Origin of the sequence: Cellvibrio sp. UBA7671, from assembly GCA_002483145.1 — a bacterium.
GTDB lineage: Bacteria > Pseudomonadota > Gammaproteobacteria > Pseudomonadales > Cellvibrionaceae > Cellvibrio > Cellvibrio fibrivorans.
Window position 1 is genome coordinate 1 of the sequence record DLHJ01000011.1, and the last position, 57671, is coordinate 57671.

Sequence of the window (57671 nt, forward strand, 5' to 3'; positions counted from 1 at the left end):
TAACGTTGAGCGCAGGGGCGCGTTGTAAGTTGCGCATGTGCGATAAACTCCGCGCAGCGATTCGCTAAATGCGCGACTTACAATGCGTCCAGCAAACGAAGTTTGCGAGCCTGGCGCGATTTGTTATGTGTTTTGCGTGGGATACCATATAAACACCCTTGAGCTTTTCTCTGTCAATCGAACTCCATCAACTACTAGCCAGCCGTTTTCTGTACCCAGTGGATAAAGCTCAACCGCGCCTGAGCCGTAATAACTTTCATGCAGAAGAGTTTTTGCAAAATCTCTAAGCGATTCTCTTGATGAAAACTCTAAATGCACATCATTGTTATAAGTGCCCACTTTCACCGTTAGTGAGTGTGATTCATCATTTAGGACGGTATCACTCGGTATTCCATCAGCGCCTTCAGTGATTTCTATTGTGTGGCTCATAATCTATTTACACATAACGTTCGGTTCAACTGCAGTTTGTAAGCGGCGCATTTATGATAAACTTCGCGCAGCGATTCACTAAATGCGCTGCTTACAAACTGTCGAGCGTAAGCGCGAAGCGCTGTAGCGGCGTTGCAACCGCTTGTTAGGCTTTTTTCTTTGTAGCGTAATAGCTTAGCGAACCCATGAAGAAGCCAAGCAAGCCGTAAATTAACATAAAGTTCTCAATTCCTTTTTTTGTTGTAATTCCTTCAAAGAAATTGCTATGAGAAATTTGTGACAAAACTCCAAGCAATATAAAAAAGACTACAGGTGCCACGAAGCCGAATAAGATTGTGGTAATGGTTGTATTTAAATTTAAATGAACTAGTTCGCAGTATAACCAACCTATAAGAATGGCCGTAAGCAACATTATGCTTGAAACTGGAATATATGATTTAAATGCAATGAGCCAACCGCCGAAAGGGACGGATTTAAGTAGTAATGCAACAGGAAGAGCTATAAGAGTAGAAGCCAAAAAAATAGCTACAGCAATAAACGATATTTGTTTAAGTGGTAAGTATTTGTTCGTTGCAGGCATAAATTTTCCGAATGGATGGTTATGTGCTAGCAGAGCCTAACATTTGTATACCGAGCATGCGCGTTATCCTTCCTTACTTTTTCTTTAGAAAAACACATCAACTCTTTGAAATACAAAGTTATCTTTGTGGTTTCGTCAGGACATTAGGGAGGGATAAACACGCGTGCGTGTTTATTCGCAGGACGGAGCTTGTTTTTTGGATTCGTCCAGCGTGCAAGTGGCTGAATATAATCGGGTTTACAGGTTTATGAAAGGGGATTATCGCGCAGTGTAAAGTAGGTATTTGCGCATTGCAGGTTGTTTGTTAATAATATACTGTATGCAAAACCAGTATTAAGGTGTTTCAGGGAGAGTTGTAATGACAGGAAAATCCAGTCCGTTTTTGGAAATGGTCAGGGGGGAGATCCGGCTGAGGGGTTACAGCATTCGCACCGAGAAGAGTTATTTGTATTGGACTCGACAGTTTATTTTGTTTCATCAAAAACGCCATCCGGCTGAAATGGCAGGTGCTGAAGTTAAGGCGTTCCTCACTTGGCTTGCAGTCAAACAAAATGTTGCTGTAAATACCCAAAAGGTCGCTTTGAATGCGTTAGTTTTTCTGTATGCAAAGGTGCTCAAGCAGGAGTTGGGTGATTTAGGTTTTACGCTTGCAGTGAAGCAGCGTCATTTGCCAGTGGTATTAACCCAAGAGGAAATTTTGCGTGTTTTTGTGCAAATGCAGGGGCGTAACCGTTTGATTTTTGAATTGTTGTACGCGAGTGGTTTGCGTATTACGGAATGTTTGCGCTTGCGTGTTCAGGATGTTGATTTTTCTAATGGTTCTATTTGTGTTCGTGATGCCAAAGGTAATAAAGATAGGCAGACGTTATTAGGGAAATCCTTGATTCCGCAGTTGCAAAAAGCAATTGATGAGTCTCTCGCGTTGCAGGCAGAGGATAATAAACGCGGTATAGGCCCTTCGTTACCTAATCAACTTGCCAAAAAATTCCCCAATGCATTTCGCTCCCCTGCATGGATGTTTGTATTTCCATCATCCAGTTTTTCAGAGCATCCGGTTACTCACGCGCTCTGTCGCCATCACCTGCATGATTCGGTTGCGCGCAAGGCGTTGCAGCAAGCTGTGCGGGCAGCAGGGATTGATCGCAAACGTGTAACTTGCCACAGTTTTCGCCATTCGTTTGCAACGCATTTATTGCAGGCGGGATGTGATATTCGTAACGTGCAAGAGCTTCTTGGTCACAATGATGTAAAAACAACCCAAATTTACACGCATGTTTTGGGGCAGCATTTTGTTGGCGTGAATAGCCCGCTTGATCGACTAAGGCTTTTAGGTGGGCAATAAATTTTGCTATTCTGGCGTTCTTGTCTTTTTTTGAGCCAGCCTATGCGTGTTCTCTATACCTCCATTTTTTATCTGCTCCTGCCTTTTATACTGCTGCGCTTGCTCTGGCGTTCAATTGCCGCTCCCGCTTATGCAAAACGCTGGGCGGAACGCTTTGGTTTTTTTTCCGAGTTAACTACCCATAAAAAAGTAGTGTGGTTGCATACGGTATCAGTGGGTGAGTTTTTAGCGGCACTACCGCTGATTCGCCGTTTGCAGGCCGATGAAAGCGTGCAGTTGGTGATTACTACTACAACCCCAACGGGTTCCGAGCGCGTGCGTGCAACCTTGGGTGATTCTGTTGTGCATGTTTATGCACCTTATGATTTGCCCGATGCACTGGCGCGTTTTTTTAAGCGCGTTAAACCATCGCTCTATTTAGTTATGGAAACCGAGTTGTGGCCAAACACTTTGGCTGCCTGCGCCAAGCGCAATATTCCAGCTGTGTTGGTCAATGGTCGGTTGTCTGAAAAATCTGCGCGCGGCTATACGCGTTTTGGTGCGTTAACCAAACCTATGTTGCAGCATTTATCCTGTGCAGCGATTCAAAATTCGGTCGATGCCGCGCGTTTTGTCGCATTAGGTTTATCTGGCGATAAAGTGATAGTGACAGGCAATATCAAATTCGATTTGAGTTTAAGTGATGATCTTCGCGCACAAGCGGCGACGCTGAAGAGTCAATTATCAAATGATGGCAAACACTTGGTGTTGATTGCAGCGAGTACCCATCAAGGTGAAGACGAAATTATTCTCGATGCCTTTGCGCAGGTTCGTGCAAGTTCTTTCGCTTTGGAACGCGGCGCAGTCCTGGTTTTAGTCCCGCGCCACCCTGAACGTTTTGAACGGGTAGGACAGTTGTGTGCGAGCCGTGGTTACAGTGTGGTGCGGCGCAGTGAGCATAGTTGGAACGGAGCGAGTGACATTTTGCTCGGCAATACCATGGGTGAATTGATGTTGATGTTTGGTGCCAGCGATATCGCATTTGTTGGTGGAAGCCTGGTGCCCAATGGCGGACATAACTTCATTGAACCGGCTGCTTGGGGTTTGCCCTTAATCAGTGGTGAGCATTTATTTAATTTTGCAGAGGTTGCACGTTTGCTGACCGATGCAGGTGCATTAATTAAAGTTAATTCGGCACAAACACTTGCCGAAGCGTTTGTTCGCTTGTTGGAGAACGATTCGCTGCGAGTAGAGGTGGGTAATGCTGCTTTGCGGGTGGCATTGGAAAATCGCGGTGCTTTGGATAAAACGCTTTTAGTGATTGCCGATTATTTAAGGAAATCATGAATAATGTATCGCTCGTCATACCTGCGAACGCGGGTATCCATAGCTGTCAATTATCCGGATGTCTGTAGTTGCAGGTATGGCAAGTAATTCAGCATCTCCTTGACATGACCTGCAAAAAATATTTCATAATTATTCATTAAATAAAAACGTCGGACGTTCAGTTGATGAACGTCCGGCGTTTTTCATTGCTAACAGAAAGTTGCTAACGATTAATAGTTGGTTATACCTGAACTGGTGCAGCTTGCCCACTTGCCAATGCAAATGCTGCCCGCGTTTCTCAAACGGCTATTGGTAATTTTTGCGGTGCTGGTGGAGCTGTCGGTGCGGAAAATACCTTCACCCATATTGGATATCTGGCACTTATCAACGCTTACTGCAACCTTGAATGTAGTACCGCCATTTTGCCGCAGGAATTTACCCATGCTATCCACAACACAATTGGATACGTTAAGCGTTGATGCTGCATTGACCTGAATAAATTTATCGGAACCGGCGAATCCGGAAATGTTTTTTACATTCACAGTGCCGGACGATTTAATGGTCATTGCATCTTCACCTACGTTGGTCCAGCGCACATTGTCGATGGTGCCACCGTTGTAAAAGTGAATCCCATCGGCAGCATTGTTGCCAAAAATCACGTTCTTCAAGGTAGCACCGTTCTCTACACGGAACACCGGGCTTTGTCCTTCGCTTTGGCTGCCGTCTCCCAACGCTGTAGTTGCGTTAAATACTTTGCAGCCGCCGTCATAAACTCCACTGGTCACTTTGATGGTGGTGCTCACACTCACCGAACCATTGGCGGTACAAGTTGCCCCGGTGATGCTGCCGCTCGTACTGCCGCTGCTGCTGGTGCTACCTGAAGAGGATGTCGATGGTGAGGATGATGTAGTGCCACCGGAACCAGAAGCGGGAATAGAGCATTCCTTCACAGATTTTGATGGAATCGGATCGGAACCAAAGGTGGCTACCGAGCATGAGAAGCTTCCGCTCAGGATTTTATAAACGAATGCACCTGACGCTCCGAAGGCAACATTGGTTGATCCGCTGACTGAACAGGTTTGCCCGATTTTACAAATAGTGACGTAGCCGTCAGGGCGATTAGATGCAGAAAATGCGCTGGCAGCGCAACCGAGTAGTGCAGTAGTGATAAAGATTTTTTTTAGCATGATTTCAATCTCGTCAGTTATTGGGATAAATGAACGGATTGACCGAATAATGGCGCCTGCTAAATTCAGGGGAGTTACAGCTTTCCAGAGAAATAAGGGCAGACTATTTATTGTTATGTGTGCTCTTGATACGGCGAAAAGCGAGTGGACTATACGTTTGTTTATTGGGCATTAAAATCGGTTTAGATGACAAATGATTTTTTTGTGAAGAACTTTGTAAAAAAATTATTAACTGATGCGCCATTAAGCATGAATTTATTTACCAATAAAAATGCCGGAGATTAGTCCGGCATTTTTATTGATCATTGTGCAATGCTTATTGTGATCAGTTTTCGTATTTGCTGCGGCTCACCAGTGCGTCGTCCAGCAACCACTTATCAATTTCCTGCACATCGGCTGGAGTCAGCATGCCAGCAACTTCGCGCAGTTTGATGGTATCGATCACGTAATTGTAAAGTGCATCTGAGTAGTTGCGGCGCGCCTGGTACAAATTGCGCTGTGCTAACAACACTTCCACCAAATTGCGGGTGCCAACTTCGTAACCGGATTGGGTTGCTTCCAATGCTGATTGGTTGGATACAATCGCCTGCTTGCGCGCTTGTACACTGGCAACATCAGTTTCAACTGAGAGGTGCAGGGCGCGTGTGCTTTGAATTACGTTGCGTTGGGTACTGTTGTAAAGCTCCTGCGCTTGTGTGTATTGCGCATAAGCCTGACGGCTGCGGCCAGAGGTTGCACCGCCGCTGTAAATAGGAACATCCAAGCGCAGGTTGATGGTGCTGCCATCGGTTGTGGTATCAAAGGTATCACCACGGTTGATGCCGTCGCTATCGTAATCCGAGTAACCCAGTGTGGCACCAAGGGTTGGCAAATGATTGGACTTGTTTGCCTTGGCGTTCTGCAGGGAAGCCTCGGCCTGCAGCTTTGAGGCTTTCAGGTTGTAGTTGTTCTTTAATGAAAATTCGACCCACTCCGCGCGGTTGGCAGGAACGGGTGTTATCACCGGGAATTTTGCCGATAATGGTGCAATGCGGTCTTCTGGTTTACCAGTCAGCACTTCGAGCGCTTCATAATTAATTCCCAAGTTCCCACGTGCTTCAAGGGTTGCGGCTCTAGCGCTGTCGAATGCCGCCTGGGCTTCGTGCACTTCGGTAATGGCGGTCAAGCCCACTTCAAAGCGTTGCTTGGTTTGTTCAAGCTGTTTCTCCAAGGCTTTTTCTTCTGCAATGGTTGCTTCCAGAGTTTCTATGGCGCGCAGTACATTGAAGTAGGCTTCAGCTGTGCGGACGATCAGGCTTTGTTGGTCGGCGCCAAATTGTGCTTCAGCTTGCTCACTTAATTTAACGCCCTGTTTGTAGCTGTACCATGAAGACATATTAAACAGGGGTTGCGATAAAGAAAGATCCCAGCCGCTAGAGTCACTGTCAGTTTTCAGGGTGGTGTTAGTTAAATTGTTGACGGTGTCTTCGTCGGTATTCCCCAGTTGTGCTTTGGCGTTGATTTGCGGTAGCAAGCCGGAGCGGCCAATAGTTTTGTTTGCCAAGCCAGCCTCATATTTCGCCTTGTCGGCTTTTAATTGAGCATCGTTTTGTGCTGCCAGCTCATAAATATCCAGCAAGCTGTTAGCACTGGCAGTCAAAGGTGCGAGAGAAAAGAGGCTGACGAGCAAGTAAAGCTTGGTCTTTTTCATAGAGTTTTCCAAAGTCCAGAGTTGAGAATTCCAGTTCAACACCCGCGGTAAACCAGACGTACTGTATTGTTCAGCGCGGGTGTAGGTACAAAATAAGCGAGTTGCGTGGAGTTTAGCCGCTTGCTGCCTTGGGGTCGAGAAATGAACGAGGGTTCAGTCGTTAAAAAGGGTAAAACGCGCCGCACTCGCCGTGAAGTTACAAATGTAAGCTTAGTTTCGTGTTTTACCTTTCTAAACCATCCCGCCTCTAATCCATCTCCTCGCCAGGGTGATCTCCAATTGCAGGGGATTAGACACAGTTGTGTAGGATACAGATTCACTGGGCAAAAAATTGTCAGTGACTGTAACGATAGTGCTATTAGTCAATGTGGATTTATGGAGCAGTTTTTGCGTAAGTTTTGGCGCGATATTGAAGGATCGTAGCAAGTTATTGATTTTCTCGACTATTCTCACAGTGTTTGATTGCTTCATCGCAGTGCAACTTTTATCATGCGCGCCCAAATTGAGCAGAGGCAAGCGTGAGTTTACTCGTTTGCCCTACTGCCGCACCTAGTCGCTACTGACTAGCTGCTATTGATGTGGTCAATCCATTGCCGCTCACCAGCTTCTTCATTTTTTATTAAAGGTCGTATATGCCGATGTCATTGGAAGTCGTGCTGATAGTTTTTGCGGTGCTTGCCCTGCTTGGTGTGGTGTTCGAGGAAGTTATCCACATCAATAAAGCCAAAACCACCTTGTTTTTTGGCAGTTTGTCATGGCTGGTGATGTTTATGTTTTCAGGTGGTCACGAACAACAAGATGTGATGTTGGAAAAGCTCAATCACAATCTGTTGGAAATCGCCACTCTATGGCTATTTCTGATGGCAACCATGACCTTCGTAGCCTATCTCAATGCTAAAGGTATAGTGCAATCAGTAGTGCAACGTTTGTGCCCGGCACAAATGAGCACGCGCAGTTTGATGATCCTTGTTGCGCTCTTTGCAATGACCTTATCTATGATCTGCGATAACGTGACTGCGACCCTGGTAACGCTGGGGTTGGTGCATGCGTTTGATGTCGACCAGAAAACCCGTATCAAGCTCGCGGTATTGGTTGTGTTTGCCGTGAACTCCGGCGGCGTTGCGCTGATTACCGGTGATGTCACTACCCTCATGATTTTTCTCTCTGGTCACGTCACCATGCCACAGCTGCTGTTGCTGTGGATTCCGGCGATTGTGGGTGTAATGGTATTGGCGGGTTTGATGTTTCCGGGTGTTTCCGGTCAGGTCACCACCGAGAAAAATGTGCGCACTTTTACAGGTATGGATTGGGCAATCGTAGGCACTTTCTTTAGTACTATTATCTGCACCATGCTGTTTAATTTCTTCTTTCATGTACCCCCGGTGCTCACCTTTTTGGTTGGTCTATCGGTGATGTTTTTTATCGGCCACTTTATGGATATGGATCCGGAAGAAACTCGCATTCTGGAATATGTTCGCCAAATTGAATATGAAACCCTGTTGTTCTTCCTCGGGATTTTATTGTTAGTCGGTATGTTGAAAGAAATTGGCACGCTGGACCTGCTCACCAATTTCTACGCCCAAATTGCGCCTCAATATGCTAACTATTTAATGGGATTGTTCTCTGCCTTGATTGATAACGTCCCTCTGACTGCTGCGTTATTGAAGTCTGAGCCTGTATTGCAAACCCCCGAATGGCTGGCATTGACTTACGGCGTGGGTGTGGGTGGTTCATTGCTGGCAATTGGTTCAGCTGCAGGGATTATTGCCATGAGCAAGGTAAAAGGGCTGACGTTTGGTGCTTTTTTGCGTTATACCCCTCTAGTATTTGTTGCTTATACCTGTGGTTATTTGGTGGCTTTGAGCTTGGCGAAGGTCGTTTTTGGCTAGTTGCACATTGATTTGATCTGATTAAAAACCGGAGGACACCTCCGGTTTTTTGTATCTGCCGTGTGGGTTGGTGAGTTTACAGGCGTAACTAGAGGGAATTTACACGCAATTTATAATGGCCTCGCTCATTTGCTGGCAGCATGCACCCATTTTCAGCTTTACGTTTTTTAACTTTTAACCTTGGAGTCGCCATGTCGTCATTAGATATTGCCAAGCTCGACCTTATGTATGTCGGGATTATTATTTTTACCGGTTTGCTTGGCGGAGTTATCGCCAAAAAAATCAAAGTGCCCGATATCGTATTATTTCTATTAATTGGTATTGGCCTAGGTCCAACTGTAGGTGGTTTGCTGCATGTTCCGGCGGATTCCACCATGAACCAGCTTATCCTCACTATTGGTGCTTGCTACCTGCTGTTTGAAGGCGGTGCAACATTGCGTTTTGCGGTGTTAAAACAAATTTGGATAACCTTGACCGTTATCGCCACCTTCGGTGTGTTGATTACTGGAGCAATCATCACCTACGCTGGTGTCTGGCTGGGTATTCCTATTGGTGTTGCGTTGGTGTTGGGTGCTCTTACGGCATCTACCGACCCGGCTACTCTGGTGCCTATCTTCAAACAAGTACCGATTAAAGATCGTGTATCCCAAACGGTGATGAGTGAGTCGGCGCTCAACGATGCCATGGGTGCAATTGCGACCTTTGCAGTAGTGGCTTATGTAATGGGTACCGGTGAAGGTTTCAGCCTGACTCACTCTCTTGGCGAGCTGGCCTATGAGGCTGGTATGGGCTTGGTGCTGGGGGCAATCGTGGGTTATACCGCGGCGTTCCTGATGGCGCATAACAGTTTGGGGATTTTCCGTGAGGTAACTCCCTTCGTGATTATCCTCGCGGTGATCACCGTATTTTTGTTGGCCGATGCGATCGGCGCGTCAGGGTTTATGGCGGTATTTACCTGTGGTGTGATGATCGGCAATAAAGAGACATTCAATCTGCCGCTGGATCATCACGAACACGAATATCTGGAAGATTATGTCGGTAATACTGCGCTGTTGATGCGTATGTTTATCTTTATCCTGCTGGGTTCACAAGTCGATTTCCATCTGCTCAAAGAATACTTGGGTGTTGGTTTGATCCTCCTGTTCATCTTTATCTTTATCGCGCGCCCACTGACCGTCTTCATTTGTGCTGGTCCTGATCGTCGGGCCAAGTGGACGTGGAAAGAGTTGGTATTTATGAGCTGGACTCGGGAAACCGGTGTTATTCCTGCGGCCTTGGTGGGTATTTTGGCGGGTATGAAAGTGCCGGGTATCGATGTAGTGGGTGCAATCACGTTCATCTTTATTTTGGGTACTATCTTGATTCAAGCACCAACGACTGCGCTGCTCGCAGGCAAGTTGGGCTTATTGAAATCCCAGGAAAAATAACTATTGGTAGGGGCGCTGCTTAACGCTCCTAACAATCTCCGCAAATAATCCAAACCTGTAGGGGCGCCGCTTGCTGCGCCCAGGTTTTTCAAGCACATCAGGGCGCAGCAAACAGCGCCCTACCTTTACTCTCCCCGTTAACTCCAATAGACTGCCGGTTTTCTTGTCGGGGTGCTTTTTGCTGGCTGTATGCTGGTAACGAGGCTGAGATATACCCGCCGACCTGATCCGGTTAGTACCGGCGTAGGGAACGAGAGCCTCCAGTTTTTTGCATGCCTAGTATCTATTCAGCGTGCCTTGGTATTTCTCCCTTTCCCCGCGTCTTTGCTGTTTAGTCAATACATTGCGGAAATACCATGCACTCATTCATACCAACTCCCATAGCTCTTACTATTGCCGGTAGCGACAGCGGTGGCGGTGCAGGTATTCAAGCCGACCTAAAAACCTTTTCTGCTTTGGGTGTGTTTGGTTGCAGTGCTATTGCGTCGCTCACTGCGCAAAACACGCTTGGTGTTCAAGGTGTATTGCCAATTCCGCCGGCGTTTGTACAACAGCAAATCCATTCGGTAATGAGCGATATCAATGTCGGTGCGATTAAAAGCGGCATGTTGGCAACGGCGGAAATTATCGCTGCTGTTGCAGAGTCCCTAAGTGCTTATCCGCAAATTCCTTTTGTGCTTGATCCAGTGATGGTCGCAACCAGTGGCGATAGATTATTGGCAGAAGATGCGATTCAAACGCTGATTGAAAAATTGCTCCCGCTTGCTACTCTGGTAACTCCTAATTTGCATGAAGCAGCAGTTCTATTGAATTCATCAACCGCGCAAAATCTTGCGGAAATGCAATCGCAAGGTGAAAAAATTCTCTCTTTGGGTGCGCGCGCCGTATTGATGAAAGGAGGCCACACCGATGGTGAAGATGCAACGGATTTATTAATCACCACAGCGGGTGTTGAAGCTTTTTCTGCACCGCGTTTACACACTAAAAATACCCACGGAACCGGTTGTACTCTGGCATCGGCAATTGCCGCTGGTTTGGCGAAACAGCTGTCGCTCAGTGACTCGGTCAAGCAGGCAAAAGACTATTTGCATCAAGCTTTGGTACATTCCGAAAAGTTGCATATAGGGCAGGGCTCAGGCCCGGTTCATCACTTCTATTCTTTTTATTAAATCACGTTCTATTATCCAAGTTTATTTAAATACTTGATTAAGACAAGGCCACTATTATGAATACCAGCGTCGAAAAAATTCTCAGCCAAACCGCCGAAGTCGATAAGGCCTCGGTACAGCCCTTTACTGGCTCACAAAAAATTTATGTGCAGGGTTCGCGTGCGGATATTCAAGTACCTATGCGTGAAATTACCCTGGCTGATACTCCAACGGATTTCGGTGGCGAAAAAAATCCCCCTGTACGTGTCTACGACACTTCTGGCCCTTACACAGATCCGAACGTAAAAATTGATTTGCGCACCGGTTTGGGCGATGTGCGCACCGCCTGGATTGAAGAGCGCAACGACACTGAAGTATTGGAAGACAGTCACTCTGAATTTACCAATGCCCGCCTGAATGATCCCAAATTGGCGAGTCTGCGTTTCAATCTCACCCGTAAACCGCGCCGCGCAAAACCCGGCATGAACGTATCGCAAATGCATTACGCCAAAAAAGGGATCATTACCCCGGAGATGGAATATATCGCCATCCGCGAAAACATGGCGCTGGCCCAAGCGCGTGAATTGAGTGTAGATCCTCAATATAAAGCCTTGGGGCAGCAGCACAAAGGTATGAGTTTTGGTGCAAGTATTCCTGAAGAAATTACTCCAGAGTTTGTGCGCGATGAAGTAGCGCGCGGCCGTGCGATTATCCCTGCCAATATCAATCACCCGGAATTGGAGCCGATGATTATCGGCCGTAATTTCCTGGTGAAAATTAATGGCAATATCGGTAACTCAGCCTTGGGTTCATCAATTGAAGAAGAGGTAGAGAAACTCACCTGGGGTGCACGTTGGGGAGCTGATACAGTGATGGATTTGTCCACCGGCAAAAACATTCACGAAACCCGCGAGTGGATTATTCGTAACTCGCATGTGCCGATTGGCACTGTACCGATTTATCAGGCGCTGGAAAAGGTTGATGGTGTTGCGGAAAATCTTACTTGGGAAATTTTCCGCGATACATTAGTTGAACAAGCTGAGCAAGGCGTAGATTATTTTACGATTCACGCCGGTGTATTGCTGCGCTACGTGCCGCTCACTGCTAAACGCGTGACGGGCATTGTATCGCGCGGTGGTTCGATCATGGCCAAATGGTGCCTGGCACATCACAAAGAAAATTTCCTTTACACTCACTTCGATGAAATTTGCGAAATCATGAAAGCTTACGATGTAAGTTTTTCATTGGGTGATGGCCTGCGCCCCGGTTCGATTGCCGATGCAAATGACGAGGCACAATTTGGCGAATTGGAAACGCTCGGTGAGTTGACCAAGATTGCCTGGAAGCACGATGTGCAATGTATGATTGAAGGTCCGGGTCATGTGCCAATGCATATGATTAAAGAAAATATGGACAAGCAATTGGAGGTTTGCGACGAAGCTCCTTTCTATACGCTTGGCCCATTAACGACTGACATTGCACCGGGTTACGATCACATCACCTCGGGTATTGGTGCAGCTATGATCGGTTGGTTCGGGTGTGCAATGCTTTGCTATGTAACACCCAAAGAGCATTTGGGTTTACCGAATAAAGATGACGTGAAAGAAGGGATCATTACCTACAAAATTGCCGCACACGCAGCGGATTTGGCGAAAGGCCATCCGGGTGCACAATTACGTGATAATGCCTTGTCAAAAGCGCGTTTTGAATTCCGCTGGGAGGATCAGTTTAATCTGGGGCTTGATCCTGATACGGCGCGCTCTTACCACGATGAAACTTTACCGAAAGATTCTGCAAAAGTTGCACACTTTTGCTCCATGTGTGGGCCGAAATTCTGCTCGATGAAAATCACCCAGGAAGTGCGCGATTACGCTGCAAAAAATGGCACTGATATTTCGGTGATTGGTGATCAGGATATTATCAAGATGATCGATGTCGAAGCGGAAATGAAACAAAAATCCAAAGAGTTTTTGGAGGCAGGCGCTGAGATCTATCATCGGGTGTAAATTGCAAACTACTCCCTCCCCTGATAAGGGGGTGGGGGCTTTTGCACAGTTATTTTTTTATTAAGCTATCTAATATAAATCATCATGATCAAAAAACCAGAATTCACCCGCGCCGATGTGGAAATTATTCGTCGCGAAGAAATGTATAAACGCTTTTTTCGCGTAGAAAAAATATTTCTTCGTCACAAGTTGTTCGGCGGTGGCTGGGGTAAGGAAATTGGCCGCGAGCTATTTGTGCGCGGCGAAGCGGTCGCGGTGGTGCTTTATGATCCTAAACATGATTTGATCGGTATGGTCGAACAATTTCGTATAGGTGCACTCGACGAACCTAATGGCCCCTGGTGCTATGAAGTTGTTGCCGGTATGTTGGAAGATGGCGAGTCGCCTGAAGATGTCGCACGGCGCGAGCTGATCGAAGAGGCGAATATACTACCCTATGCAATGGAATACATTTGCAATTATTTATCCAGCCCTGGTGGTTGTGATGAAAAATTGCATTTATTTTGTGGTTTATGCGATTTAAGTCAGGCAGGGGGTATTTACGGTTTGCCTGAAGAGGGGGAGGATATTCGCGTCCATGTATTGGCTGCGGATAATGTTTTTGCCGAGTTATTAAACGGCGCTTTTAATAACGCAGCAGCGCTAATTTGTTTGCAATGGCTGCAACTCAACAGAGTGCGGTTGCGCAATTTGCCGATCAGTGAATAATTTTTTGCAACCATTGACTTAGCATCGAGTCTGGCTAACACTTCAACTATCGGGTGTTCCAAGCTACAACGGAATCGCCCGGCAATTCTTACTACTCTTACTTTTTTATTTGCGCCCCTGTTTCGGCAAATTTTTAAGGCCTCTATGTTTACACTGCGCGCCACCAAAATCCAACCTGCCTACGTAACTTACAAAGAGCGTTATAAGGTGGATTTGCCGCTGCAGATGGCTGAGTGTGAAACTAATTATGCCCGCCTGACCAAATTGCTTGCCAGTAATCGGCGGGATCAAACCGGTGAGCTGCAAGATGAATTCCGTTTTATGGTGGCGCGTGGTGCCCAACAATGGCTGCATGTACTGCGCATTACCGAGCGTTCGCCTTACACCACAACCTTAGAGTTAAGCCGCGCGGCAATAGATACAAGTTCCAACTGGCTCAAGATGCCCAGATTAACCCTGCGCATGTATCACGATGCAAAGCTTGCTGAGGTTCTGGCGTGGGAAGGGCATAAACGTTTGCGTCCACGCTATGAATATCCTAACCAGTCCATGTACCAAAGTGATGAAAAATATCAGCTCAATTGTTTTCTGGGTGAATGGTTAACCCTGTGTTTGGAGCATGGCCATAGCCTTGATACGTCCTTTTGTTTTGATTAAAAATTATTCTCCCTGCGATTGTGTCGCACGGTCCTAGAGTATGTAGCTGTGCAATCGCATCTGTTGCTGTTTGTAAAATCTGTTGTAAGCAATTCTTAACTTCTTCACAAAATTTACACTTCTTGGCTGCAAATGCCGTTTTTTCCATAGTTGCAGGGTGGCGTAAACCCTGATTAGCGTATATCGTTGCGGTTGAAACTTATCCATTTTGACACTTAAGTCCACGCCAGAGCGTGAGTGGAACCTAGTCTGTTAATCATTTACAGAACCCGACTATCGAGGGACGAGAGCCGCCAGTGCGTCTGATTCAGATAACCGATTGCCATTTGGGGCCGCAGCAGAGCGAAACCCTTTTGGGGTTAAACACCGACCAGAGCCTTGAGGATGTGCTACAGCTTATCCAGGAGGTGGAGCCGCGTTTTGATCATTTAGTTTGTACTGGTGATGTCGCCAGTGCAGGCCATATCGATTGTTACCGGCGTTTTGCTCATTCGATCCGCCGTTACTTTCCCCAACCTCTTAGCTGGCTTGCTGGCAACCACGATTCGGCTGAGATAATGGCTTCTGAACAGGATGCCTTGGGTATTCAAGGGCGCTTGGTCACTTTGGGCGAATGGCTGTTAGTGTTGTTGGATTCCAGCGTGCCCGGCCAAGTGTATGGTCAACTGGCGGCAAGTGAATTGGATTTTCTTGCGCATGTGCTTGAAAGTCATCCCGACAAGCACACTATTGTTTCATTGCACCATCAACCGGTTCCGGTGGGCAGTGTGTGGATTGACCAATATGTCGTGCGCAATGCCGATGCTTTCTTTCAATTAATCGATGATCACCCTCAAGTGAAACTGGTTGCCTGGGGGCACGTGCATCAAGAGTTCCAGCAAAGGCGTAAAGGCGTTACTCTGGTTGCGACGCCCTCTACCTGTGTGCAATTTAAACCTCTGTGCGATGATTTTACGGTAGATACTCAAATGCCCGGTTATCGCTGGTTTGAACTTAACAGCGATGGGTCGTTTACTACCGGCATCGCACGCGTGACTAACAAGCAATACGTGATCGATTACAAATCGGCAGGCTATTGATCGCCCATGGCTGCATTGCTGTACATCCACGGTTTTCTCAGTTCCCCCTTCTCGTTCAAAGCACAGCAAACCGCACAATGGTTGGCTGTTGCGCATCCGGAAATTGAATTCCTCTGCCCCCAATTAACGCCTTATCCAGCGGATACCCAAAAGTTGCTGCAATCATTAATTGAGCAGCACTTGCCTACGCCTGTGTATTTAATGGGCAGTTCACTCGGCGGATTCTGGGCGACTTGGCTGGCGGAGAAATATAATTTGCGTGCAGTGCTGATTAATCCTGCTGTACGCCCGCAAGATTTTATGCCGGCCTATTTAGAGGTTGACCTGAAAAGTTATCACACGGATGATAGCTACCGCTTAAGCGCACACCACATTGACGAGATTGTTGCGGTCGATGTGCCAGTCGTGCGCCCAAACAATTATTGGCTGCTGGTACAAACGGGCGATGAAACACTCGACTACCGGCAAGCGGTACAAAAATACCACGCATGCAAACAGACAATAGAAGAGGGTGGCGATCACGCTTTTCAGGGGTTCGAGCGCTATCTTGATGATTGCATGACATTTTTTAAACACTAGGCCTTGTTAACTACTCAGCCTTTTTTCAGTATTGGGCCTTTTTACATTTTTGGGTAAATAGAAAATAAGATGGCAAATTATTCCGCAGAAGATATTGAAGTACTCACGGGATTAGACCCGGTAAAAAAACGCCCCGGTATGTATACCGAAACCACGCGCCCAAACCATCTCGCGCAGGAAATTATCGATAACTCGGTGGATGAAGCGCTTGCGGGTCACGCAAAAACTATCAACGTTATTTTGCATAAAGACCAATCGGTCACAGTGATTGATGACGGCCGCGGTATGCCGGTGGATATCCATCCGGAGCAAGGTAAACCCGGTGTAGAAGTAATTTTGTGTACACTCCACGCGGGCGGTAAGTTTTCCAATAAAAACTACCAGTTCTCCGGTGGTTTGCACGGCGTCGGTGTTTCTGTTGTTAACGCGTTGTCAGAAAAATTAATCGTCACTGTGAAGCGTGATGGCAATGTTTACCAGATGGGTTTTTCCAACGGCGATAAAGCCAGTGATCTGGAAATTATTGATACCTGTCCGAAGCGCCAAACCGGTACCAGCGTCCATTTTTTACCGAACCCCATTTACTTTGATTCAAATAAATTTTCGGTCAGCCGCATGCGCCATGTGTTGCGTGCAAAAGCTGTGTTGTGCCCCGGTTTATCGGTCACCTTTTTAGATGAACAAACCGGTGAAAAAGATGAGTGGTATTACGAAGACGGTTTAAAAGATTATCTTGCGGGAGCAACGCAAGAATTTATTACGTTGCCTGAGCATCCCTTCGTTGGCGATTTCAGCGGTCAAACGGAAGCGGTCAGCTGGGCGTTGCAATGGTTGCCAGAAGGCGGCGAATTAATTCAGGAAAGTTACGTTAACCTGATTCCCACTGCGCAGGGCGGAACCCACGTCAATGGTTTGCGCACAGGTTTGCTCGATGCGCTGCGCGATTACTGCGAATTCCGCAATTTGTTGCCGCGTGGAATAAAGCTCGCGCCAGAAGATCTGTGGGCAGCCTGCTGCTATGTGCTCTCCTACAAACACGCCGACCCGCAATTCTCCGGACAAACCAAAGAGCGTTTAACCTCGCGTGAAGCCGCGGCATTCGTTTCCGGCATCACCAAAGATGCGTTTGCGCTCTGGTTAAACCAACACACAGAAGACGGCGATAAACTCGCTGAATTTTGTATCAGTAACGCGCAAAAACGTGTGCGTGCGAGCAAAAAAATTGAACGTAAACGCGTGACCCAAGGGCCGGCATTGCCAGGAAAATTGGCAGATTGCTCCAGCGGCGATCCGGCGCGCAGCGAATTGTTTTTAGTGGAAGGGGATTCTGCTGGCGGCTCCGCCAAACAGGCGCGCGACCGTGAATTCCAGGCGATCATGCCACTGCGCGGGAAAATCCTGAATACCTGGGAAGTTGATTCGGGTGAAATCCTCGCGAGTCAGGAAGTGCACGATATTTCTGTCGCGATTGGTATGGATCCCGGCAGTGAAGATTTGAGTGAATTGCGCTATCACAAAATATGCATCCTCGCCGACGCCGACTCGGATGGTTTACACATCGCTACCTTGCTCTGCGCGCTCTTTGTAAAACATTTCCCGGTATTGGTGCGCAACGGTTTTGTGTATGTGGCCATGCCGCCGCTCTACCGTATCGATATCGGCAAAGAAGTGTATTACGCGCTCGATGAAGGCGAGAAAAATGGCGTGCTCAACCGCATCGCCGCCGAAAATAAAAAAGGCAAACCCAACGTGCAGCGTTTTAAAGGTTTGGGCGAGATGAACCCCTTGCAGCTACGCGAAACCACCATGGCGCGCGATACCCGCCGCTTGGTGCAGCTCACCATTGGTGAAGATGACGGCACCATGCAAATCATGGATATGATGCTCGCTAAAAAACGCGCGGGAGATCGTAAAACCTGGCTGGAAGAAAAAGGGAATCTGGCAGAAATTGCTGTCTAATGTGAATTATAGGTAAAGTTTATAAATTTATAGGATAAGGTTATAAATTTATAGGATAAAATTATAAAGTAGAGTATATTTTGAGCAAGGATGCTTAGGAAATGCTCGAAATGAATATTCCCGCCCGCAAGCTCAAAATGTCAGCCGTCAAGAATATTGTTCGCTTCCCAGCGATCAAAGCAAATGGCGGTAAAACCATCCTAGTGGAATCGATCTTAGAGTCTAAGTATTGTCTTCACCTCGAATTTGATTCTACGGTCGAAACCTATATCCCCCAGCCTAGGACTTTCGCTATCCCTAGTGAAAGTGAGGAAAATAGGTATACCCCGGACTTTGAAGTTCATTACATTTGTGGTCAGCGGAAATATGTAGAAGTTAAACCGTCTCATCGCGCAAGTTCAGAGCATTATCAACTCCTCTTCTCCCGTTTCGAATTGTCACTCGAAAAAACTCTTACGAAGTTCCTACTTGTAAATGAGACGGAAATTCTTAGGCAGCCACTCTTATCCAATTACGAAAAACTGTATCAGTACAGGAAACGTCCCACGATCGATATGAGGAACTTGCATCAGTTCGCCGAAATCCACCGTGTTTCGATGCCATTGTCCCGTTTGATAAGTGAGTTAGAAAATCAAATTAGCCTTCGAGAAATTTATACTTGGCTGGCCCTAGGGTACTTACGGTTCGACATAAATTCAGAAGAATTAAGCATGATGACGGAGGTGGAATTCGATGTCTGTTGAGTTATGGGTCGAAGGTGTTATCGCCGAATTTAAAGATGGAACCCCTTTCAGTAGGGCGATTGTGCGTGCAATCGGTAAAAGTGAAATCGTATTAGCTGATATAGTCAAAGGTTCAACTCTTCGACTAAGTAGATCAGAGCTTAATGAAATCCATGCGGCTGGGGACGTTAAATTTCTAGCAGACTCAAGACATTTAGGTGACTTGAAATTTTCAGATCTCACCGAAAAAGAACAGCTCGAAACAAATCGAAGGTTTAAATATATACAAAAATTGCAAGAACAGAAAATTAATAAAATTACGGAAAAGCGTGCTTGCAAAACTATTTCGGCTGTTGCGCAGGAGCTAGGTGAAAAACCACCTCATTGGCAAACCGTCAGATCGTGGTACAGAAGCTTTGTCGAGGCTGGGATGAAAATGCGAGGGCTTTATCCTAACCATCGATCAAAAGGTTTTTTCGAACCTAAAGTGAGTGCAAAGGTATTGGAGATCATCAATGAAGCTGCTAAACGTTTTCATCATCAAAGCAGACCGACAATGGCATCCATCCACCGAAACGTTGTAGAGAAGGTAATTGCTCACAATTTGGATAACCCACATGACCTTCAAATTGCCCCCACTTACTGCACCGTACAGTCACGAATTCTCAATGTGTCCTACCAACATAAAACAAAGTCCAGACGCGGGAGCCGTGCACTCCAGGCCGAACTTGCTGGCGCACATAGCGGAATTGAAACAAGTCGAGTGTTAGAACGGGTCGAAATAGACCATACCTTACTAGATATTCATGTACTTCATGATGAACTCAAGACGCTCTTAGGCCGCCCAAGTATTACGGTTCTGATCGATCATTACTCTCACATGGTCCTTGGTTGCCAGCTCTCTTTTGAAAAGCCGTCATTTGCATCCGTATGTATGGCTTGCATGAATGCGTTCCTACCAAAAGATTCGATGATGAAAAATCTGGCGATTGAGGCTGACTGGCTGGCTCATGGAATCCCTACAACGTTGGTTTCAGACAACGCGATGGAGTTTTGGGGTAAAAATTTCAGAGCGGTTGCGGACGAAATTGGATCAGTATTTCAATACTGTCCAGTCCGAAAAGGTAATTATAAAAGCCGGGTTGAGCGATTCAATGGGATAGTGAATTCCCTGGTATTGGATGATTTGCCGGGTGTGGTCCGCAAGCACGATAAATGTGGCGAAGAGTATGATGCACGGCAAGAGGCTACTCTTACTTTTTCTGAGTTTAAACGCTACTTCTTCACTTGGCTAACGACTGTCTACCATAACACCCCATTGGAATGTGGAATGACGCCTAACGAATTGTGGCTGTCGTCTGAAGAAAGCTTCCCGGTTCCCGTAGAGGACGAGATGGATCTCGCACCAATTCTTATGGCCACAGACTCGCGGGAACTGGGCAAAGGCGGGATACGAATTAATAATCTGGATTACAATTCAGATTTGCTGAAAGATTTATATAGACGGGACGGTCCTGCCACTATAACTGTTAAGTCGAATTATTTCGATCTTGGGTACATTCTGGTTCTCGATGAGGTCAATAAAGTTTATTTGAAAATTGAATCTGACGAGTACGAGTACGTTTCAGGCGTCTCTCTATATGAACATAACAAGATCAGAGCCGCTGCAAAGTCCACCGCTAAATCAAAAATGGAAAGGCCTGACTATCAGCGCGCCAGAGTTAAGCTGGCACGCGAGCGTGACGAGTTACACGCGCGCAATTCCCGCAGGAAAACGCAAGTTACAGCATCTAAAGCTGCTAGATCACAAAAGGTAGGAGTTAACGATCTTAAGTTAGTCGTCGATAACTCCAGACGAGTTGCAAAAGTGAGTGTCGACTTGTTGGACGATGAACTTAGCTTTGACGGGTGGAGCGTAGAATAATGAACAGTCCCCCGAGTGAACGCCCCTTTATCAAGAGTCCATTTCACACGGAAGTGCTTGACTTATTCGATACCCTTAGGCTCAAAAAAAAACGTTACGGAGTTGCGTCATGCTTACTGTTAACCGGCGAGTCCGGCAGCGGCAAGAGCGAACTGGCAAAGCACTATGTGAAAATGAATCCTATCATTGAGCAGTTGGAAAGAACTTATATACCTGTTTTACATTTCGAGTTGAGATCAGTATCTAATGTAGAGGAATTTTTAAAATCCCTTTTGATAGGTCTGGGTGATCCTCAGATGGGGCGTGGTGCGAAAAATAAAGTTGAGCTCTACGATCGGTTGATTAACTTGATTCGGACCACGTGTGTAGAACTGTTCATTCTCGATGAGATTCAAGTAATCATTGAGCGTCGTAGCGCACAAGTAGTAGTAGGAATAGCCGATTTGTTCAAAGATCTTATTAAAGACACGGAAATTCCTATAGTTTTCATGGGTATGCCATGGAGCAAATACCTTGTTGACTCTAATCGTCAGTTGAAGCGCCGCATAGCGTATCGACGCGTATTCCCGCCTTACCGAGTAAGCAACAAAAAAGACCGGGACGACTATAGAAGGCTATTGAAGCTGTTGGCTAATGCTTATGGTCTTTCGTCCGACCTTGATATTTCAGGTACCGCAATGGCATTGAGATGCTTCGCCGCGACCAATGGAAATCTGTCTCTCACGGCAGAGCTCATAAGCGAGGCATTTATGATGTCAGAGATGGAGGACAGAAAGGTTGACATCGAATTATTTGCAAATGTCCTCCGCAGCTATGGAGTCGACGATGAATTTAATTCATTTTTAGTAAGTATTGATAAGCTTGTTCTAAATGAGCTGGTGGTTAATTCTGATTGGCACTTCGGGTATCGCGCAAATAAAAACGCAATTATTGATGCACAATTTGTGACTTACGGTGTATCAAAGGAAAATAAAGTATTTTGTCTGACAGGCTGAGTGAGCATCAGATGCAAAAAAGTGGAAACCGATGGTAAATGTAGGTTGATTTTTTTCAGTATTCCTCAATTAGAATATGTTCGTGAGACCCGAACCTATTTTTATTATTAGAGTTTTACAGATGCAGAACTTTGGTGAGAAGTTAGATCTGCTCGAAATCGATCAGGGTGTGCAGGTGAAGCTACTATACAGAGCGGATAAATTTCCGGATGAGTGCTTTCCCGATTACCTTGCGCGATTATCCTGTTGGAACGGCTTTAAAGACAGCGCGGATTTCATGCGCTTCTTATCAAAAATATACAACAATCTGCATCCCGATGATTGCCAGGAAAAAAATCCGGATCCAGACAGCAAAGAGTTCGAAGCTAGATATCCATTCTATATTCGTTGGTATAAATGTAGAATCGCTTTGGAGTTCATAATACGACGATCCCTTGTTTATTCAGAGTTGAATCTGGATGCTTACAGAGTCAGTCAGCCTAACAAAGTATGCGTGGGTTGTTGGGGTGAAAATCCATATAGAAAATTTTATTGGCGATATCAAGAGTATAAAATCTGCCACAAGCATAATGTAAGACTTGTAGTTGTCGACAATATTCTCTACAACAGTCCAACGTTGACAGGTACGACGGAATATGTCGCTACATTGGACCGAAGATCCATAAGCTGTTCATACGTATCTGCAATTCTTAGAAATAATCCTTTAAAAACATTTAATTTTGAAAATTTGCAACGTGAAAATTACATTATTGAGCTAGAAATAACTTTGTGGAAAAGGGTGATTAGATTTCTAAATGAAAGGTTTTCATTCTCGTTTGTTAGTATGGATATATTTGATTTCGTCACTCTTGAATCCATTGCAGGCTTAGCAATTTCTAATCGTCTAGAGAAAATGACGGAAAAGCTCATTGGATGTAAGACTGAGTTTTCGTTATTCATTAAGACGGCTGTTTTAGTCTGTATTCAAAGATCGTACTTGATGTATTATCCTGATGTAAAAAGCTGGGTATTATCAGAAGCCTATTTTATTAATCCTGTTTTTTACTCATATCTTTACGGAATTAACCAACATTTTTTTATAAAAGATGAGCTTACTTTTGCAGATGAAATTTCTCAAAAGAATGCGTTTCGAAGGGTGAATCTTAGCAGGGTGTCAGACAGGATCCTCTGCAAATTTATTCTAGAGTCGAGAATTTTGTCCGATTCTCAATTGGAATCAATATCGCGAAATGGACGGATTGTAATTGGAACTACAGAGCTACCGGGGCATATCGATCAGCAACGAGTTGACTACGAAAAATTTATTGAAATGACGGGTGATTGCCTTTTTGATAGACAGCCGATCAATAGATGAATGAAGATGATTAGGGAGGGACAGATGGGTAAACTTTTATTCAGGCCCGCGCCTTTCTCTGATGAATGTCAGGTTAGTTATCTTATCCGTATTTCTCAACACAATGGTTTTAGCCACATAGGGAAACTCCTGGATTTCGCTGGGCTTAAGTGGAAAAACGCTAGGGTCCCGGTACATCAGATTTTAACGGGCGAATTTGATTTGTCGTCGCATTTTTTGCAGTTAGACTTAAAAGTTTCCTTTGCACCAACCGCTGAAGTGTATCGGAGTTTTAGACGCGTGATAGATTCCCCCTATATATTGGTCAAACACCCAAAATTGTGTCCAGACTGTCTACAGGAACTGGGTTATTGCAAATATTATTGGTCGTTTTTACCGGTTGTCGCTTGTAATAAACACCAGAAATTATTGGTAGATGTGCAAGAAGATACGGGAAAACGATTGAGTTGGTATCGCCCAAGGCTTGATAGTTTCGATACTAACCATGAGCCTATTCTAGCGCCTCACCAAAAATTCGGCTCATCTGTTTTTCAATTCAATGCTTACGTTAATAGCCTATTATCGAATACCGTCCATACAGTGGAGATTCCAAAGATAGTTCGAGGTTTAACATTCCGGGAGTCATTGACGTTGATAAATTTTCTTGCACATTATTCAGCGAGACTGGTAGGGGATAATTTTAATCCCAACAGGATGGAAAATATTGAACTCGCTCAACATTACACAGCCATATGGAATTTGTTAAGGAATTGGCCAGATGCATTTTATTCTTTACTTTCTCAATTCATTGATAATCCGATGAGTAAAAGGGGCATCGCTGGAATCAATAAACATTATAGAGATCTTTACGAGCAGCTACATAGAAGGCGACTCAACCAAGGCATTGCAGTTATCAAGGAAGAATTTGATCGTTACGTGGCTACGTATTGGCCCGGGGTACTGGATAGTCAGCGCGTCACTAGGATCACGTCGTCAATCGCCTCGCGCAATATCATTTCCAAAAAAAAAGCAGCTGTTGTCATCGGCTGCCGACCGGAACGTATTGATAGTTATGTAATTATGAAACGCTTATCAAGGGTAATTTTTAAAGGGAAAGCTCATTACTTGCTTGATGAAGCAGATGCGTTGGCCACCGAACTTGGGTCAAACTGGACTATGAACGAGGCGTGCCATGAACTGGAAATTACAAGACATCAGCTCAGGCAATTATTGGATAGCCAAATACTAACCGCAATTCAAAAGCCAAACCGCCTTAATCGGGACTGGGTAATCGACAAAAATCACTGTGAAAAATTTATTCGCGATTTGAGCCTCAAGGCTCGCATTGGAGTGCCCAAGAAGCCCATATCTAGAGCTGGAATCCAGCACCAGGGATTCTCTATAGTTCAGCTAGTTACGGCCATGAAGACTGGAAGTGTTACCTTCGATTTCTCTCCAAACATCGACCACCGGGTCAGTTTTAAACAATTTTCTAATTTCGAAATTAATATTGTGTAATCAAAGCTACAACTTTCAGGCTGAATACTCCACGTTTGCCAATATGAAACGTGCGAATTATGTATAAGTACGCCTGAGTTTTACTGCGGACATAAAGGAGCATCCTCCATGCGTCCTTGTTGATTAAATCTATCAGATAACCAGACTAATACGTCTTGATGCAACAATCCGGCAATAAACATCGAATCCCAATTATTTTTTCCCATGTGAGCTTCATCTACAAGATCCAGTTCCTCTTGAATTAAATCCCGTAAAATAAACCATCCAGGGTGGGTCAATTTTCAATGCAGGGGGGCGCTCAATCTCATCTGGTCAGTCGCCCCGCGAACCAATTATCATATGGACACCCCGTAGAAGCAATCAATCTCGATGAGTATCGTCTTCTACCCTAAGTTTGGCCGCCACTTTTAGAACGGCATCATCGGACGTGCAATACTATTTCAAGCTCCGAAATTAATGCGTCTCGATAAGTTTTGAAGTCCATACCCTTTCGCAGGTTACGTCCTTTTTCATCAACCATTCGTTCTGAAATCGCCGCTATGACCTTTATCAGTTTGTCTGGTAAGTCATCTGCAAACTGCGAGGCATCAGGCTGTAGTTGCAAGGAGATTGCTCTGTACAGAACTTCTTTAAGCGGTCCATCATTGGTGGCGTAGATGGATTCCACAGCGCCATCTTTTGCGACCCATTTTTCAAAAAACTTATCGACGTAAAATAAATCCCACGTCATATTCATTAATGCTTTTTTCCGATCCTGTTGAGGTGCGGCAGGTTTATATTTCATCAAACTCGATGAGGCAGCAAACAGGCTTATCGCAAAGCTCGTGGCAGCCAGGCTAAATAGAAAATACTGATGACACCAATCAAGCAGTTTCTGCACTTTTTGATGTGTTGGCGCAGAATCGCAATGGCAAAGGCAGGTAATTTTTAACACTATCAGGTACAGCGTGTCCCATTTTTTTAAACGATGGTATTTAGTCAATTCGTGTCGAAGTTGCCCCTTATCGGTTTCTGGCGGACCCGGTAACGCGATTAGATCTGTATGCCCAAGGGCGAACTGGGCAAGCTGGTCCATGTCGGCATTATCGAGCTGCCTGAAAAGGATCAAATCCTCAAGAATTTCATCAGAAAAATCATTTTGATAATTAATTTTTTCATAGATGGCGAAAGTTGGATCCACCAGGATATCGGTGAACTTACAAAACACCATTAACGCAATTGCGTCCCTGTGGATCTGCTTCTTATCAGTCTTTTTATAGGCGCTCAGTACATACTGATAAATATTTAGATCGAAAATTAAATGATAGGCGATGCCGTTTATGTGATTATGATACAGATACAGCGCCGGGTTATAGATATCATCTTCGGTGTCCACTTGCAGGCAATGGGCGAACCAATCAGCTTGCCTTAGTTGGTCAAGAATGAGTATGGTGTAGTCTGGAAACTTGAAAGCCAATTGATCCATTTTTTGCCTTTTACCCTGTTATCCAAGATTTCCGTTTCACCAAGACCCGCAATTAATATTGCAACCGGGGTCTAATATCGCTGTAATTGATTTTTGCATTTTTAAAGTCTTCCCAAATCGCCTGTGTTTCAGGTGTCATCCCCGACACCGGCATAACGCCTCTGTTTCCAGACGCCATTTTCATCCAAATCTTTTCGGTAATTCCTGATATCTCCTTCGCAGCCTCCTCAACCCAGGACTGCTCGCCTGTAGTTCGGTCTTGCGAGCCAAACCAATGCAAGTAGTGCGAATACTTCCCCCAATATTTTGACATTTCGGATAGATCCCAAAAAATGAGCGGCGGCGCATCGGGCTCCAGTTCAATCAGTGCTTTTGAAAAAAGGTTGAGCTTTTCATGATCAGGGTTTAGCGTCTTAATCAATTTGAGAAATTTGTTCGTTTCTCTTGTGCACTTTTTATAAAAGTTGTCGGGCAACGCCGGATCTGCGAGTAATACCAATTCCTCAAACAGTAAATGTTCAATCCCGAGCCTTGCATCGGTGCATGCATAAATCATTGCAGTAAATGTTCTATGTCGATGGTAATAATCAATCCAGGACATCGCTCTATAAAAATAGCCCACTGAGTCAAAATAGATGCGGTCATTCAATATTTCCTCAGCACTTCTTCCTTTATAAATGGGGGCTAACATGCGATCTCCTTGAGCGCCAAAATGTCAGCAAGAGAGCCAATCGTTTCGGTGGAGCATTTTGTTCCTCTTATCAAATGCTTTGCGCGAAAACCAAATTGAGTTGGACCTTCATAGTCGGCCAACAAGGTGTCGCCCACGAAGAGACACTGAGCCGGATCCACTTTCGCTCTATCTACAACCCATTGGTAAATTTCTCGCTCAGGCTTTATATAACCAACGTCATAGCTCAAGCATTTGAGGAGTGGAACATCAGGCAACAACTGTTCGAGCACTGCACCATAGGGTTTTGCGAGGTTGGAGCATACAGCTATGGGAATATGCCAATCCGATAACTGGCGTATTGTGGGAATCACGTCCTCAAATAATGCCAAGCTGGCAAGTTCTTGCTTAATGTCAATCTCAAGCTGTGTGATCATCTGTGTCGGTGGAACAATCCCCATCGCTGAGAATAGCTCGGCCGGATCTTCCGGGCGCGTCATCAAGAATCGGGCATCACCCGGCCGGGGTGAGCGGCCTTGTTGTCGCGCCCACTGCAACACTTTGCGAAATGGATGATGTTTCACTCCAAACTGGATGAGAGTTCCATACAAATCAAAAATTACCAATTTGGGGCGCATCGTAAACCTGTGCATAATGAGTAGGTGGATTAATAAAACATCACTCTATTACTTAAATTCAAACTGCGCGCCTCGTGCGTTTGCATACGCGGCAGGAAGATCAATAAAAATGGTACAGATGGCCAATTACCGCTGTAATCCACCACCTCGCCAGAAGTACTTACTTTAAATAAGTTCGCAGTACCGATATCACTTGCTCCAAATTTTCCTGCCGCTGCTGCGGGGAAGCATCATCTGAACCCAGGTGTTCGCGGAGGTGCCCCTCCAATACCTCAGTCATTAGCCCATTAACCGCCCCGCGAATGGCTGATATTTGCTGAAGAATTGCTGCGCACTCGGTTTCTTGCGTCAGCGCCAGTTCCAATGCTTCTGCTTGGCCCTTGATGCGCCGTACGCGGCCAAGCAATTTATTTTTGGATTTAGTGGTATGAGCCATAGAACACCTTTAGGGGAATGCATATGTACTAGGGGGGAGTATATTAAATCTGACCAAAGGATACTTTAAATGCAATCCCACGCCGTTGATATAGATACCCTCCGTCATTCGCATGCCTTTGATGATGGCAATCCCTTGGCGGAGCGAAACATTCGTTGGGCGTTGTTGCTGACGATTGTGATGATGGTTGCCGAGATTAGCGGCGGCTGGGTATACAACTCGATGGCGTTGCTGGCGGATGGCTGGCACATGAGTTCCCATGCTTTGGCGCTGGGGCTATCGGTGTTTGCTTATGCAGCCGCTCGGCGTCTCGCCCAGGATGCACGCTTTTCCTTTGGTACCTGGAAAATCGAAGTGTTATGTGGTTACACCAGTGCGATATTCCTGTTGGGTGTGGCGGGCCTCATGCTGTACCAGTCTGTTGAGCGCCTGATTTCACCAACCCCTATTCACTATGATCACGCTATAGCGATTGCCGGTGTCGGCCTATTGGTTAACCTTATCTGTGCATGGTTGCTAAAAGATAACCATGCCCATCATCACGACCACCATGATCATCATCATTCGCCAGGTGATCACGAACATCATCATGACTTAAATTTGCGCTCGGCTTATTTGCATGTTTTGGCTGATGCGGCTACATCGGTGCTGACAATTGTAGCGCTGACGGGTGGCAAACTGTGGGGGGCCGATTGGCTTGATCCGCTCATGGGCATTGTGGGTGCCGTGTTAGTGTCAGTGTGGGCCTATGGTTTGTTACGGGATACAGGGCGTGTGTTGCTTGATGCGGAAATGGGCGCGCCGGTAGTGGCTGAAATTCGGGAAGTGATTGCAGCAAGCCCTGTCAAAGCTGACATTACTGATTTACACGTGTGGCGGGTGGCCAAGGGTAAATATGCCTGTATCCTCTCTCTTGCTACCACCGGTGATGTCCAACCAGATTACTTCAAACAACAATTAAGTATTCATGAAGAGCTCGTGCATATCACGGTGGAGTTAAATGCGCATCCGATTCAAATGATGTCAGCACAATGAGCTGTTTAGTGTTGGTAATCAAAAATGCAAATATTGTGATTGCACGACCACGCCCCGTCATACCGCTGGACTCCATGCTCCCTATTGCACTATGCTTTTAACCGTATTCAAACGATATCCATTTTTATGGTCATTAAACGACGTCACCTTATCTGGTTAATCGCACTGCTTACCTTGGTCTTTTTAGGTCAATCGTTGGCGGTTGTGGCTATGCCATGCCAGTTTATGGACGTTGCGCCAACCAGTCATAAGATGGAATCCATGGATCATTCGATGATGGGTATGCATCACGATATGAGCAAAATGGATGTCCAGAATAAGGCCATGGATATGAAAGCCACTCACGATTGTTGCAAAACCATGGGGCATTGCTCTTCCAGCAGTTGTTCGGCACCGGCATTGAGCTATAGCGTGGCTTTTGCAATCCAATCTGACACTTCAGTGAATACCAATGGGTATCACCAGTACATCCCCAGCTCGCCCATTTCATCCCTCTATCGTCCCCCCATTTTCCGCTGATACAGGACAGTTACGCCTGAAATTTGGCGTATAGATCATCCAATTGTATTCGCGGGAGTGACATTAGCTCCCTCCGTAGATGTTTAACAACCTTCGCGTTGTTTTGGAGCTTTTATGGTTTTCCAGCGTTTTATAGGCGCTATCGGTAGCCTGGCGATCACGTTTTTATTGATAAGCCACACATCACACGCCTCATCCACCCCATCAACAGCCACTGCTGCTAAACCCGCGCAGTTAGAGGTATATAAAAGCCCGACGTGCGGTTGTTGTGAAGAATGGATTTCCCACCTGCAATCCCATGGGCTGAAATCCAATATCCATCATCCCGATGATCTGAACGCGATCAAAAACCGCTACCGGATTAGCCCCCAATACCAGTCCTGCCATACCGCTATATCACCTGACGGGTATGTATTTGAGGGCCATATTCCAGCTCCGGTCATTACCCGTTTCCTCGCCGAAAAGCCTGAAGGAGCCATAGGCTTGGCCGTTCCCGGCATGCCGGTGGGGAGCCCCGGCATGGAAATGGGCGACCGCTTCACACCCTACGATGTGCTCTTGCTGAAAAGCGATGGCAGCAGCGAGGTGTACATCCGCATCACCAGTTTGACGCAAACATTCTAAGGAGAATGGACATGAAAATTCCCGACACCCGCACAGCGGGGATACACATACCAACGGAGCTGAGCAGCGCAACGGATCGCTATCCGGTAGTACCGGACATGTTGCCACCAGACCAGTCACGTCGTCGCTTTGTACTCGGTGCCTCCTCATTGGTAGCACTGGGTGCGTTACCGTTATCGGGTCAGCTATTTGCCGCTACACCATTGCAAAACAATGACCCCCAGACCTTGGCTGGAAAACAGTTCGATCTATCGATTGGCTTCCAGAAGGTCAACTTCACCGGCAAACAACGGATCGCCACAACCGTTAACCAAAGCTTGCCCGCTCCCATCTTGCGCTGGAAAGAAGGTGAACGCGTGACTTTGCGGGTAACCAATACACTCGATCACGACAGCTCCATCCATTGGCACGGCATCATTTTGCCCTCGGAAATGGATGGCGTGCCGGGCATGAGCTTTGATGGCATAAAGCCCGGCGAGACCTTTATCTACGAGTTTGATGTACAGCAAAGCGGCACTTATTGGTATCACAGCCATTCTGGATTCCAGGAGCAAACCGGCCTAATGGGCGCCATCGTCATTGAGCCGAAAGAGCCCGATCCTGTGACTTATGACCGGGATATGGTCGTGCTGCTGTCTGACTGGACGGACACTGCACCGGAAAAGGTCTATGGCACCCTGAAAAAGATGAGCCACTACTACAACTTCCGAGAGCGGACGGTTGGCGATCTGGTGCGTGACCTCAAAACCAAAGGGTTCGCAGCTACCTGGAACGAGCGCGCCATGTGGGGCCAGATGCGCATGAGCGAAACTGATATATCGGACGTGACCGGTTATACCTACACCTACTTGATGAACGGCGTTACACCGGATCAAGGCTGGTTGGGACTCTGCAAACCCGGCGAGAAAGTACGCCTGCGCTTTATCAACGGCGCGGCGATGAGCATTTTCGATGTGCGGATTCCGGGATTAAAAATGACGGTAGTCGCTGCTGACGGCCAGAATATCCAGCCGGTCGTGGTCGATGAATTTCGTATCGGGGTAGCGGAAACCTACGATGTCATCGTGGAACCCGCTGCTGATAGCGCCTACACCATCTTTGCCCAAAGTAATGACCGTACCGGTTATGCCCGTGGCACCCTGACCACGGATATTGCCTTGCGGGCCGAGATACCGGCGATGGACCCGGCTCCCAGGTTAGGTCATCGCGACATGGGGATGGATATGTCTGGTATGGATCACAGTGGACACGACATGGGCGGTATGGCTCACTCCGGCCATAACATGGGAGCGATGGATCACAGCGGCCACGATATGTCGGCCATGAAGATGGATCACAGCCAGCATTCGAAGCCCGCCATGGAAGGTATGGATCACTCCGGTCATGACATGGGCGCGATGGACCATAGCGGGCACGATATGTCAGCCATGAAGATGGACCATAGCCAGCACTCCAAGCCCGCAATGGAAGGTATGGATCACTCCGGCCATGACATGGGCGCGATGGATCACAGCGGGCACGATATGTCGAAGATGGATCACAGCCAGCACACCGGCAAATCGCGTCTGGCCAAAGCTGGTTTTGGCAGCAATTTTGATCCGCTCACCAAGATAAGCCATGTTGATACGGAATTTGGCCCACACGTGGATATGCGTTCAGACGCACCTCAAAGCGGCTTGGCCGATCCGGGGATTGGACTGCGTGATCACCAAAAACTGTACGGTCGCCGTGTATTGACCTACGCGGACATCCGGGGCCTGCATCCCACCTACGACAAACGTGAGCCCTCACGGGAAATTGAGCTGCACCTGACCGGCAACATGCGCCGTTATATGTGGTCGATCAACGGCCTCAATTTTGCCGATGCCAAGCCGCTGGAACTGAGCTTTGGCGAGCGCGTGCGCATCATTCTGGTCAATGACACCATGATGACGCATCCCATTCATTTGCACGGAATGTGGAGCGAATTGGAAACCGGTGATCCCCACTATATCCCACGTAAACACACCATCCTTGTCCAACCCGGTTCGCGCATCAGTTACCTCGTAACTGCCGATGCCAAGGGCCGTTGGGCATATCACTGTCATTTGCTTTACCACATGCCCGGCATGATGCGTGAAGTCAGGGTCGTTTAGGAGAACGCTATGAAAAACCTATCAAAAAAACTGACCCTGACTCTCTGGGCAACCGCGTTATCCAGCATGCCCGTGATTGCCCACGAGGGGGATGACCCATTGCTGTCGCGTGTGATGATTGACCAATTCGAGTGGCGCGATAGTGACGAGGCTGAACCCTATGTACTGGAAGCCCAGGGCTGGATCGGTAAAGACCTGCATAAACTCTGGATCAAAACCGATGTAGAGCGAGTGGACGGTGAAACCGAGGAAGCCGAAATCCAAGCGCTTTACAGCCGTGCCATTGCACCCTTCTGGGATGTTCAAGTTGGTGTACGGCAAGACCTGAAACCAACACCTGAACGTGAATGGGGTGTGATTGGTATCCAGGGGTTGGCGCCGTATTTCTTTGAAATAGATGCAGCACTGTTTATCGGGGATTCCGGGGATACAGCCGCGCGTTTATCAGCAGAGTATGAATGGATGCTCACCCAGAAAGTAGTTTTATCACCGGAAGTTTCGGTGAACTTTTATGGCCAAAACGATATGCACCGGCTGACGGGTTCAGGCTTATCTGATGGCCAGGCAGGCCTTCGGTTGCGTTACGAAATTCGCCGCGAATTTGCGCCCTACATCGGTGTGAATTGGACGAAGAGCTTCGGCAACACCGCCGATTTTGTCCGTGATCATGGCGAGCCCACCAGCGATACCCAGTGGGTCGCCGGTGTTCGCGCATGGTTTTAATACACAGTGTCAAACAACTTTAATTACCGAGGAACATACAATGAAAACTTTTCTTCTTAACTCTGCCTTGATCTTGTCTAGTGCATTGATGGTGGCTCCGAGCTTCGCTCATGATCCCGCAGAGCATGCCAAAACGGCAGAAGCGCCCGATTGTGATGCGATGAAAAAAATGGATCACTCCAAGATGGATATGAATGATCCGGTGATGCAGGCCCTGATGAAAAAATGCAGTGCAAAATCTGCTGTTAGCGATCCGCACAAAGGCATGGAAGGAATGGATCACGAGAAGATGGAAGGCATGAATCACGGAGACATGGAAGGAATGGATAAGAGCAAATCGACCTCCAGTGAAAGCCATGAAGGGCACAGTGCCCATTGATGGGTAATGCGCGGGTTGCTTACTAAGCTGAGTGGGCAACCCACAAATCGCTATTGGACACGGATGACAGTGTTTGCTGTACATCCGTTGTTAATCTGGAGAACGATACATGAAAACCATTAAATGGATCATCCTGCTTAGTGTTGCCGCACTGGCCGTAGCATATGCTTATGTCAATGCAGGGCTATACCCGATAGGCGCCGATGTGCCACACAATAAAGCAACTTATTGGCTGCTGGAAACCTTGCGTGAGCGATCCATTGCGCGCGCCGCTGCGGAAATTGACGTTCCTGATTTAAACGATTCCCAACTACTCCTCAGTGGTGGGCCGGATTACAACGATATGTGTGCCCAGTGTCATTTAAAGCCGGGGCGCACGCAAAGTGATATGAGTATTGGGCTTTATCCAAGTCCGCCAAATTTATCGCTGCCGCTTGATAACAAAACCAACAGCGCGCGCCGGCAATTCTGGATCATTAAACATGGAATAAAAGCCAGCGGTATGCCCGCTTGGGGGCCAACACACGATGACCAACGTATTTGGGCAATGGTGGCATTTATTCAGAAGCTTCCATCATTAACACCGGAGCAATATCAGATATTGACTACCCGAGGGGAAGGTGAAAGTACTCACCACTAGATATATTTAAAAAATTAGCCAGAAAGTTGGGGTGTCTATGTGGGTCAACGTACAGAGATTGCCTTACAAATAGTTCGCTAATGCAAGATAAGTATTTGTCTTCACTCCATTGGCAGATATGGATTGTCATCGCATGAACGATTGATCTGTATCAACTAATCACGTAAACAATCGGACTAGTCTAGTTACCGTACCAAAATGTTTAGTGCATCACTTGAGTCCAGCTTCTCAAACTTTTAACGCAGAGTCGATATAGGAAAAATCGTTATGGCAAATGCACCTAGATACTGGTCTGGCCTACACGGGCTTGCGACTCTCACTCTGATTGGCGCCGCCCTCTATTTTTTGTTAGTAGAACATGGTAATCACACCCTGCCATATTTGCCTTATCTCATCATTTTGCTGTGCCCGTTGATGCATCTATTTATGCACAAGGGTCACGGGGGGCACAATCATGGTGAAGACAAGCGCCCAGATCGGGATACCGACCGCAGCATGGAAGACGGAAAAAAATAATCCACTGAATGTTCTTAGCTTCGAAAATGAGCCAGATAGTCAAGTAAACATATAAGGTGCATGGCATGGAAATTAAAACTTTCTCAGACTTAATCGACTGGACCCGTCAGTTGCATGGGCATTTGTCAAAATGTCTTGCGCATTGCGCATCAAAAAACGAAGAAGAGCGTGCTCGATTACTACTTGATTACCTGGCTGAGCATGAAGGCAAAATGGAAAAAATGGTAAGTGCCTTCGAAGCGCAGGCGGAGTCCAAGGTAATGAAAACGTACATTTACGACTACTTGTCACACCAGCCTATCCAATCACATCGGACTTGCGATGCACCCTACGCGGAACTTGGTTTTGACGATATCTGCCAAGAGGTCTTTGATTACCACCAGCAAATTATTGAGCTTTATCGCGATATTGAAGAAAGGGCTGACATTCCTGAGGCGAAGGCATTGCTTGGTTCACTACTGGCGATGGAAGAGCATGAGGCTATGCGACTATCCCGACAAACAGGACGAATGAGTGATATGTAAAAACACATACCTCGATTCTCTAGCGCCGCCTACGCGGCTTCGAATTTACTCCCTCCTTTAAGAACTTGCTTCGCGAGTAGCTTTGGCCCTGCTTACCCGCCCGCCCAACTTACTTCCTCTTGCTATGTTGTATAGCGAACAGACCGTCCACAGGTAAAGGTAGCTACTGCTATTCAAATTCAATATTCATTTGGCGTCCCTAGAGTCTTATTAGCAATATTAAAAAAATACGCGATCTGACGACAAATATAAAAAGTTCACTTGACCTGTGAGCCGCACACAGATTTAGGATGTAATGAATTCACTATCTAAACCTAGGTTTAACTCTTGGGTTTGATCCTGATCAAGATCGAGAGTGTTGAAAGGAGTAAATTAAAAACGTCGAAGAAATTATGTGGAGTAAGTATGCGGGTGGCTCAACTGGCGCGTGAATTGGCAATTTCCGCTGATACTATCCGGTATTACACGCTTATAGGATTGATCAAACCAAAACGTAACCCGGCCAATAATTACAAAGAATATCGTGAAGAAGAACGTAGGCGGCTGCAGTTTATTCTGAGTGCGCGGAAACTAGGCTTCACCCTGAATGATATTAAAGAAATCATTCGCGAAGCCAGTAAGGGCAAGATGGCGTGCCCTCTGGTACGTCAAATTCTTGAAAAAAGGCTACAAGAAACAGAGCAAAGTTTTAACCAACAGAGCGCACTGCGAAAGCATATGAAAAAAGCAATGAAAGACTGGAAAAACAAGCCAAACCAAGAGCCGAATGGACATGAGATATGTCATTTAATCGAAGGGTTTTCCTTTGCAAATGAATAGAGCAATTTTTTTATTTGGAATCATAGATCGCTTAAAAAAGTATCACATAGAAGTATACGATAGACAGCACGTGTAATTATCCAACCATTAACCTTACCAAGGAAAACTTTATGAAAAAATCATCCGTATTTTCTGCATTCATATTAAGCACCGCATTACTCTTGCCAGCATTTGCAATAGCGGCTGACACCCATTCAACCCCCATTGAGAAGCTAATTTCAGAAATAGCTGATAAGCCTGAGCAACATCATGCTATTGCAAGTTACTACAAGGACAAGATTACTGAAGCCAAAAAAGATTTAGCCATGCATACCAAAATGCGCAAGGCTTATGAAGTGGGGTATGTCAAAAACCAGGACGCAATGGCTGGCATGCGCAAACACTGTGATAAGTTAATCAGTAACGCAGAGTCTAATATCAAAGAATATGAAGCACTGGCGGCAGAGCATGAAGCTATCGCCATGAAAAAACCTTAGCAGCCTGTTGTCGCGCGTGGCTTGCACTGCACGCGCTAGTTAATTGAATAAACCGTTAATTACAGCTATTGGATTAATAAAAATGGAGGACTTATGAATAAATTATCTCCATTTTCAGTTTCACTAGTATTTTTATCGCTCTTTGTGGCGATGCCTGTGTTTGCCGAACAAGGCTCCCTCACTTTAGAAGAGTTTCTGACTCAAGTTGATACTTCCAATCCCGGTTTGTCTGCCGCACAGCAATACAACAAAGCACTACAGCACCGCATCAAACCAGCAGGCGCGCTGGATGATCCTTTTGTGGCATTTGGCATGGATGAGATTCCTTACGGAGAGCAAAGTCCGCAAGCCTATCGTTATCAGATTAGCCAATCTTTACCATTCCCCGGAAAACGGGGCACACGTGAAAAGATTGCCGCACTCAAAGCGGAAACTGCTGAGCAAGAAACCGCAACGCAACGTCGTGAGTTGAAAGTAATCGCCACACAATTTTTTTATCGTACTTTTTTTAACGCCCAAGCGATCAACCTCAATTTACAACTGCAAACTGCTGTGCGTTCTGCAATGCAAAGCGCCAAAGCACGTTATGAAGCGGGAGGCACAGAACACCACGATTGGCTGTTAGCCAAAATGGAATTAGCTACGCTTGCCATTGAACAACAAAAACTTAAACGTGAACAATTTTGGTTACGTACATCGCTTAACGAATTGCGCGGTCATCCGCCTGAAGCTGACTTACCAATAAGTGTTGTTGACTTTACGCACACAACTGAGCCAGCTTTCACTGAAACCGAGTTTAACGATCAACCAGAACTCGCCGTACTTGATGCGCAAACACAACAATCTGCGCATGAATATAAATTAGCAAAGCTTTCCTATTACCCGGATTTTGTGCTGCAAATAATGGCAATGGAGCCGCGCAATATGGGTGAGATGGACACTGAAAAATCCAACTGGGGTGTCATGGTCGGCATGACCGTACCGCTTTATTTTGGACACAAGCAATCGCATTTGGTAACAGCCGCACGTTATGAGCAACAAGCAGTTGAATCGGATAAAGTGTATTTACGCAATAAACTGATTAGCGAATCGGTGAACGCAAACCAAGCGTTAATTTCTGCGCGTGACTTGGTGAGGTTGTACGAAACCGATGTGCTGCCTAACACACAGTTAGCACTGGCCGATGCACGATCTGCCTATCAGTCCCGGCGTATGAATTTGTCGCAGTATGTTGCGATAGAAAAAATTCAGGCGATCCAACAATTGGAATTAGTTGCAGCGCGGATTGATGTTGAACTGGCAAAAACCCGTTTAAATGAATTGCTGTCCTCGCCACCCATTCTCAAGTTGGCGCCATCACGCCCCACCGTTTTTGGTGCGGGCAATATGGGCGATGCCATGCCCGCTTCCGACACCGTCAATATGGGCGGTGGCATGAGCCAGCCCAAACCTGCCGGTAAAAAATCTTCTACAACTGATCAAGGCGGAAATTCCGGCATGGGTGGAATGTAATGAGAATATCCCGGTTATATATCACCTTGCTTGCTGCCACTGCATTGCTAACACAGCTTGCGATGTCTGCTGAAATATCATCCTCTAAAGCATTGTCTTCTAATGATAAGCAGAAAGCCCATGCTTCCGGTGAAACGCAGCACGGAAATGCCTCTAGTGATAAAAGTGTTATTGATGACCGCGCCGAGATTACGGTTTCAGATCAGCAACAAAAAGCCGCGGGCGTACAAACGCAAATTGTTACGCGCGAAAAATTGTTTCATAAAATACGCACCGTCGGCAGCATTACCACGGATCAAACACGGGAAGCGCATGTACATACGCGCATCAGTGGGTGGATTGAAAAAATTCACATCGATTACGTGGGTAAAGCGGTCACCAAAGGTGCGCCCTTGTTTGATTTATACAGCCCTGATTTGGTCAGTACGCAAGAGGAATATTTAGCGGCGCGGCGGCAAGGCTCGGGAGCCACTGAGGTTGCAGAGGCCGCCCTGACTCGCTTGCGCTTATGGGGTGTGGCCGAGGTGGAACTGCAGCGATTACGCTCGGCAAAAACAGCAAAAAAAGCACTGACATTTTATGCACCCGTAACCGGCGTAGTCATCCGCAAAGCGGCGATTCTGGGCACCTATGTAACGCCTGACACTGAGCTTTACTATCTCGCTGACATCGCCCAGGTATGGCTACTACTAACACTCTATGAGGCGGATGTCGCCTTGATAAAGATTGGCGACAAAGTAGCAGTGAGCTTGCCTTATGACCTTAGTAAACACTACACGGGCGTTATTAGTTACGTTTACCCGGAGATAGATATTCAAACCCGCACGGCTAAAGCGCGCGTGGAAATTGCTAACGCCGATCAATTTTTGCGGCCGGGTATGTTTGCCAATGCCGACATTGAAAAACAATTAACCGAGCAGCTAGTGGTGCCCGATGAAGCCGTGCTCGATACCGGCCAGCGCAAGATTGTGTTTGTAAAAACCGGTGATATCCAATTTATTCCGCGTGAAGTAAAAATTGGCCAGCGAGTGGGCGATCAACTGACGATTCTCGCAGGCTTAAACGAAGGTGAAGCCGTTGTTGTCAGCGCCAGTTTTCTGATTGATGCTGAAAGCCGTTTGCAAGCAGCATTGCGTAAAGGTACGCCCGCAGCAGGCGGCCACGGTGGTCATGGCGACAACGCTAGTGACACCAGTAAAAAGCCCAGTAACAACAGCACGTCTGGTAAGGAGTAGCAGCTATGATCTCAGCGATCATTACCTGGTGCTGGAACCACAGTAAAGCGACCATTGTTGCCGCCTTGCTACTCGGTGGTTGGGGTGCTTACTGCTTAATAAATATTAAGGTTGATGCCATTCCCGACTTATCGGAAACACAAGTCATTATTTTTTCAGAATGGATGGGGCGCAGCCCTGACTTAGTAGAAGCACAAATCACCTATCCCTTGGTGAGCACCTTGCTTTCCGCACCCAAAGTGAAAGTTGCGCGTGGCTTTTCCATGTTTGGAATGTCATTTGTCTACGTCATTTTTGAAGATGGTACCGATAACTATTGGGCGCGTGCCCGCGTGTTGGAATATCTTTCAAAAATCAGCGGGCAAATGCCCGAAGGCGTGACGCCAAGTATCGGCCCCGATGCTTCAGGGGTTGGTTGGGTATTGCAATATGCGTTGGTTGATCCCGAGGGTAAATATAATCTCGCGCAAATTAAAACCTTTCAGGATTGGTATCTTAAATATTGGTTAAGTGCTGTCCCCGGTGTGGCCGAAGTGGCGAGCGTGGGCGGGTTTGATAAGCAGTATCAAGTCGAGGTTGACCCCAATAAACTCGCCGCGCTAAACCTTTCGCTAGAGCGTGTGATTAGCGCAATTAGAAAAAGTAACAATGATGTTGGCGGTCGGACGTTAGAAATTTCTGAGCGAGAATATTACATCCGTGGCTTGGGCTACGTTAAAGATCCGCGCGACCTGGAAAACATTGCGCTCGGTGTCAGTGCAGATGCCACACCTATACTGCTGACCGATGTAGCGCGCGTAACACTCGGGCCCAATATTCGCCGTGGCATTTCCGATTTGAATGGTCAGGGCGATACGGTTGGTGGCGTCGTGGTTATGCGTCAGGGAGAAGATGTTTCGCGGGTGATTGCCGCCGTTAAAGAAAAAATTGCCACGGTTAAGGGGGCTTTCCCACCCGGGTTGGAATTGCAATTAGTGTATGACCGCTCCGATTTAATCGGCCAGGCGGTTCAAACCCTGAAAGTGAATTTGATTGAAGAAATCATACTGGTCTGCATTGTTATTCTGTTTTTTCTATTTCATATCCGCAGTATTTTGGTGGTAGTTATTACGCTTCCATTGTCGCTGCTGTTATCGCTTATCCCGATGTATTACTTTGATATCAGCCTCAATATTATGTCGCTTGGCGGCATTATTCTGGCTGTTGGCGATATTGTGGATGGCGTGGTGGTGTTTATTGAAAACACCCACACCAAAATTGCCAATTCCGATGGCAAAAAAACGCGGCAGGAACTCGCGTTAGAAGCGTGTCGCGAGCTTGGGCCCGCTATATTTTCCGCGTTGCTGATTATCAGCATTTCGTTTCTACCGATTTTTGCCTTGCAGGCGCAAGAAGGCAAGCTGTTCCATCCGCTCGCCTACACAAAAACCTTTGCAATGCTCGCGGCGGCCTTAGTCACTATCACTCTGGTGCCTATTTTAATTGCGCTTTTTGTTAAGGGGAGAATCCGTAAAGCCAGCGACAATCCGCTAAACCGCTGGCTACAAGCGATCTACACCCCAGTGGTGAGCTGGGCTGTTGCCCACACTAAAACCGTGTTTGCGAGCACCGCTTTATTAATGGCGGTGTCTGCTGCGTTATTTTTACGCTTGGGTTCAGAGTTTATGCCGCCCTTATGGGAGGGCGATTTGCTCTACATGCCCATCACCGTGCCTGGTATTTCGGTAACGGCGGCGCAGGATATTCTCACCCGCCAAAACCTTGCGATTAAAGCTATCCCCGAAGTGGTTAGCTCATTTGGCAAGGCTGGGCGCTTTGAAACCGCGACTGACCCCGCCCCGTTGTCGATGTTTGAATACACCATCCGCTTAAAGCCTCAAAAAGAGTGGCGGGCGGGGCTAACCCCTGAAGCCTTAGTTCAGGAGCTTGATGCGGCGGTTGCGGTACCGGGTTTAAACCGTGCCTGGACGAAACCCGTGCGCGGCCGCATTGATATGTTGTCCACCGGAATTCGCACACCCGTGGGCATTAAAATTTTTGGGCCAGACCTCAACACCATTGAGCATATTGGCCAGCAAATCGAGCAGACCTTAGCCAAGCTACCGGGCACTCGCAGCGCCTATGCTGAACGCATTAACGGTGGAAATTACCTTGATTTTGAGGCCGATAAAGCGGCGCTGGCACGGTACGGGCTCGTACTGGGCGATGTGCAAATGGTTATTGAAACAGCAATTGGCGGGATGGATATCGCCGAAACTGTTGAGGGACGCGAGCGCTATTCCATCAACGTACGCTACCCACGCGAACTGCGCGATAGTGTGGAAAAAATCGAACACATTCTGGTGGCAACACCCGCTGGAGCGCAGGTACCTTTGAGCCAACTGGGCAAGCTGATTACCCGCACCGGGCCACCCATGGTGCTGGATGAAAACGGCTCACTTGCGGGTTATGTTTACATTGATCTGCTCAATCGCGACGCCGGTGGTTACGTTACCGATGCTAAAGCAGCCATCGCCGACGCCGTACATATCCCGCCCGGGTATTTCATCACCTGGACTGGCCAATACGAGTATCTCGCACGCATGCAAAAGCGCATGGCTATCGTCTTGCCCGTAACACTCGCTCTGGTATTTGCATTTTTGTATTTCAGCATGCAGTCCACCTCAAAGGCGCTCATTGTGATGCTCGCAGTGCCTCTATCTTTAAGCGGCGGCATCATCTTAATGTGGTTTTTAAACTACAACACCAGTGTGGCTGTGTGGGCGGGAGCTATTGCGTTGATTGGGGTAGCGGTGTCTACCACGTCAATCATGATGGTATTTCTGGATCAGTCCTGGCGGCGCTGGCAAACGGAAGGTCGGCTTCTTACAGCAAGCGATGGCCAGCTCGCCATCGTGGAAGGTGCTAAAAACAGTTTGCGCTCGGTGTTAATGGCCGTTGCCATGAATGTATTTGGACTCATGCCGGTCATGCTTGCCACAGGTTTAGGTGCAGATGTTATGAAAACGCTGGCATCACCCATGTTCGGTGGATTGCTTTCACTTATTTTCCTAACACTATTGGTGATTCCGTGTGTTTATCGCCGTGTCTATGGTCACAACTTGCCTGTTGCTGAAAATAATGCGCAACCAGTGCCAGTGCTCACACCATGAGCTTAAAAAAGACCGTAGATAAATATATGCCTGAATCTGCACCTACGTCACCGCCACCATCCCAAACTACGAAAGTGTTGCGCTCAGTGGTTGCGCCGTGGCAAGTAGAAGTCGCCAATCTGTTCAAGCAATTGAGCAGTACGGAAAACGGGCTCTCAGCGGTAGAGGCCGCCGCATACTTAAACTCCGAAGGCGCCAATACTTTGCAGGAAGGTGCACCCACGAGTGTGCTTAAGATTATTGCCGCACAATTTAAAAGCGTCATGATCTGGGTTTTGTTAGGCGCGGCGGTGATTTCGGGAGTGTTGGGGGACATGATCGATTTTGTGGTCATTGTCGCGATCGTGGTGCTCAATGCGGTTATCGGGTTTTATCAGGAATACAAAGCCGAAAAATCTATTGCGGCGCTGAAAAACATGACCGCACCGCAAGCGAAAGTAAAGCGCGATGGTCAGGTAATTATCATTCCGGCAGCCGATATTGTCGTGGGCGATATTCTCATGCTGGAAGCCGGTGATCTGGTAGCAGCGGATGCGCGGTTGCTGCAAGCGGCTTCCCTAAAAATTACCGAATCGGCGTTAACCGGCGAATCAGAATCGGTTGAGAAACAATCTAATACTCTCCTGGCAGCAGATGCCCCGCTCGGTGACCGCGACAACATGGTCTTCGCCGGTACCAGCGTGGCCAACGGCGCTGCCACTGCGCTTGTAGTCGCTACGGCGATGAACACCGAGTTGGGCCAAATTGCGCGCTTAATTGAAGATGCCAGCAGCAGCGAAGGTACGCCTTTACAACAAAAGCTGGATTCGTTTGGGCGCATATTGGTGTGGTTTTCGCTGGCGATAGTCACGCTCTTATTTATGCTCGGCTGGTGGCGTGGCAGCCCGCCACTGGAACTGGTGATGTCTGCTGTCAGTCTCGCGGTTGCAGCTGTTCCCGAAGGTTTGCCGACCATCGTGACAGTGGCGCTGGCGCTGGGTGTTATGCGCATGTCGCGCCGCAGTGCGCTCATCCGCAAACTACCGGCAGTAGAAATCCTGGGTTCTACCTCCGTCATTTGTACTGATAAAACCGGCACGCTAACGGTCGGCCAAATGACAGTGCGTGCTTTATGTGTAGCGGAGCAAAGCTTTACGGTAACCGGCGAAGGTTATGCACCTAAGGGTGAGATTTTGCTTAACAACAACCCGGTAAATGTTCCCGACACTGCCGCCTTGCAGGAGCTTGCGACGCTATTAATCGGCTGTAATAACGCGCATTTAGTGGAGGAAGATGGCCACTGGCAAGTGATTGGCGACCCCACAGAAGGTGCGTTACTGGCGGCGGCTCATAAAGTGTTTAGCGAACAAGCCGGTCGTGAACCATCCAGCTTTGAGCAGCGCCTTCCCAAACAACATGAAATTCCCTTTGATTCGGATCGCAAGCGCAGCTGCGTTATTCGCCGCTTGGAAGACGGTAATTTGCGCGCGATGGTCAATGGCGCGCCCGATGTGCTCCTGCAAGCCTGCACTCGGTTTTATACCGCCAGAGGAGTGCTGCCACTGACGGACGCCGACCGCGCGCGCATCCAGGAGCAAAATACTGTCCTGGGGCAACAAGCCTTGCGTGTACTCGGTTCAGCTTATCGCGACTTAGGGCAGCAGTTGCCCGCCGATTTAAGTGCAGCCGCGATAGAACAGGATTTGGTGTTTGTCGGCTTGAGCGGCATGGTCGACCCACCGCGTGCCGAGGCAAAAGTCGCCGTGGCCAAATGTGTATCGGCGGGTATCCGCGTGGTCATGATCACGGGCGATCATCCGCACACGGCGCTCGCTATAGCCCGCGATCTTGGCATTGCGACAGATACTGACGTTGTGGTCGCAGGACCCGAGTTAGATGGTATAAGTGAAGATGAGTTAGCGCGGCGCGCCTCAACCATCGCCGTTTATGCGCGCGTCACTGCTGCGCACAAGCTACGCATAGTTCGCGCATGGAAAGCGAATGGCGCGGTGGTTGCCATGACTGGCGACGGCGTAAACGACGCGCCCGCCATTGAAGGTGCCGATATCGGCATCGCGATGGGGCGCTCCGGTACCGAAGTCACCAAACAAGCTGCGGATATGGTCATCACTGACGATAACTTCGCCACCATAGTGGCGGCAGTTGAAGAAGGGCGTGGCATTTACAGCAATATTCGCAAAACTTTGCAGTATCTATTAGCCGGTAATACCGGTGAACTTTTATTAATGACTCTGTGCGTTATTATGGGTTTACCAGCACCACTCTTACCTATACATCTACTCTGGATTAACCTGGTTACCGATGGTCTACCGGCACTGTGTCTCGCTACAGACGCCATTGACCCGGATGTTATGAAGCAACGTCCACGCCCGCGCGATGAACATATTGCGGCGAATAATTTTCTCGGGACGATGTTTTTGACGGGGCTGCTGACTGCGGGAGTCGCCTTTGCGGTTTACTTTTATAGCTTACAAACTGGCAGTGAAGAACTGGCACGCACCAAAGCCTTTACCACGCTCGTTTTTGCAGAATTGTTGCGTGCCTTTGGTGCCCGCAGTGAAACCAAGGCACTGTGGCGAATTCCTTTGCGCACCAATCTAATCTTGGCGGTTGTGGTATTTCTGGTGATTGGTTTACAGGTGTGGGCGCACCACAACGCCACCTTGGGATTGTTTTTGAAAACCACATTCTTATCGCTAGAGGATTGCGTCTTGCTACTCGTAATTAGCACTATCCCCTTGTTGATATTGGAGTTGGTAAAGTTGTGGCAAAACCGCGCGCGACAAAGCACAGCCATACCGATCCAATAGTTTTCACGATAGCGGTTACGAATGTTAATTCACATAAAATTTATGAATGATCGCCGAACCCAACACTGAGTTGGAAGGCGCTTTCTTAGCAGGCAACTTGATAATGCACCGCATCACGAGGGAACCCATGGAACATAACCACGCTCATTCGCATCAATCAAATAAACCGGATTCAGAAGTTCTCAAAGATCCTGTTTGTGGAATGTCTGTTACTGAACAATCATCGCATCGGTGTGAGCACGAGGGACACATGTACTACTTTTGCAGTGGACGTTGCCAAACGACGTTCATCGCCACGGCAGAAAAATACATAACTAAAACATCGGAACAGCACAGCGGGAGTCATGCACATTCGCAAGTTGCTACGCCGCAACCTCAGCAGGCGAAGAATGCGGTGCAACCCGCTTCTGAAGCGATCACTGGCGCTATCTACACCTGCCCAATGCATCCTGAAATACGTCAGGAGCAACCGGGTAATTGCCCTAAATGCGGTATGACTTTAGAGCCATTGTTGCCCGAACTCGATGAAGACGAAAATCCGGAGTTGCGTGATTTCACTCGCCGGTTTTGGTGGACATTGCCGCTGACTGTCATTGTCACTGTTCTTGCCATGGTCGGTCATCAACTTCATTTGTTTGATGTATCTACTCAAACCTGGATCGAATTGATTCTGACATTGCCTATCATTTTGTGGGCTGGAGCGCCTTTTTTTGTGCGCGGCTGGCAGTCAATCATCAATCGCAGCCCCAACATGTGGACGTTGATTAGCTTGGGTACAGGCGCTGCATTTGTTTACAGCCTTGTAGCAACATTGGCCCCCAACGTATTCCCCGAATCCTTCGTATCGATGGGACGGGTCTCCGTTTATTTCGAGGCGGCAGCCGTCATTATTTCATTGACGCTGCTAGGACAACTATTGGAATTAAAGGCGCGTTCGCAGACCTCAGCGGCGATCAAATCCTTGCTGGGGTTAGCACCAAAAACAGCACGACGCATTCGCGACGATAACACTGAAGAGGATGTGCCACTCACGCATGTCCATGTCGGTGACAAGTTGCGTGTTCGCCCCGGCGAAAAAGTACCCGTGGATGGTGTCGTTGTGGAAGGCAGCAGCGCTGTGGATGAATCCATGCTGACCGGCGAGCCGCTGCCAGTGATGAAACGCACGGGTGATAAAGTGATTGGCGCAACACTGAATACCAATGGTGCACTCACCATTGAATCTGAGCGCGTAGGGTCGGCTACCATGTTGGCGCAGATTGTTCAGATGGTGGCGCAAGCGCAGCGCTCCAAAGCGCCGATGCAACGCATGGCGGATTCGGTCGCCGGTTATTTTGTCGTTGCGGTGGTCGCGATTGCCGTGCTGACCTTTTTTGCCTGGGGTCTGTTCGGCCCTGAACCGCGTTGGGTATTCGGATTAATTAACGCGGTAGCCGTACTGATTATTGCTTGCCCTTGCGCACTAGGGCTGGCTACACCTATGTCGATCATGGTGGCCACCGGGCGTGGTGCCACCCAAGGTGTACTGTTTCGGGACGCAGCCGCCATCGAAAACTTCCGCAAGATAGATACACTCATTATCGATAAAACGGGAACCTTGACTGAAGGGCGGCCTGCATTTGATCGTGCGGTACCTACGCAGGGATTTAGTGAAGACGATGTGTTGCGCCTTGCCGCAAGCCTTGATCAAGGAAGCGAACATCCGCTGGCCGATGCCATTGTCCGGGCGGCGCGCGAGCGCAATCTCTCATTGGAAAAAGTTGAACAATTTGAGTCAGGTTCCGGCATCGGTGTGTACGGAACAGTTTCAGGGCGCAAGCTGGCGCTGGGAAACACGGTGCTGATGGAGCAACAGGGTGTAGTTGTCGCACCGCTGGTGCCCGAAGCCGAAACCTTACGCAGTGAAGGTGCCAGTGTTATGTACCTGGCAGTGGATGGGCAGCTCGCGGGTCTGCTTGCGGTGTCTGACCCCGTCAAGGCCAGTACACCGGAAGCCTTGGCAACGCTAAAAGCCGCTGGTTTGCGCATTATTATGGCGACGGGTGATGGCCTTACAACAGCCAAAGCCGTGGCGGCGCGCCTGGGTATCGATGAAGTCTACGGTGAAGTGAAACCAGAGGATAAATTGCGTTTGGTTGAACGCTTGCAAGCCGAGGGCAAGGTTGTTGCCATGGCGGGCGATGGAATCAATGATGCACCCGCCTTGGCCAAAGCCGATGTGGGTATTGCCATGGGCACGGGTACTGACGTAGCGATGAACAGCGCACAAGTTACTTTGGTGAAAGGTGATCTACGCGGTATTGCGGTCGCGCGCTTTTTATCGGAGGCGACCGTGACCAATATGAAACAGAACCTGATGTTTGCATTCTTGTACAATGGTTTGGGAATTCCGATTGCTGCCGGAATACTTTTTCCCTGGACGGGCTGGTTGTTGTCGCCAATGATTGCCGCACTGGCAATGAGCCTCAGCTCTGCATCGGTGATTGGAAATGCCCTGAGGTTGAAACGGGAAAAAATCTCTATCAACGATCAATAGACTCGGGTGAGTGAATTTTAAGAACTTACACACCTTAATCTTGGGTGACGTATTTTTCTATCGCCTGCATTGAGCTATGCTTAAACCATGCGCCACTGTTCATTGCTATTCGTCTTACTGCTGAGTTTCGTGATGCCCCTGCAAGTCGCGGCAGAAATTCTGCTGTCTGCCTCACCGTGCCCTGAAGAAATGACCATGGTGATGGATGAATCGGGTGATAGTGAAGCTATGCCTTGCTGCCCCGATGCAGATGACGATGATGCAATAAATCCCTGTGAAACCGCCAAATCCTGTCATCTCTGTAAAACACCCGTGCAGGTATATCTCTATACACCCGCGTCGTTTTTCTCTCTTTCAAATTTGACTGCACACACTAAAACTCGTCCGCTGAATATTGCTGTCTTCAATCCCGCCGGTATCTGGCGACCTCCGAACGCCTCCTGAGTTAATACGATTACACCTCGCTTAAACCGGTAAAGATGCCGGGTGTTTAGGCGAGACGTTTTTTATCGTCTCTCGGGAATCACCTAAATGAATAATCTCTCTGTACGTCTGCTTGCAGCCGTTGGGCTAGGCACGTTGCTACTCGGCATTGCGCTAGGTGTTGGTTGGCAGCACCTGCATAAATCCACCCCTATACCACCGCCGCAAAAGGATGCTGCTGATGCGGCCAAACAGGAACCTAAGGTGCTCTACTGGTATGACCCTATGGTCCCCGACCAGCATTTTGATAAACCGGGTCCATCACCCTTCATGGATATGGAATTGGTACCCAAATACGCGGCAGCGGATGAAGCTGCTCCCGCATTAACGGTTGCCGCGGGTTTGGTACAAAACCTGGGAATGCGCAAAACCAGAGTGCAACGCCTGCCAATAGCCCACGAGCTGGAAGTGGTCGGGCAACTGCAATTTAACCAGCGCAACCAGGCGATATTGCAATTGCGCGCGGCGGGTTTTGTGGAAAAAGCCTGGCCGCTAGCGGTGGGCGATCATGTCAGCGCCGGTCAGCCGCTTGCCGAATTTCAGATACCCGAATGGCTGGATGCCCAAAATGAACTGCTCTCCCAGCCGGTTGGACAGAACCCGCATTTGTTAGCGACATTGCGCGCCCGCCTGCAATTACTCGGGATGCCCGATGCCCTGATTGCCAAGGTGGAAAAAACCCGCCAACCGGAGACCCGTGTAACTATCACTTCGCCCATCTCGGGTGTATTGGATATGCTGGATGTTAAAACCGGTATGGCGCTGGCCAGTGGCGCTACGCTGGCAAAGATTAACAACTTGGACAGCTTGTGGCTGGATGCCGCCATTCCCGAAGCGCGAGCAACTGGCTTGCGCCCGGGTGACAAGGCTATTTTCAATTCCGCCAACCCTGGTGATCCAGCCCTGACCGGCACACTGGAATACCTGTTGCCCTCGCTCAATGACAGCTCCCGCACCCTGACTGCCCGCATCCTGTTGGACAACCCCGAAGCACGCTTGAAACCCGGTACCAGTGGACGTGTACTGCTGCAATCATCCACTAAAGAAACCGGATTGTTTGTGCCCACAGAAGCAGTCATCCGCACGGGCAAACGGGTGTTGGTGATGCTGGCTGAAGCCGGTAGCAAGTTTCGCCCGGTGGAGGTTGTCACCGGCCGCGAGATAGGTAACCAGACCCTCATCCGCGAAGGTTTGGAGGAGGATCAGGAGGTAGTAGTCAGCGGCCAGTTCCTGCTCGATTCCGAAGCCTCCTTTTTGGGGATAGCACCAAAAACAGCGGGAGGATATGACCATGATTAGCCGTTTGATTCATTGGTCTGTTGCGCACCGCGTATTGGTGCTGTTGGCCTCACTGCTGCTCACTGGCTGGGGCATTTGGGCCGTCAAAACCACACCGATTGACGCCTTACCCGACCTCTCAGATGTGCAAGTCATTATCCGCACCAGTTTCCCAGGGCAAGCGCCCGAGCTGGTGGAAAATCAGGTGACTTACCCGCTGGCCAGCAAAATGCTCTCGGTACCCGGCGCTAAAACCGTGCGCGGTTATTCGATGTACGGCGATAGCTTTGTGTATGTCTTGTTTGAGGATGGTACCGATCTGTACTGGGCACGCTCCCGCGTGTTGGAGTCCTTGAGCCAAATGCAGGCGCAGCTACCGGCCAGCGCCAAACCGGCATTAGGGCCGGATGCCACCGGTGTTGGCTGGATATTTCAATACGCCTTGGTCGATAAGCCGGGTCAGCACGATATTGCCCAACTGCGAGCACTGCAGGATTGGTTCCTACGCTTTGAACTGGCGCCCTTGCCGGATGTGGCCGAAGTCGCCGCTGTCGGAGGTATGGTCAAGCAATACCAAGTGGTGCTCGACCCGATCCGGCTTGCAGCCCATAACCTGTCCCATGACGCGGTAATTACCGCTGTGCAGCAAGCCAATCAGGAAACTGGTGGTGGTGTTCTGGAACTGGGTGAAGCCGAACTGATGATCCGCGCCAGTGGTTATTTACATACGCTTGATGACTTCAAATCCATACCGCTGAAGTTGGTGGATAACATTCCCGTTACCCTGGCCGACGTCGCCCATATCCAGCTCGGGCCGGAAATGCGCCGGGGCATTGCCGAACTGGATGGTGAAGGCGAAGTGACTGGCGGTATTGTGGTGATGCGCTCGGGCGGAAATGCCCGCGCCACTATCGCAGCAGTTAAGGAAAAACTGGCGCAACTCCAAAGCAGCTTGCCAGTTGGGGTCGAGATCATCGCCACCTACGACCGCAGTCTCCTGATCGACCGCGCCGTCGCCAACCTGACCTATAAACTACTTGAAGAATTTCTGGTGGTTGCACTGGTCTGTGCTTTATTCCTCTGGCATTGGCGCTCTGCGTTGGTAGCGATTGTCGCCCTGCCACTTGGGGTTTTGATCGCTTTTGTCGTTATGCGTTATCAAGGTATCAATGCCAACATCATGTCGCTCGGCGGTATCGCGATTGCCATAGGGGCAATGGTGGATGCGGCCATCGTCATGATTGAAAACGCCCACAAACATGTGGAGCGATGGCAGCTACAACATCCTGAGCAAGAACTCATCGGTGAGAAACGCTGGCAGGTATTGACCCAGGCGGCGGCCGAGGTGGGACCTGCACTATTTTTCTCGCTGCTCATTGTCACCCTCTCGTTTATTCCAGTATTTACACTCGAAGCGCAAGAGGGTCGGCTCTTTGGTCCACTCGCTTTTACCAAAACCTATGCCATGGCCGCTGCTGCCGGGCTTTCTATCACCCTGATCCCGGTACTCATGGGTTACTGGATTCGTGGCCGGATTCCGCAGGAACATCAAAATCCCATCAATCGCTGGCTGATCCGGGGTTATCGTCCACTGTTGACCGGAGTTTTGCGCCACCCGAAAAAGACACTGGGTTTTGCACTAGCGGTATTACTGAGCACCGCTTGGCCATTAAGCCAGCTGGGCAGTGAATTCCTGCCGCCGCTGGACGAAGGGGATTTACTGTACATGCCCAGTGCCTTGCCGGGGTTAAGTGCCCAACAGGCCAGCCGCTTGCTGCAACAAACAGATCGGCTGATTAAAACTGTCCCGGAAGTGGAGCGTGTGTTTGGCAAGGCTGGCCGCAGCGACAGCGCCACCGATCCTGCCCCCTTGGAGATGTTTGAAACCACCATCCAGTTTAAGCCGCGCGATCAGTGGCGCCCCGGTATGACTCCGGAAAAACTCATGGCTGAACTGGATGCACGGGTCAAAATACCGGGGCTATCCAATATCTGGATTCCGCCCATCCGCAACCGTATCGATATGCTGGCCACCGGTATCAAAAGCCCCATCGGCGTCAAGGTTGCTGGCCAGAACCTGGCCGACATTGACCAAGTCGCCAAACAGGTTGCGCAGGTTGCCAAAACCGTCCCCGGTATCTCCTCGGCAGTTGCCGAGCGCCTGGGTGGTGGGCGTTACCTTGATATCCAGTTCGACCGCGCTGCACTTGCGCGTTATGGCCTGAGCATCACGCAGGCGCAATTGGTCGTGAGTAGCCTGATTGGTGGCGACAACATTGGCGAAGTCACCGATGGCCGCGCACGATTCCCTATCAACCTGCGTTATCAGCGTGATTGGCGTGACAGCATCGGCAAGCTGCAAAACCTGCCCATCATCGCACCACTCGGCAGCCAAATCACGTTGGGTACGATTGCCACGATCAAGGTGACCGATGGTCCCAGTATGCTCAAAAGCGAAAATGCGCGTCCCACGAGTGTGGTTTACATTGATGTGCGTGACCGCGACCTGGGCTCGACGGTGAAAGATCTGCAACACACCATCAACCGACAGGTGACCTTGCTGCCGGGCACCAGTATCAGCTACGCAGGCCAGTTTGAATTTATGGAACGCGCTAATGCCCGCCTGCAATGGATAGTCCCGGCAACGCTCGTTATCGTTCTGGTGCTGTTATTCCTGACCTTTTCCCGTTTGGATGAAGCCCTGTTAATCATGGGCACCTTACCTTTTGCGTTAACCGGAGGCATTTGGCTGTTATACCTGATGGACTATGAGCTATCTGTTGCAACAGCCGTCGGGTTTATCGCACTGGCCGGAGTGTCCGCTGAATTCGGGGTTATTATGTTGCTCTACCTGAAACAGGCGTGGCAGCGGCGTATTGAAGCAGGCACAACCACGCAAGAGGATTTACTCGATGCCATTCGGGAAGGTGCCGTGTTGCGAATACGCCCCAAGATGATGACGGTTACAGTGATCGTTGCCGGTTTATTGCCGATATTTTTAGGCAGCGGTACAGGTTCGGAAATTATGAGCCGTATTGCAGCACCGATGGTGGGAGGAATGATTAGCGCCCCCTTGCTTTCGCTATTGGTATTGCCAGCGGCGTATTTGTTGGTGCAGCGTAAGAAGCATGACGTAAAAGAATAACCGATTACAAAATTCAATGATGCAATTGACCAATAGCACTAGATGATTATCTGGCGCTATTGCTAAAACAACTCAATTCCGAACCGTTTGCCAGCGTTGCAATAAACGCGCGCTGGCAATACAAATAACGCTAATGTAAATCAATGCTCCAACAACTCCTTCATGATGCCGCAATCTTTTACCGCTTGGTGAGCATCACATTTAGTTCGAAGTTCACCGAGCTGACGGCGTAATTCCTGAAGCTCAGCAAGGCGAATATCTACTTGCTGGATATGGCTATCGATAATCATATTTACACTGTTGCAGGTTTCGTTCGGAGTGCTGGAGTAGCCGATCAACTGGCGGATCTCCTCTAGCGTCAAGCCAAGGTTCCGGCACTGTTTAATGAAGAAAAGATCATGGGAGGCTGCTTCATCGTAAAAACGATAATTGCCTTCGGTACGAGGGGCCGTAGATAGCAAGCCCTCGTGTTCGTAATAGCGTATGGTTTGGACACTAAGACCAGTAAGTTTTGCGAGCTCACCTATTTTCATAGACTGTCCAGTATTGACTCTATAGTTACTGTAGACTTTATACTCTTTCACAGTTCGGCGCATCGTAAGGATGCGGCAGTGAACTTATAAGGGCGAAACCCCTCATAATTGTCTGGTACCACAGTGTCGGTATTTGAGCCGCCACTTTTTATAATATGGTAATGATCACTACAGACAATCGTTGGTTTACTGCCATAATCCAGTCAACTTTTCTGGAACAAATAAGTAATCGTGAATTGTTTCCTGCGTTATAAGTATTGGGCCTTGCTGTCCACACTGCTCTGGCTTATGGCTAGTTGGGCTGGTGTGCACGGGCACTATTGCTTTGATGGTCAGGAACCTCCTATTTCCATTCATCTCGACAATATCGATACACATGTAGGGCATGATGCAGACAGTGCACATGTTGATATGGATATCGATCTATCCCAATCGGTCGTCGCAAAACTGCTGAAATTCGATGCAACTTTGGCGTTGTTGCTCGTTGCGATTTTTGTTCTTTTAGTATTGCCACAAGCCCCATTTTCCGTTTCGTTTTCTAAAGCGTGTCACCCACGCCGTATTGTCGGTTTACGTCCACCACCGCGCGCGCCTCCCGTAACTCCAGTCTGATTACCCATAACGCCCCTTTTTTGACAGGGGTAATTCGTGTATTTCCATTGTGCGTCCACGTGCTGCGCCGGGAAATACCAATATGGCTGGAGCTTTCTATGCAATTTATCCATCGGGCATTAACCGTCTCGGTTATTGCCATTACCTGTAGTACCTATGCTGCGTCGTCAACTGCACAATCAACACTCACGTTGAGCGAAGCAGTTCGGGCAACCCTGCAACAAAATCCTCAGCTGGCGGGCTATACCTTTAAGGTCAATGCATTGGCCGGAGAAAAACAAACTGCCGCACTACGACCGGAGTACCGCATTAGTGCTGATCTGGAAAACGTCGCCGGTTCCGGTGAATTTAGTGGCACTAAAGCCAGTGAATTAACCATTTCGTTGTCGTCCGCCATCGAATTAGGTGGTCAGCGCGATGCGCGCATGAGTGTAGTAACTGCTCGTCAACAGCAACTGCAATCCACCCAACGCGTACTTACACTGGATGTGATTACAGCAGTAACTCATCAATTTATTCAATTACTGGCAGCGCAAGAACAATTGGCACTACAGGAAGAGTCGCACCAGTTAATCCAACAAACCCTCAACTCACTGACCAGGCAGGTTCAGGCAGGCGGGACAGCGGACAGTGAACTCTTACGCGGAAACGCTGCACTGGCTCTCTCTAATATTGCTTTGCAACAAGCCCGACAAATGGTCAGCAGTGAGCGAGTCAAGCTCAGTGCTTATTGGGCGGACTCCTCGCCGGACTTTAGAGCGGTAACAGCAGATCTTTATGCTGTTCCAACGGCAATGCCGTTACCAATGCTGCTGGAAAAACTGTCTGGCAATCCGGATTTGGAGCAGTTGACTAAAGGGGTAGATGTTCGCATAGCCGAAGTGCAACAGGCTCGTAGCGAGCGACGCCCTTCTTTGGAGTGGAATGCCGGTGTTCGTCGCCTTCAAGCTACCGAGGATTCTGCTGTCGTTCTTGGCTTGAGTATGCCATTAGGTACAGGCAGTAGAGCCAGTGGTGCAATCACAACCGCTAGTGCCAACCAACAAAGTGCTGAACTTGAACGGGACAGTGCGCGAGTTCAATTAGAGGCTCAACTCATCTCATCTTATGAGGCTCATCGGCAAGCTATTGATGAAGTCAATGTGTTGCGTGATCAAGTCCTTCCTTCGCTAAAAAAAGCCATGCGCAGTACAGCAAGTGCTTTTGACCAGGGGCGCTATAGCTACATGGAATTAAACCTTGCACAAAGCCAATTGCTGGATGCCCAGCAAGCCTTGGTTGAGGCGGCGGCACGCATGCAGGAAACCCGGATCGAATTAGAGCGGATGATTGGTTCCGCACTGAATGAGCAGAATAATGAGGTTACGCAATGAAAACTTTAAAAAAGAATACCTTGAAATCACCAGAAAAAAATTTCCTAAAATCCGCACCCGCACTTGTTTTTGTCTTAGTCATTTTACTGGCTCTATTTTTGGCTGACATTTACATGGCCAATGCGGCCACAGAGAAAGACGATCACAAGCACCAAGAGAATGAGCAGGCAGACGAAAAAGATGCTCATGGTGATGACCATGAAGATAAAAAATCAGGCGAAGAAAAACATGGCGATGAGCACGGAGATGAAGAAGGTGGCCATGACGATGAAAAAATGAAGTTGTCTGCCGAGCAACAAAAAAATGGTGGCATTCAAGTAGCAGAAGCAGGTCCGATTGATATTCAGCAAACTTTGCCGCTTTATGGTGTTGTTGGAGTCAATGCAGAGCGTATCCAAAACATTACAGCGCGTTTTCCCGGTGTTATTCGCAAGGTAAATCGTAAACAAGGCGATAATGTATCGGTGGGTGATGCATTAGCCACTATCGAAAGCAATGAAAGTATGAAGGTGTACACCATCAACGCCACCATGAACGGGATCATTACTGACCGTCATGCAGTTGAGGGTGAGCAAACGGGTGATGAGCCGCTGTTCGTGGTCGCAGACATGACCACCGTATGGGTTGATTTATCCATATTCCCTCGCGATGTTGCGCAACTACAACTTGGACAACAGGTTCGTGTTGAACAAGCGCAACGTAAACTCGTCGATAAGGGACAGCTCGTTTATATTTCTGCAAATGCTAATCCTGTCAACCAGGCAACCAGTGCGCGGGTGTTGTTGGATAATTCAAAAGGCCAATGGATTCCAGGGCATTTTGTAAACGCGCAAGCAACCTTGGGCAAAACTCCGGTTGCGGTCGCGGTACAAAACGACGCGCTGCAAACGCTTGAAGGCAAAACTGTTGTTTTTGTAAAAGAAGGAGATGGGTTTGAGCCCAGGCCTGTTCGCCTCGGAAAAGCCGATAGCAAATTCAGCGAGGTGTTAGAAGGTATTGCGGCAGGTGAAACTTATGTTGCACGTAATAGCTTTATTCTGAAATCCGAAATGGGCAAGGAGAGCGCTGAACATGGACATTAATCTGTGCATTTTGCTGCTCAACCCTGATCACTCTCCATTAGGAGGAATGAACCATGGTTGATGCACTGTTACAATTTTCCATCGCGCGACGTTGGCTGATTTTATTTCTAGTGGCCGTTACTGCCGGTGTAGGTTTATGGAATTATCAAAAGCTTCCGATTGATGCAGTTCCTGACATTACTAACGTACAGGTTCAAATCAATACACAAGCGGCCGGTTATTCGCCGCTTGAAGTAGAACAGCGCATCACATATCTAGTGGAAGTGGCGATTGCAGGTTTACCTCACGTAGAAAGCACACGTTCACTCTCTCGTTATGCATTGTCACAAGTGACGGTCGTGTTTGAAGACGGCACTGACATTTACTTCGCCCGCAATATTATTAATGAGAGATTGCAGCAAGCAAAAAGTCAGATGCCCGCCGGTATTGAACCCGAAATGGGCCCGGTTGCGACCGGGTTGGGTGAGATCTTTCACTACTCCGTTCATGCCGACGCAAAAGCTCGCCAGCCTAACGGTGAGCCTTATGACGCCATGGCGCTGCGCACCTTGCAGGATTGGGTTATTCGCCCACAGCTTCGTCTCGTTCCCGGCGTAACTGAAGTCAACACTATTGGCGGCTATGAAAAACAGTTCCATATAACACCCGACCCATCAGCATTACTTGCCTATGGAGTTACCTTCGCCGATCTGGCTTCAGCACTTGAACGAAACAATGCCAATATCGGTGCGGGATACATTGAGAAAAATGGCGAGCAATACCTGATCCGTGCACCGGGACAAGTTGCTGATATTCCCGCTATTAAAAAAATCATTGTAACTCGTAAAGATGGCTTACCGGTTCTCGTTGGTGACCTCGCAGGTGTCGCATTAGGCAATGAGTTGCGAACCGGTGCTGCCACACGCGATGGCGAAGAAACTGTGCTCGGTACCGCTGTGATGTTATTGGGTGGCAATAGCCGCACAGTATCGGAAGCCGTTGCTGAAAAACTGGTGGAGATTAATAAAACCCTACCCGAAGGGATCACCGCCGACACTGTTTATGACCGCACCGTGCTCGTCGATAAAACCATCGCAACTGTACAAAAAAACTTGTTGGAAGGTGCAATTCTCGTTGTCGTGGTGTTGTTGTTGATGCTGGGCAATGTCAGGGCAGCATTACTCACCGCGATGGTGATTCCACTCTCAATGCTGATGTTGATGACGGGCATGGTAGAGGCCAAAGTCAGCGCCAATTTGATGAGCCTCGGCGCGTTGGATTTCGGTTTAATTGTCGATGGTGCAGTCATTATTGTTGAAAACTGTCTGATGCGTTTAGGACAGCGGCAACACCATCTCGGACGACTGCTAAATCTTGAGGAACGACTGCAAACTGTGTTTAGTGCAACACGCGAAGTGTTTACGCCCAGTCTAATCAGTGTGCTTGTGGTGATTTTAGTAAATTTGCCAATCCTCGCACTCACCGGTGTGGAAGGCAAAATGTTCACCCCAATGGCTCTGGCCGTGATTATGGCGTTAATCGGTGCATTGATTCTGTCACTGACGTTTGTACCCGCTGCTGTTGCATTGCTTCTTACGGGAAAAATCGAAGAGAAAGACAATCGCATCGTTGTGAAAGCCAAAGAAGCTTACACACCAACCCTAGATTTTGCCCTTAAACGCAGAGTGCCGATTCTAGTGGGTGCAGTTGTGTTTGTTATTTTTTCCGGTTGGTTATCTACACGTATGGGTACCGAGTTTGTGCCTAACCTGGATGAAGGTGATATCGCGGTTCAGGCCTTACGCATACCGGGTACTAGCCTGACCCAATCACTCGACATGCAATTTCAGGTTGAGAAAGCGGTC

The 57671-nt window shown here is 48.1% G+C and carries 48 protein-coding genes and 1 riboswitch (1 of these 49 running past the window's edge); of the genes, 39 read left to right on the top strand and 9 right to left on the bottom strand.

The features are described from left to right. Window positions 1-123: 123 nt before the first annotated feature. Together B4E62_RS08215 and B4E62_RS08220 are read right to left on the bottom strand one after the other, a co-directional pair. A complete protein-coding gene (locus B4E62_RS08215; RefSeq protein WP_310076393.1) occupies window positions 124-429 on the bottom strand; it encodes a hypothetical protein in 306 nt (101 codons plus the stop codon). A gap of 145 nt (window positions 430-574) precedes the next feature. Beyond that, window positions 575-1009 carry a hypothetical protein gene (locus B4E62_RS08220; protein ID WP_331351735.1) on the bottom strand — a complete coding sequence of 145 codons (435 nt, stop codon included), beginning with the start codon at window positions 1007-1009 and terminating at the stop codon, window positions 575-577. Between the two features lie 358 nt (window positions 1010-1367). Here B4E62_RS08220 and B4E62_RS08225 point away from each other — a divergent pair, with 358 nt between their 5' ends. Then, a complete protein-coding gene (locus B4E62_RS08225) occupies window positions 1368-2351 on the top strand; it encodes an integron integrase (RefSeq protein ID WP_310076319.1) in 984 nt (327 codons plus the stop codon). Between the two features lie 42 nt (window positions 2352-2393). After that, on the top strand, window positions 2394-3677 hold the full coding sequence (waaA, locus tag B4E62_RS08230) for a lipid IV(A) 3-deoxy-D-manno-octulosonic acid transferase (protein WP_331351736.1): 1284 nt from the start codon (window positions 2394-2396) through the stop codon (window positions 3675-3677). Window positions 3678-3886: 209 nt separating this feature from the next. Here waaA and B4E62_RS08235 read toward each other — a convergent pair whose 3' ends face one another. Both B4E62_RS08235 and B4E62_RS08240 read right to left on the bottom strand, forming a co-directional pair. Beyond that, a complete protein-coding gene (locus B4E62_RS08235; protein ID WP_331351737.1) occupies window positions 3887-4843 on the bottom strand; it encodes a pectate lyase in 957 nt (318 codons plus the stop codon). 325 nt (window positions 4844-5168) lie between these two features. Then, the gene (locus B4E62_RS08240; protein ID WP_310076323.1) at window positions 5169-6533 is read right to left on the bottom strand and encodes a TolC family outer membrane protein; all 1365 of its coding nucleotides are present in this window, start codon (window positions 6531-6533) and stop codon (window positions 5169-5171) included. Between the two features lie 632 nt (window positions 6534-7165). Here B4E62_RS08240 and nhaD point away from each other — a divergent pair. The 14 genes from nhaD to B4E62_RS08310 all read left to right on the top strand — a co-directional run bounded on the left by nhaD (window position 7166) and on the right by B4E62_RS08310 (window position 24477). After that, window positions 7166-8422, top strand: a complete 1257-nt coding sequence (gene nhaD / locus B4E62_RS08245; protein WP_331351738.1) for a sodium:proton antiporter NhaD — start codon at window positions 7166-7168, stop codon at window positions 8420-8422. Between the two features lie 191 nt (window positions 8423-8613). After that, a complete protein-coding gene (locus B4E62_RS08250; protein WP_331351739.1) occupies window positions 8614-9849 on the top strand; it encodes a sodium:proton antiporter in 1236 nt (411 codons plus the stop codon). Between the two features lie 157 nt (window positions 9850-10006). Beyond that, a riboswitch (TPP riboswitch) is annotated at window positions 10007-10116 on the top strand. 89 nt (window positions 10117-10205) lie between these two features. Further along, a complete protein-coding gene (gene thiD / locus B4E62_RS08255) occupies window positions 10206-11018 on the top strand; it encodes a bifunctional hydroxymethylpyrimidine kinase/phosphomethylpyrimidine kinase (protein ID WP_331351740.1) in 813 nt (270 codons plus the stop codon). A gap of 56 nt (window positions 11019-11074) precedes the next feature. Beyond that, window positions 11075-13003, top strand: coding sequence for a phosphomethylpyrimidine synthase ThiC (gene thiC, locus B4E62_RS08260; RefSeq protein ID WP_331351741.1), 1929 nt, complete (start codon window positions 11075-11077; stop codon window positions 13001-13003). An 84-nt stretch (window positions 13004-13087) separates the two neighbouring features. Continuing rightward, window positions 13088-13711, top strand: coding sequence for an NUDIX domain-containing protein (locus tag B4E62_RS08265; RefSeq protein ID WP_331351742.1), 624 nt, complete (start codon window positions 13088-13090; stop codon window positions 13709-13711). Window positions 13712-13855: 144 nt separating this feature from the next. Then, window positions 13856-14368, top strand: a complete 513-nt coding sequence (locus B4E62_RS08270) for a DUF1249 domain-containing protein (protein ID WP_310076337.1) — start codon at window positions 13856-13858, stop codon at window positions 14366-14368. A gap of 296 nt (window positions 14369-14664) precedes the next feature. Next, window positions 14665-15447 carry a 3',5'-cyclic-AMP phosphodiesterase gene (gene cpdA, locus B4E62_RS08275; RefSeq protein WP_331351743.1) on the top strand — a complete coding sequence of 261 codons (783 nt, stop codon included), beginning with the start codon at window positions 14665-14667 and terminating at the stop codon, window positions 15445-15447. A 6-nt stretch (window positions 15448-15453) separates the two neighbouring features. After that, the gene (locus B4E62_RS08280; RefSeq protein WP_331351744.1) at window positions 15454-16026 is read left to right on the top strand and encodes a YqiA/YcfP family alpha/beta fold hydrolase; all 573 of its coding nucleotides are present in this window, start codon (window positions 15454-15456) and stop codon (window positions 16024-16026) included. Window positions 16027-16095: 69 nt separating this feature from the next. Further along, a complete protein-coding gene (gene parE, locus B4E62_RS08285) occupies window positions 16096-17985 on the top strand; it encodes a DNA topoisomerase IV subunit B (RefSeq protein ID WP_331351745.1) in 1890 nt (629 codons plus the stop codon). Window positions 17986-18086: 101 nt separating this feature from the next. After that, window positions 18087-18728 carry a hypothetical protein gene (locus B4E62_RS08290; RefSeq protein ID WP_331351746.1) on the top strand — a complete coding sequence of 214 codons (642 nt, stop codon included), beginning with the start codon at window positions 18087-18089 and terminating at the stop codon, window positions 18726-18728. Beyond that, complete coding sequence (locus tag B4E62_RS08295; RefSeq protein ID WP_331351747.1) at window positions 18718-20631, top strand: Mu transposase C-terminal domain-containing protein; 1914 nt, start codon at window positions 18718-18720, stop codon at window positions 20629-20631. Before B4E62_RS08290 ends, B4E62_RS08295 begins: the two co-directional genes overlap by 11 nt. Next, window positions 20631-21626, top strand: coding sequence for a TniB family NTP-binding protein (locus tag B4E62_RS08300; protein ID WP_310071367.1), 996 nt, complete (start codon window positions 20631-20633; stop codon window positions 21624-21626). The genes B4E62_RS08295 and B4E62_RS08300 overlap by 1 nt, the downstream gene beginning before the upstream one ends. 121 nt (window positions 21627-21747) lie before the next feature. Next, window positions 21748-22980 (top strand): hypothetical protein, encoded by a 1233-nt coding sequence (locus B4E62_RS08305; protein WP_331351748.1) that lies wholly within the window; start codon window positions 21748-21750, stop codon window positions 22978-22980. 24 nt (window positions 22981-23004) lie between these two features. Beyond that, entirely contained in the window at window positions 23005-24477 is a 1473-nt protein-coding gene (locus B4E62_RS08310; RefSeq protein ID WP_331351749.1) for a TniQ family protein, read from the top strand. A 418-nt stretch (window positions 24478-24895) separates the two neighbouring features. Here the strand turns inward: B4E62_RS08310 and B4E62_RS08315 are convergent, their stop codons facing one another. The 4 genes from B4E62_RS08315 to B4E62_RS08330 all read right to left on the bottom strand — a co-directional run bounded on the left by B4E62_RS08315 (window position 24896) and on the right by B4E62_RS08330 (window position 27686). Beyond that, the gene (locus tag B4E62_RS08315) at window positions 24896-25942 is read right to left on the bottom strand and encodes a hypothetical protein (RefSeq protein ID WP_310071377.1); all 1047 of its coding nucleotides are present in this window, start codon (window positions 25940-25942) and stop codon (window positions 24896-24898) included. Window positions 25943-25994: 52 nt separating this feature from the next. Next, window positions 25995-26633: a hypothetical protein gene (locus B4E62_RS08320; RefSeq protein ID WP_331351750.1), complete on the bottom strand. Its 639-nt coding sequence runs from the start codon at window positions 26631-26633 to the stop codon at window positions 25995-25997. Beyond that, complete coding sequence (locus B4E62_RS08325; RefSeq protein WP_310071382.1) at window positions 26627-27250, bottom strand: HAD family hydrolase; 624 nt, start codon at window positions 27248-27250, stop codon at window positions 26627-26629. Before B4E62_RS08325 ends, B4E62_RS08320 begins: the two co-directional genes overlap by 7 nt. A gap of 160 nt (window positions 27251-27410) precedes the next feature. Beyond that, complete coding sequence (locus B4E62_RS08330) at window positions 27411-27686, bottom strand: metal/formaldehyde-sensitive transcriptional repressor (protein WP_310071384.1); 276 nt, start codon at window positions 27684-27686, stop codon at window positions 27411-27413. Window positions 27687-27755: 69 nt separating this feature from the next. Here B4E62_RS08330 and dmeF point away from each other — a divergent pair, with 69 nt between their 5' ends. From dmeF to B4E62_RS08425, 19 genes are all read left to right on the top strand, one after another. Continuing rightward, entirely contained in the window at window positions 27756-28721 is a 966-nt protein-coding gene (dmeF, locus tag B4E62_RS08335) for a CDF family Co(II)/Ni(II) efflux transporter DmeF (protein WP_310071387.1), read from the top strand. A gap of 126 nt (window positions 28722-28847) precedes the next feature. Beyond that, on the top strand, window positions 28848-29240 hold the full coding sequence (locus B4E62_RS08340) for a hypothetical protein (RefSeq protein WP_310071390.1): 393 nt from the start codon (window positions 28848-28850) through the stop codon (window positions 29238-29240). A gap of 114 nt (window positions 29241-29354) precedes the next feature. After that, complete coding sequence (locus B4E62_RS08345) at window positions 29355-29864, top strand: DUF411 domain-containing protein (protein ID WP_310071393.1); 510 nt, start codon at window positions 29355-29357, stop codon at window positions 29862-29864. 11 nt (window positions 29865-29875) lie between these two features. Beyond that, a complete protein-coding gene (locus B4E62_RS08350; RefSeq protein WP_310071395.1) occupies window positions 29876-31999 on the top strand; it encodes a copper resistance system multicopper oxidase in 2124 nt (707 codons plus the stop codon). A gap of 9 nt (window positions 32000-32008) precedes the next feature. After that, entirely contained in the window at window positions 32009-32722 is a 714-nt protein-coding gene (locus B4E62_RS08355) for a copper resistance protein B (RefSeq protein ID WP_310071398.1), read from the top strand. Between the two features lie 88 nt (window positions 32723-32810). Then, window positions 32811-33101, top strand: a complete 291-nt coding sequence (locus tag B4E62_RS08360) for a hypothetical protein (protein ID WP_310072523.1) — start codon at window positions 32811-32813, stop codon at window positions 33099-33101. 109 nt (window positions 33102-33210) lie between these two features. After that, complete coding sequence (locus tag B4E62_RS08365; RefSeq protein WP_310071401.1) at window positions 33211-33741, top strand: cytochrome c; 531 nt, start codon at window positions 33211-33213, stop codon at window positions 33739-33741. 267 nt (window positions 33742-34008) lie between these two features. Then, the gene (locus B4E62_RS08370; RefSeq protein WP_310071404.1) at window positions 34009-34257 is read left to right on the top strand and encodes a DUF2933 domain-containing protein; all 249 of its coding nucleotides are present in this window, start codon (window positions 34009-34011) and stop codon (window positions 34255-34257) included. Window positions 34258-34322: 65 nt separating this feature from the next. Then, window positions 34323-34781, top strand: coding sequence for an ATPase (locus tag B4E62_RS08375; RefSeq protein ID WP_310071406.1), 459 nt, complete (start codon window positions 34323-34325; stop codon window positions 34779-34781). Window positions 34782-35186: 405 nt separating this feature from the next. Then, entirely contained in the window at window positions 35187-35600 is a 414-nt protein-coding gene (locus B4E62_RS08380) for a MerR family transcriptional regulator (RefSeq protein WP_310071409.1), read from the top strand. Window positions 35601-35710: 110 nt separating this feature from the next. Further along, window positions 35711-36076 carry a hypothetical protein gene (locus tag B4E62_RS08385; protein WP_310071411.1) on the top strand — a complete coding sequence of 122 codons (366 nt, stop codon included), beginning with the start codon at window positions 35711-35713 and terminating at the stop codon, window positions 36074-36076. Between the two features lie 93 nt (window positions 36077-36169). Continuing rightward, window positions 36170-37588 (top strand): TolC family protein, encoded by a 1419-nt coding sequence (locus tag B4E62_RS08390; RefSeq protein ID WP_310071416.1) that lies wholly within the window; start codon window positions 36170-36172, stop codon window positions 37586-37588. Beyond that, window positions 37588-38823, top strand: coding sequence for an efflux RND transporter periplasmic adaptor subunit (locus tag B4E62_RS08395; protein ID WP_310071420.1), 1236 nt, complete (start codon window positions 37588-37590; stop codon window positions 38821-38823). The genes B4E62_RS08390 and B4E62_RS08395 overlap by 1 nt, the downstream gene beginning before the upstream one ends. A gap of 5 nt (window positions 38824-38828) precedes the next feature. Then, window positions 38829-41975: a CusA/CzcA family heavy metal efflux RND transporter gene (locus B4E62_RS08400; RefSeq protein WP_310071421.1), complete on the top strand. Its 3147-nt coding sequence runs from the start codon at window positions 38829-38831 to the stop codon at window positions 41973-41975. After that, entirely contained in the window at window positions 41972-44785 is a 2814-nt protein-coding gene (locus B4E62_RS08405; RefSeq protein WP_310071424.1) for a cation-translocating P-type ATPase, read from the top strand. Before B4E62_RS08400 ends, B4E62_RS08405 begins: the two co-directional genes overlap by 4 nt. A gap of 127 nt (window positions 44786-44912) precedes the next feature. Next, complete coding sequence (locus B4E62_RS08410) at window positions 44913-47321, top strand: heavy metal translocating P-type ATPase (RefSeq protein WP_374725263.1); 2409 nt, start codon at window positions 44913-44915, stop codon at window positions 47319-47321. 132 nt (window positions 47322-47453) lie between these two features. Beyond that, window positions 47454-47765, top strand: coding sequence for a hypothetical protein (locus tag B4E62_RS08415; RefSeq protein WP_310071429.1), 312 nt, complete (start codon window positions 47454-47456; stop codon window positions 47763-47765). Window positions 47766-47852: 87 nt separating this feature from the next. Continuing rightward, window positions 47853-49103, top strand: coding sequence for an efflux RND transporter periplasmic adaptor subunit (locus B4E62_RS08420; protein ID WP_331351752.1), 1251 nt, complete (start codon window positions 47853-47855; stop codon window positions 49101-49103). Further along, window positions 49096-52227: an efflux RND transporter permease subunit gene (locus B4E62_RS08425; protein ID WP_331351753.1), complete on the top strand. Its 3132-nt coding sequence runs from the start codon at window positions 49096-49098 to the stop codon at window positions 52225-52227. Before B4E62_RS08420 ends, B4E62_RS08425 begins: the two co-directional genes overlap by 8 nt. 140 nt (window positions 52228-52367) lie before the next feature. Here the strand turns inward: B4E62_RS08425 and cadR are convergent, their stop codons facing one another. Continuing rightward, complete coding sequence (gene cadR, locus B4E62_RS08430) at window positions 52368-52760, bottom strand: Cd(II)/Pb(II)-responsive transcriptional regulator (protein WP_040393423.1); 393 nt, start codon at window positions 52758-52760, stop codon at window positions 52368-52370. Between the two features lie 288 nt (window positions 52761-53048). On the opposite strand from cadR, the gene B4E62_RS08435 reads away from it, so the two are divergent. The 4 genes from B4E62_RS08435 to B4E62_RS08450 all read left to right on the top strand — a co-directional run. Further along, window positions 53049-53372, top strand: a complete 324-nt coding sequence (locus B4E62_RS08435) for a hypothetical protein (RefSeq protein WP_007645398.1) — start codon at window positions 53049-53051, stop codon at window positions 53370-53372. Window positions 53373-53470: 98 nt separating this feature from the next. After that, window positions 53471-54745, top strand: coding sequence for a TolC family protein (locus tag B4E62_RS08440; RefSeq protein ID WP_007645400.1), 1275 nt, complete (start codon window positions 53471-53473; stop codon window positions 54743-54745). After that, a complete protein-coding gene (locus B4E62_RS08445) occupies window positions 54742-55827 on the top strand; it encodes an efflux RND transporter periplasmic adaptor subunit (RefSeq protein WP_157152640.1) in 1086 nt (361 codons plus the stop codon). Before B4E62_RS08440 ends, B4E62_RS08445 begins: the two co-directional genes overlap by 4 nt. A gap of 53 nt (window positions 55828-55880) precedes the next feature. Continuing rightward, window positions 55881-57671 carry the 5' portion of an efflux RND transporter permease subunit gene (locus B4E62_RS08450; protein ID WP_007645413.1) on the top strand. The gene runs 1326 nt beyond the window's last position, so 1791 of the gene's 3117 nt are visible here — the first part of the coding sequence; it begins with the start codon at window positions 55881-55883; its stop codon lies beyond the right edge, outside the window.

What these genes read in the sequence shown, in the direction of transcription:
- B4E62_RS08215 (WP_310076393.1), bottom strand. Translation starts at nt 429, where the DNA reads ATGAGCCACACAATAGAAATCACTGAAGGCGCTGATGGAATACCGAGT.
- B4E62_RS08220 (WP_331351735.1), bottom strand. Translation starts at nt 1,009, where the DNA reads ATGCCTGCAACGAACAAATACTTACCACTTAAACAAATATCGTTTATT.
- B4E62_RS08225 (WP_310076319.1), top strand. Translation starts at nt 1,368, where the DNA reads ATGACAGGAAAATCCAGTCCGTTTTTGGAAATGGTCAGGGGGGAGATC.
- waaA (WP_331351736.1), top strand. Translation starts at nt 2,394, where the DNA reads ATGCGTGTTCTCTATACCTCCATTTTTTATCTGCTCCTGCCTTTTATA.
- B4E62_RS08235 (WP_331351737.1), bottom strand. Translation starts at nt 4,843, where the DNA reads ATGCTAAAAAAAATCTTTATCACTACTGCACTACTCGGTTGCGCTGCC.
- B4E62_RS08240 (WP_310076323.1), bottom strand. Translation starts at nt 6,533, where the DNA reads ATGAAAAAGACCAAGCTTTACTTGCTCGTCAGCCTCTTTTCTCTCGCA.
- nhaD (WP_331351738.1), top strand. Translation starts at nt 7,166, where the DNA reads ATGCCGATGTCATTGGAAGTCGTGCTGATAGTTTTTGCGGTGCTTGCC.
- B4E62_RS08250 (WP_331351739.1), top strand. Translation starts at nt 8,614, where the DNA reads ATGTCGTCATTAGATATTGCCAAGCTCGACCTTATGTATGTCGGGATT.
- thiD (WP_331351740.1), top strand. Translation starts at nt 10,206, where the DNA reads ATGCACTCATTCATACCAACTCCCATAGCTCTTACTATTGCCGGTAGC.
- thiC (WP_331351741.1), top strand. Translation starts at nt 11,075, where the DNA reads ATGAATACCAGCGTCGAAAAAATTCTCAGCCAAACCGCCGAAGTCGAT.
- B4E62_RS08265 (WP_331351742.1), top strand. Translation starts at nt 13,088, where the DNA reads ATGATCAAAAAACCAGAATTCACCCGCGCCGATGTGGAAATTATTCGT.
- B4E62_RS08270 (WP_310076337.1), top strand. Translation starts at nt 13,856, where the DNA reads ATGTTTACACTGCGCGCCACCAAAATCCAACCTGCCTACGTAACTTAC.
- B4E62_RS08280 (WP_331351744.1), top strand. Translation starts at nt 15,454, where the DNA reads ATGGCTGCATTGCTGTACATCCACGGTTTTCTCAGTTCCCCCTTCTCG.
- parE (WP_331351745.1), top strand. Translation starts at nt 16,096, where the DNA reads ATGGCAAATTATTCCGCAGAAGATATTGAAGTACTCACGGGATTAGAC.
- B4E62_RS08290 (WP_331351746.1), top strand. Translation starts at nt 18,087, where the DNA reads ATGCTCGAAATGAATATTCCCGCCCGCAAGCTCAAAATGTCAGCCGTC.
- B4E62_RS08295 (WP_331351747.1), top strand. Translation starts at nt 18,718, where the DNA reads ATGTCTGTTGAGTTATGGGTCGAAGGTGTTATCGCCGAATTTAAAGAT.
- B4E62_RS08300 (WP_310071367.1), top strand. Translation starts at nt 20,631, where the DNA reads ATGAACAGTCCCCCGAGTGAACGCCCCTTTATCAAGAGTCCATTTCAC.
- B4E62_RS08305 (WP_331351748.1), top strand. Translation starts at nt 21,748, where the DNA reads ATGCAGAACTTTGGTGAGAAGTTAGATCTGCTCGAAATCGATCAGGGT.
- B4E62_RS08310 (WP_331351749.1), top strand. Translation starts at nt 23,005, where the DNA reads ATGGGTAAACTTTTATTCAGGCCCGCGCCTTTCTCTGATGAATGTCAG.
- B4E62_RS08315 (WP_310071377.1), bottom strand. Translation starts at nt 25,942, where the DNA reads ATGGATCAATTGGCTTTCAAGTTTCCAGACTACACCATACTCATTCTT.
- B4E62_RS08320 (WP_331351750.1), bottom strand. Translation starts at nt 26,633, where the DNA reads ATGTTAGCCCCCATTTATAAAGGAAGAAGTGCTGAGGAAATATTGAAT.
- B4E62_RS08325 (WP_310071382.1), bottom strand. Translation starts at nt 27,250, where the DNA reads ATGCGCCCCAAATTGGTAATTTTTGATTTGTATGGAACTCTCATCCAG.
- B4E62_RS08330 (WP_310071384.1), bottom strand. Translation starts at nt 27,686, where the DNA reads ATGGCTCATACCACTAAATCCAAAAATAAATTGCTTGGCCGCGTACGG.
- dmeF (WP_310071387.1), top strand. Translation starts at nt 27,756, where the DNA reads ATGCAATCCCACGCCGTTGATATAGATACCCTCCGTCATTCGCATGCC.
- B4E62_RS08340 (WP_310071390.1), top strand. Translation starts at nt 28,848, where the DNA reads ATGGTCATTAAACGACGTCACCTTATCTGGTTAATCGCACTGCTTACC.
- B4E62_RS08345 (WP_310071393.1), top strand. Translation starts at nt 29,355, where the DNA reads ATGGTTTTCCAGCGTTTTATAGGCGCTATCGGTAGCCTGGCGATCACG.
- B4E62_RS08350 (WP_310071395.1), top strand. Translation starts at nt 29,876, where the DNA reads ATGAAAATTCCCGACACCCGCACAGCGGGGATACACATACCAACGGAG.
- B4E62_RS08355 (WP_310071398.1), top strand. Translation starts at nt 32,009, where the DNA reads ATGAAAAACCTATCAAAAAAACTGACCCTGACTCTCTGGGCAACCGCG.
- B4E62_RS08360 (WP_310072523.1), top strand. Translation starts at nt 32,811, where the DNA reads ATGGTGGCTCCGAGCTTCGCTCATGATCCCGCAGAGCATGCCAAAACG.
- B4E62_RS08365 (WP_310071401.1), top strand. Translation starts at nt 33,211, where the DNA reads ATGAAAACCATTAAATGGATCATCCTGCTTAGTGTTGCCGCACTGGCC.
- B4E62_RS08370 (WP_310071404.1), top strand. Translation starts at nt 34,009, where the DNA reads ATGGCAAATGCACCTAGATACTGGTCTGGCCTACACGGGCTTGCGACT.
- B4E62_RS08375 (WP_310071406.1), top strand. Translation starts at nt 34,323, where the DNA reads ATGGAAATTAAAACTTTCTCAGACTTAATCGACTGGACCCGTCAGTTG.
- B4E62_RS08380 (WP_310071409.1), top strand. Translation starts at nt 35,187, where the DNA reads ATGCGGGTGGCTCAACTGGCGCGTGAATTGGCAATTTCCGCTGATACT.
- B4E62_RS08385 (WP_310071411.1), top strand. Translation starts at nt 35,711, where the DNA reads ATGAAAAAATCATCCGTATTTTCTGCATTCATATTAAGCACCGCATTA.
- B4E62_RS08390 (WP_310071416.1), top strand. Translation starts at nt 36,170, where the DNA reads ATGAATAAATTATCTCCATTTTCAGTTTCACTAGTATTTTTATCGCTC.
- B4E62_RS08395 (WP_310071420.1), top strand. Translation starts at nt 37,588, where the DNA reads ATGAGAATATCCCGGTTATATATCACCTTGCTTGCTGCCACTGCATTG.
- B4E62_RS08400 (WP_310071421.1), top strand. Translation starts at nt 38,829, where the DNA reads ATGATCTCAGCGATCATTACCTGGTGCTGGAACCACAGTAAAGCGACC.
- B4E62_RS08405 (WP_310071424.1), top strand. Translation starts at nt 41,972, where the DNA reads ATGAGCTTAAAAAAGACCGTAGATAAATATATGCCTGAATCTGCACCT.
- B4E62_RS08410 (WP_374725263.1), top strand. Translation starts at nt 44,913, where the DNA reads ATGGAACATAACCACGCTCATTCGCATCAATCAAATAAACCGGATTCA.
- B4E62_RS08415 (WP_310071429.1), top strand. Translation starts at nt 47,454, where the DNA reads ATGCCCCTGCAAGTCGCGGCAGAAATTCTGCTGTCTGCCTCACCGTGC.
- B4E62_RS08420 (WP_331351752.1), top strand. Translation starts at nt 47,853, where the DNA reads ATGAATAATCTCTCTGTACGTCTGCTTGCAGCCGTTGGGCTAGGCACG.
- B4E62_RS08425 (WP_331351753.1), top strand. Translation starts at nt 49,096, where the DNA reads ATGATTAGCCGTTTGATTCATTGGTCTGTTGCGCACCGCGTATTGGTG.
- cadR (WP_040393423.1), bottom strand. Translation starts at nt 52,760, where the DNA reads ATGAAAATAGGTGAGCTCGCAAAACTTACTGGTCTTAGTGTCCAAACC.
- B4E62_RS08435 (WP_007645398.1), top strand. Translation starts at nt 53,049, where the DNA reads ATGGCTAGTTGGGCTGGTGTGCACGGGCACTATTGCTTTGATGGTCAG.
- B4E62_RS08440 (WP_007645400.1), top strand. Translation starts at nt 53,471, where the DNA reads ATGCAATTTATCCATCGGGCATTAACCGTCTCGGTTATTGCCATTACC.
- B4E62_RS08445 (WP_157152640.1), top strand. Translation starts at nt 54,742, where the DNA reads ATGAAAACTTTAAAAAAGAATACCTTGAAATCACCAGAAAAAAATTTC.